The sequence below is a fragment of the Streptosporangium sp. NPDC001559 genome, assembly GCF_042893955.1.
GTDB lineage: Bacteria > Actinomycetota > Actinomycetes > Streptosporangiales > Streptosporangiaceae > Streptosporangium.
In genome coordinates, this window is sequence record NZ_JBIAVG010000026.1 from 55,562 (window position 1) to 107,698 (window position 52,137).

General features: G+C 72.8%; 51 protein-coding genes and 1 riboswitch (1 of these 52 running past the window's edge). Of the genes, 17 read left to right on the plus strand and 34 right to left on the minus strand.

Annotated features, from left to right (window positions below):
• The 3 genes in view from ACFYY8_RS39055 to ACFYY8_RS39065 are tightly spaced (each overlapping or abutting the next) and all read left to right on the plus strand, a layout consistent with a single transcriptional unit that may run on beyond the window.
• Positions 1–90, plus strand: partial view of an amino acid adenylation domain-containing protein gene (locus tag ACFYY8_RS39055; protein WP_390050072.1) — the end only. Its footprint begins 4,755 nt before the window's first position; 90 of the gene's 4,845 nt are visible here — the last part of the coding sequence; the start codon falls outside the window, past its left edge; it ends in the stop codon at positions 88–90.
• On the plus strand, positions 90–5,516 hold the full coding sequence (locus ACFYY8_RS39060; RefSeq protein ID WP_390050074.1) for an amino acid adenylation domain-containing protein: 5,427 nt from the start codon (positions 90–92) through the stop codon (positions 5,514–5,516). Before ACFYY8_RS39055 ends, ACFYY8_RS39060 begins: the two co-directional genes overlap by 1 nt.
• Complete coding sequence (locus ACFYY8_RS39065; RefSeq protein WP_390050076.1) at positions 5,513–6,565, plus strand: TauD/TfdA family dioxygenase; 1,053 nt, start codon at positions 5,513–5,515, stop codon at positions 6,563–6,565. The genes ACFYY8_RS39060 and ACFYY8_RS39065 overlap by 4 nt, the downstream gene beginning before the upstream one ends.
• 19 nt (positions 6,566–6,584) lie before the next feature.
• Here ACFYY8_RS39065 and cobN read toward each other — a convergent pair whose 3' ends face one another.
• Complete coding sequence (gene cobN, locus ACFYY8_RS39070) at positions 6,585–10,178, minus strand: cobaltochelatase subunit CobN (protein WP_390050078.1); 3,594 nt, start codon at positions 10,176–10,178, stop codon at positions 6,585–6,587.
• Positions 10,179–10,291: 113 nt separating this feature from the next.
• Positions 10,292–10,490: riboswitch (cobalamin riboswitch) on the minus strand.
• A 19-nt stretch (positions 10,491–10,509) separates the two neighbouring features.
• Here cobN and cobG point away from each other — a divergent pair.
• The 3 genes from cobG to ACFYY8_RS39085 are packed head-to-tail and all read left to right on the plus strand — an operon-like array spanning position 10,510 to position 13,963.
• Entirely contained in the window at positions 10,510–11,817 is a 1,308-nt protein-coding gene (gene cobG / locus ACFYY8_RS39075) for a precorrin-3B synthase (protein WP_390050080.1), read from the plus strand.
• On the plus strand, positions 11,814–12,440 hold the full coding sequence (locus ACFYY8_RS39080) for a precorrin-8X methylmutase (RefSeq protein ID WP_352016482.1): 627 nt from the start codon (positions 11,814–11,816) through the stop codon (positions 12,438–12,440). The genes cobG and ACFYY8_RS39080 overlap by 4 nt, the downstream gene beginning before the upstream one ends.
• Positions 12,437–13,963, plus strand: a complete 1,527-nt coding sequence (locus ACFYY8_RS39085; protein ID WP_390050082.1) for a precorrin-2 C(20)-methyltransferase — start codon at positions 12,437–12,439, stop codon at positions 13,961–13,963. Before ACFYY8_RS39080 ends, ACFYY8_RS39085 begins: the two co-directional genes overlap by 4 nt.
• On the opposite strand, the gene ACFYY8_RS39090 is transcribed toward ACFYY8_RS39085, so the two are convergent.
• The 7 genes from ACFYY8_RS39090 to ACFYY8_RS39120 form a co-directional block, all read right to left on the minus strand.
• The gene (locus tag ACFYY8_RS39090) at positions 13,951–14,721 is read right to left on the minus strand and encodes a cobalt-precorrin-6A reductase (protein ID WP_390050084.1); all 771 of its coding nucleotides are present in this window, start codon (positions 14,719–14,721) and stop codon (positions 13,951–13,953) included. The genes ACFYY8_RS39085 and ACFYY8_RS39090 overlap by 13 nt on opposite strands.
• On the minus strand, positions 14,714–15,457 hold the full coding sequence (gene cobM / locus ACFYY8_RS39095) for a precorrin-4 C(11)-methyltransferase (RefSeq protein WP_390050086.1): 744 nt from the start codon (positions 15,455–15,457) through the stop codon (positions 14,714–14,716). Before cobM ends, ACFYY8_RS39090 begins: the two co-directional genes overlap by 8 nt.
• On the minus strand, positions 15,454–16,692 hold the full coding sequence (gene cbiE / locus ACFYY8_RS39100; RefSeq protein ID WP_390050088.1) for a precorrin-6y C5,15-methyltransferase (decarboxylating) subunit CbiE: 1,239 nt from the start codon (positions 16,690–16,692) through the stop codon (positions 15,454–15,456). The genes cobM and cbiE overlap by 4 nt, the downstream gene beginning before the upstream one ends.
• Positions 16,685–17,077: a TIGR03618 family F420-dependent PPOX class oxidoreductase gene (locus ACFYY8_RS39105; protein ID WP_352016487.1), complete on the minus strand. Its 393-nt coding sequence runs from the start codon at positions 17,075–17,077 to the stop codon at positions 16,685–16,687. Before ACFYY8_RS39105 ends, cbiE begins: the two co-directional genes overlap by 8 nt.
• Before the next feature lie 91 nt (positions 17,078–17,168).
• The gene (def, locus tag ACFYY8_RS39110) at positions 17,169–17,753 is read right to left on the minus strand and encodes a peptide deformylase (RefSeq protein WP_390050090.1); all 585 of its coding nucleotides are present in this window, start codon (positions 17,751–17,753) and stop codon (positions 17,169–17,171) included.
• Positions 17,754–17,827: 74 nt separating this feature from the next.
• A complete protein-coding gene (locus ACFYY8_RS39115; RefSeq protein ID WP_390050092.1) occupies positions 17,828–18,226 on the minus strand; it encodes a TIGR03618 family F420-dependent PPOX class oxidoreductase in 399 nt (132 codons plus the stop codon).
• Between the two features lie 110 nt (positions 18,227–18,336).
• Entirely contained in the window at positions 18,337–19,206 is an 870-nt protein-coding gene (locus ACFYY8_RS39120) for a GNAT family N-acetyltransferase (protein WP_390050094.1), read from the minus strand.
• Between the two features lie 545 nt (positions 19,207–19,751).
• Here ACFYY8_RS39120 and ACFYY8_RS39125 point away from each other — a divergent pair.
• Together ACFYY8_RS39125 and ACFYY8_RS39130 are read left to right on the plus strand one after the other, a co-directional pair.
• Positions 19,752–20,975, plus strand: a complete 1,224-nt coding sequence (locus ACFYY8_RS39125; RefSeq protein WP_390050096.1) for an MFS transporter — start codon at positions 19,752–19,754, stop codon at positions 20,973–20,975.
• 49 nt (positions 20,976–21,024) lie between these two features.
• Positions 21,025–21,369 carry a VOC family protein gene (locus ACFYY8_RS39130; protein WP_390050098.1) on the plus strand — a complete coding sequence of 115 codons (345 nt, stop codon included), beginning with the start codon at positions 21,025–21,027 and terminating at the stop codon, positions 21,367–21,369.
• An 8-nt stretch (positions 21,370–21,377) separates the two neighbouring features.
• Here the strand turns inward: ACFYY8_RS39130 and ACFYY8_RS39135 are convergent, their stop codons facing one another.
• The gene (locus ACFYY8_RS39135) at positions 21,378–22,157 is read right to left on the minus strand and encodes an SDR family NAD(P)-dependent oxidoreductase (protein WP_390050100.1); all 780 of its coding nucleotides are present in this window, start codon (positions 22,155–22,157) and stop codon (positions 21,378–21,380) included.
• A gap of 129 nt (positions 22,158–22,286) precedes the next feature.
• Here ACFYY8_RS39135 and ACFYY8_RS39140 point away from each other — a divergent pair, with 129 nt between their 5' ends.
• The 3 genes from ACFYY8_RS39140 to hypF all read left to right on the plus strand — a co-directional run bounded on the left by ACFYY8_RS39140 (position 22,287) and on the right by hypF (position 26,432).
• On the plus strand, positions 22,287–22,868 hold the full coding sequence (locus ACFYY8_RS39140) for an RNA polymerase sigma factor (RefSeq protein WP_390050102.1): 582 nt from the start codon (positions 22,287–22,289) through the stop codon (positions 22,866–22,868).
• A gap of 2 nt (positions 22,869–22,870) precedes the next feature.
• Positions 22,871–23,977 (plus strand): LCP family protein, encoded by a 1,107-nt coding sequence (locus ACFYY8_RS39145; RefSeq protein WP_390050105.1) that lies wholly within the window; start codon positions 22,871–22,873, stop codon positions 23,975–23,977.
• A 139-nt stretch (positions 23,978–24,116) separates the two neighbouring features.
• Positions 24,117–26,432: a carbamoyltransferase HypF gene (hypF, locus tag ACFYY8_RS39150; protein WP_390050107.1), complete on the plus strand. Its 2,316-nt coding sequence runs from the start codon at positions 24,117–24,119 to the stop codon at positions 26,430–26,432.
• A 34-nt stretch (positions 26,433–26,466) separates the two neighbouring features.
• Here hypF and hypE read toward each other — a convergent pair whose 3' ends face one another.
• The 19 genes from hypE to ACFYY8_RS39245 form a co-directional block, all read right to left on the minus strand.
• The gene (hypE, locus tag ACFYY8_RS39155; protein WP_390050109.1) at positions 26,467–27,612 is read right to left on the minus strand and encodes a hydrogenase expression/formation protein HypE; all 1,146 of its coding nucleotides are present in this window, start codon (positions 27,610–27,612) and stop codon (positions 26,467–26,469) included.
• The gene (gene hypD / locus ACFYY8_RS39160) at positions 27,609–28,733 is read right to left on the minus strand and encodes a hydrogenase formation protein HypD (RefSeq protein ID WP_390050111.1); all 1,125 of its coding nucleotides are present in this window, start codon (positions 28,731–28,733) and stop codon (positions 27,609–27,611) included. Before hypD ends, hypE begins: the two co-directional genes overlap by 4 nt.
• Complete coding sequence (locus tag ACFYY8_RS39165) at positions 28,733–29,008, minus strand: HypC/HybG/HupF family hydrogenase formation chaperone (protein ID WP_390050113.1); 276 nt, start codon at positions 29,006–29,008, stop codon at positions 28,733–28,735. Before ACFYY8_RS39165 ends, hypD begins: the two co-directional genes overlap by 1 nt.
• Positions 28,983–29,378, minus strand: a complete 396-nt coding sequence (locus tag ACFYY8_RS39170) for a hydrogenase maturation nickel metallochaperone HypA (RefSeq protein WP_390050115.1) — start codon at positions 29,376–29,378, stop codon at positions 28,983–28,985. Before ACFYY8_RS39170 ends, ACFYY8_RS39165 begins: the two co-directional genes overlap by 26 nt.
• 64 nt (positions 29,379–29,442) lie before the next feature.
• Entirely contained in the window at positions 29,443–29,547 is a 105-nt protein-coding gene (locus ACFYY8_RS39175; protein ID WP_386196579.1) for a DUF6893 family small protein, read from the minus strand.
• Positions 29,544–30,068: a hydrogenase maturation protease gene (locus tag ACFYY8_RS39180; RefSeq protein ID WP_390050117.1), complete on the minus strand. Its 525-nt coding sequence runs from the start codon at positions 30,066–30,068 to the stop codon at positions 29,544–29,546. The genes ACFYY8_RS39175 and ACFYY8_RS39180 overlap by 4 nt, the downstream gene beginning before the upstream one ends.
• On the minus strand, positions 30,065–31,468 hold the full coding sequence (locus ACFYY8_RS39185; protein ID WP_390050120.1) for a hypothetical protein: 1,404 nt from the start codon (positions 31,466–31,468) through the stop codon (positions 30,065–30,067). The genes ACFYY8_RS39180 and ACFYY8_RS39185 overlap by 4 nt, the downstream gene beginning before the upstream one ends.
• Entirely contained in the window at positions 31,465–32,106 is a 642-nt protein-coding gene (locus ACFYY8_RS39190; protein ID WP_390050124.1) for a DUF6084 family protein, read from the minus strand. The genes ACFYY8_RS39185 and ACFYY8_RS39190 overlap by 4 nt, the downstream gene beginning before the upstream one ends.
• Positions 32,099–32,755 (minus strand): DUF5947 family protein, encoded by a 657-nt coding sequence (locus ACFYY8_RS39195; protein WP_390050126.1) that lies wholly within the window; start codon positions 32,753–32,755, stop codon positions 32,099–32,101. Before ACFYY8_RS39195 ends, ACFYY8_RS39190 begins: the two co-directional genes overlap by 8 nt.
• A complete protein-coding gene (locus tag ACFYY8_RS39200) occupies positions 32,752–33,372 on the minus strand; it encodes a NifU family protein (RefSeq protein WP_390050128.1) in 621 nt (206 codons plus the stop codon). The genes ACFYY8_RS39195 and ACFYY8_RS39200 overlap by 4 nt, the downstream gene beginning before the upstream one ends.
• Before the next feature lie 15 nt (positions 33,373–33,387).
• Entirely contained in the window at positions 33,388–35,214 is a 1,827-nt protein-coding gene (locus ACFYY8_RS39205; RefSeq protein WP_390050130.1) for a nickel-dependent hydrogenase large subunit, read from the minus strand.
• Positions 35,215–35,311: 97 nt separating this feature from the next.
• Entirely contained in the window at positions 35,312–36,385 is a 1,074-nt protein-coding gene (locus tag ACFYY8_RS39210) for a hydrogenase expression protein HypE (protein WP_390050132.1), read from the minus strand.
• Positions 36,386–36,435: 50 nt separating this feature from the next.
• Positions 36,436–37,137 carry an SIS domain-containing protein gene (locus ACFYY8_RS39215; RefSeq protein ID WP_390050134.1) on the minus strand — a complete coding sequence of 234 codons (702 nt, stop codon included), beginning with the start codon at positions 37,135–37,137 and terminating at the stop codon, positions 36,436–36,438.
• Complete coding sequence (locus ACFYY8_RS39220) at positions 37,134–37,406, minus strand: HypC/HybG/HupF family hydrogenase formation chaperone (RefSeq protein ID WP_390050136.1); 273 nt, start codon at positions 37,404–37,406, stop codon at positions 37,134–37,136. The genes ACFYY8_RS39215 and ACFYY8_RS39220 overlap by 4 nt, the downstream gene beginning before the upstream one ends.
• The gene (locus ACFYY8_RS39225) at positions 37,403–38,017 is read right to left on the minus strand and encodes an SIS domain-containing protein (protein WP_390050138.1); all 615 of its coding nucleotides are present in this window, start codon (positions 38,015–38,017) and stop codon (positions 37,403–37,405) included. The genes ACFYY8_RS39220 and ACFYY8_RS39225 overlap by 4 nt, the downstream gene beginning before the upstream one ends.
• A gap of 243 nt (positions 38,018–38,260) precedes the next feature.
• Positions 38,261–38,821: a DJ-1/PfpI family protein gene (locus tag ACFYY8_RS39230; RefSeq protein ID WP_390050140.1), complete on the minus strand. Its 561-nt coding sequence runs from the start codon at positions 38,819–38,821 to the stop codon at positions 38,261–38,263.
• Positions 38,822–38,842: 21 nt separating this feature from the next.
• Positions 38,843–40,450, minus strand: coding sequence for an SDR family oxidoreductase (locus tag ACFYY8_RS39235; protein ID WP_390050142.1), 1,608 nt, complete (start codon positions 40,448–40,450; stop codon positions 38,843–38,845).
• Positions 40,451–40,502: 52 nt separating this feature from the next.
• A complete protein-coding gene (locus tag ACFYY8_RS39240) occupies positions 40,503–41,408 on the minus strand; it encodes a helix-turn-helix transcriptional regulator (RefSeq protein WP_362911807.1) in 906 nt (301 codons plus the stop codon).
• Positions 41,409–41,518: 110 nt separating this feature from the next.
• Positions 41,519–41,764, minus strand: a complete 246-nt coding sequence (locus ACFYY8_RS39245) for a DUF397 domain-containing protein (RefSeq protein ID WP_390050144.1) — start codon at positions 41,762–41,764, stop codon at positions 41,519–41,521.
• Positions 41,765–41,995: 231 nt separating this feature from the next.
• Here ACFYY8_RS39245 and ACFYY8_RS39250 point away from each other — a divergent pair, with 231 nt between their 5' ends.
• Entirely contained in the window at positions 41,996–42,499 is a 504-nt protein-coding gene (locus tag ACFYY8_RS39250; RefSeq protein ID WP_390050146.1) for an ATP-binding protein, read from the plus strand.
• A 184-nt stretch (positions 42,500–42,683) separates the two neighbouring features.
• Positions 42,684–43,502 carry an SAM-dependent methyltransferase gene (locus tag ACFYY8_RS39255; RefSeq protein WP_390050148.1) on the plus strand — a complete coding sequence of 273 codons (819 nt, stop codon included), beginning with the start codon at positions 42,684–42,686 and terminating at the stop codon, positions 43,500–43,502.
• A gap of 81 nt (positions 43,503–43,583) precedes the next feature.
• Here the strand turns inward: ACFYY8_RS39255 and ACFYY8_RS39260 are convergent, their stop codons facing one another.
• A complete protein-coding gene (locus tag ACFYY8_RS39260; protein WP_390050150.1) occupies positions 43,584–44,291 on the minus strand; it encodes a fasciclin domain-containing protein in 708 nt (235 codons plus the stop codon).
• 235 nt (positions 44,292–44,526) lie between these two features.
• Complete coding sequence (locus tag ACFYY8_RS39265) at positions 44,527–45,177, minus strand: hypothetical protein (RefSeq protein ID WP_390050152.1); 651 nt, start codon at positions 45,175–45,177, stop codon at positions 44,527–44,529.
• Positions 45,178–45,194: 17 nt separating this feature from the next.
• On the opposite strand from ACFYY8_RS39265, the gene ACFYY8_RS39270 reads away from it, so the two are divergent.
• The 3 genes from ACFYY8_RS39270 to pgm all read left to right on the plus strand — a co-directional run bounded on the left by ACFYY8_RS39270 (position 45,195) and on the right by pgm (position 48,053).
• Positions 45,195–45,383: a hypothetical protein gene (locus ACFYY8_RS39270; RefSeq protein ID WP_390050154.1), complete on the plus strand. Its 189-nt coding sequence runs from the start codon at positions 45,195–45,197 to the stop codon at positions 45,381–45,383.
• A 193-nt stretch (positions 45,384–45,576) separates the two neighbouring features.
• Positions 45,577–46,341, plus strand: a complete 765-nt coding sequence (locus tag ACFYY8_RS39275) for a maleylpyruvate isomerase family mycothiol-dependent enzyme (RefSeq protein WP_390050156.1) — start codon at positions 45,577–45,579, stop codon at positions 46,339–46,341.
• A gap of 74 nt (positions 46,342–46,415) precedes the next feature.
• The gene (gene pgm / locus ACFYY8_RS39280; RefSeq protein WP_390050158.1) at positions 46,416–48,053 is read left to right on the plus strand and encodes a phosphoglucomutase (alpha-D-glucose-1,6-bisphosphate-dependent); all 1,638 of its coding nucleotides are present in this window, start codon (positions 46,416–46,418) and stop codon (positions 48,051–48,053) included.
• 19 nt (positions 48,054–48,072) lie between these two features.
• Here the strand turns inward: pgm and ACFYY8_RS39285 are convergent, their stop codons facing one another.
• The 4 genes from ACFYY8_RS39285 to ACFYY8_RS39300 all read right to left on the minus strand — a co-directional run bounded on the left by ACFYY8_RS39285 (position 48,073) and on the right by ACFYY8_RS39300 (position 51,479).
• Complete coding sequence (locus ACFYY8_RS39285; RefSeq protein WP_390050160.1) at positions 48,073–48,582, minus strand: hypothetical protein; 510 nt, start codon at positions 48,580–48,582, stop codon at positions 48,073–48,075.
• Between the two features lie 126 nt (positions 48,583–48,708).
• Positions 48,709–49,602, minus strand: coding sequence for an LLM class F420-dependent oxidoreductase (locus ACFYY8_RS39290; protein WP_390050162.1), 894 nt, complete (start codon positions 49,600–49,602; stop codon positions 48,709–48,711).
• A gap of 123 nt (positions 49,603–49,725) precedes the next feature.
• On the minus strand, positions 49,726–50,616 hold the full coding sequence (murQ, locus tag ACFYY8_RS39295; protein WP_390050164.1) for an N-acetylmuramic acid 6-phosphate etherase: 891 nt from the start codon (positions 50,614–50,616) through the stop codon (positions 49,726–49,728).
• Positions 50,613–51,479, minus strand: coding sequence for a GNAT family N-acetyltransferase (locus tag ACFYY8_RS39300; protein ID WP_390050166.1), 867 nt, complete (start codon positions 51,477–51,479; stop codon positions 50,613–50,615). The genes murQ and ACFYY8_RS39300 overlap by 4 nt, the downstream gene beginning before the upstream one ends.
• 251 nt (positions 51,480–51,730) lie before the next feature.
• On the opposite strand from ACFYY8_RS39300, the gene ACFYY8_RS39305 reads away from it, so the two are divergent.
• Positions 51,731–52,137 (plus strand): membrane dipeptidase (locus ACFYY8_RS39305; protein ID WP_390050168.1); only part of this gene is annotated, 407 nt, incomplete at its 3' end.

Below are 52,137 nucleotides of genomic sequence, written 5' to 3' on the forward strand. Positions count from 1 at the left end.
AACGCGGTCTTCACCGACCCCACGGTCGAACGGTTGGCCGACACCGTCGAGGCGCTGCTCATCAACGACATAGAAGGAAGAACCGCCTGATGACCGACCAGCTGTCGGAGCGTGCGGGCGCCCTCACCGCCGACAAACGCGCCCTGCTGTCACAGCGACTGCGCGGGCGGGCGGGGAGCGCGACCGTCCCGCCCCGTCCTCCGGGGACCGAGCCGCCGCCGTCCAGCGGGCAGGAGCGGCTGTGGTTCATGGAGCAGCTCGCCCCGGGAAACGTCGCCTACACGCTTCCCGTCGCCATGCGTCTGAGGGGGGAGCTGGACGTCGCGCTGCTCGCCGAGGCGCTGACCGCGCTGGTGGCCAGGCACGAGGCGCTGCGGATGCGTTTCCCCGCCACCCAGGACGGGCGGCCGAGGGTCGTCGTCGACGAGCCGTGGCCCGTCACGCTCGAGGTCACCGAGGCGGAGGACGTGGAGCGGGCGGCCGAGATCCTCGGCGCGGAGGCGGCCCGGCCGTTCGACCTGACGAGCGACGCGCCGCTGCGGACGTCGCTGGTCCGTGTCGGGCCCGGCGACCACGTGCTCATGCTCCTCGTCCACCACATCGTGAGCGACGGCCGGTCGCTGGAGATCATGACGGGTGAGCTGCTCGCCCTGTACGGCGGGCTGCGCGAGGGCGCCCCCGGTCCGCCGCCGGGTCCGGCCGTGCAGTTCGGCGACTTCGCCGTCTGGGAGCGGGAGCGGCTGGCCGGGCCCGCGGCCGAGGCCGACGGCGCCTTCTGGCGCGCGGAACTGGCCGGGCTGCCCGACCTGGAGCTGCCGACCGACCGTCCACGGCCGCCCGAGCAGCGGTTCGAGGGCGCGGCCCACTCCTTCACCTGGGACGCCGAGCTGACCGAGACCGTACGCGAGCTGGGCAGGGCGCACTCCGTCACGCTCTACATGACCCTGCTGGCGGCCTACCACGCGGTGCTCGCCCGGCACGCGGGCCAGGACGACTTCGCGATCGGCTCGCCGGTGGCCGGACGGCCCTACCGGGAGCTCGAGGGGGTGGTCGGCGCCTTCGTCAACATGGTGACCCTGCGCGGCCGTACCGGGGCGGACCCGACCGTGGCCGAGCACCTGCGCGACACCAGGCAGACCGTGCTGGGCGCGCTGGCGCACCAGGACTACCCCTTCCACCGGCTGGTCAACGACCTGCGGGTCGAGCGGGACCCCGGCCGGTCCGCGGTCTTCCAGGCGACGTTCACGCTGGTCGACCGGGCGGTCCGTGAGACGACCGTCGCGGGGCTTGAGGTGAGCCCGTTCGACCTGCGGCTGCGCGCCACCCAGTTCGACCTGGCGCTGTACGTCAGCGAGACCCCCGAGGGGCTGAGCGGTTTCATCACCTACCGGACCGACCTGTTCGAGGCCTCGACCGTCGAGCGTGTCGAACACTCGATGCGGCGTTTCCTGCGGCAGGCCGCGGCCGATCCCGCGCTGCGCCTGTCCGAGGTGGACCTGCTCGGCGAGCGGGAGCGGCGCACGCTGCTCGGCGAGTGGGCGGGCACCCGTACCTGGCGGCCCGCGCACCGCACGCTCGGCGAGATGGCCGAGGCGCAGGCGGCACGGACCCCGGACGCGATCGCCCTCGTCGCCGGGGAACGGTCGCTGACCTTCGCCGAACTGCACAGCCGGGCCAACCGGCTGGCCAGGCGGCTGCGGGCGCTCGGTACCGGCCCCGACACGCGGGTGGCGATCTGTCTCGACGAGACCGTGGAGGCCGCCGTCGCGATCCTCGCGGTGCTCAAGGCGGGCGGTGCCTACCTGCCGCTCGACCCCGAGCAGCCGCGTGAGCGGATGGACCTCCTGCTCGCCGACGCCTCGGCCGTGCTGCTGGTCACCGACTCGGCGCTGCGCGAGCGGGCGAGCGGTTTCACCGGCCCGGTCGTCGAAATGGACCGGCTGGCCGGCCCGGACGACGACACGCCGCTCGAACCGGTGGCGGGCCCCGGCGACCTCGCCTACGTGATCTACACCTCCAGCACGACCGGGCGGCCCAAGGGGGTCGGCGTCCAGCACCGGCACATCGTGGCCTACCTGGAGTACATCCGCCAGGAGTACGACATCGTGCCCGGCGCCACCTTCGGCCTGCTCCAGTCGCTCGCCTTCGACTTCAGCATGCTGATGTTCCACCTGCCGCTCACCGGCGGCGGAACCCTGCGCCAGCTGCCCCGCCGCGGTTCCGGGCCCGAACTGGCCGAGGCCGTGCGAGGCCTCGACTATCTGAAGATGACGCCCTCCCATCTGGCCGCGCTCGGCGCGGAGGTCGAGCCGGAACGGCTGCTGCCGCGCCGGGCGCTCGTCCTGGCGGGTGAGGCGTCCCCGGCCGCCTGGGTCCGTGACCTGGCCTCCCGCGCGGGCTGCGCGATCCTCAACAGCTACGGCCCGACCGAGACGGTCGTCGCGGTGACCGGCGAGCGGGTGGACCCGTCGGCTCTCTCCGGCGGTACGGCCTGGCCCGTCGGCCGCCCGTTCCCCGACGCCCGCGTCTACGTGCTCGACCGGGCGCTGCGCCCGGTGCCGCCGGGGACCGCCGGTGAGCTCTACGTCGGCGGCGACACCCTGGCCAGGGGGTATCTCGGCAGGCCGGGCCTCACCGCGGAACGCTTCGTCGCCGACCCGTACGGCGAGCCGGGCGCGCGCATGTACCGCACCGGCGACCTCGTCCGGTGGCTCCCCGGCGGACGCCTCGACTTCCTCGGCCGGGCCGACCACCAGATGAAGATCCGCGGCTACCGGGTCGAGCCCGGCGAGGTCGAGGCGGCGCTCGGCGCCCTGCCCGGCGTCGTCCAGGGCGTGGCCGGGCTGCGCGGCGACCGTCTCGTCGCGTGGCTTGAACGGGAGCCGGCCGCGCCGGAGACCGGCGCCGCCGAGCTGCGGGCGTTCCTGCTCGACCGGCTCCCCGAGTACATGGTCCCCGGCCGGTTCGTCTGGCTCGACCGGCTCCCGCTCCAGGCGCACGGCAAGGTGGACCGCGCGGCGCTGCCCGACCCGGAGCCGGAGCGGCCCGACCTGCGGCCCGGCTACACCGCCCCGGCCGATCCGGCGGAGGAGGCCGTCGCCGCCATCTGGGCGGGCGTCCTCGACCTCGAACGGGTCGGCACCGGCGACGACTTCTTCGAGCTCGGCGGCCACTCTCTGCTGGCCACCCAGGTCGTGGCCAGGATGCGCAAGGCCTTCCCGGAGAGCAGACCGCCGATCGGCGTGCTGGAGATGTTCACCCACCCCACGGTCGCCGCCCTCGCCACGCTCGTCACCGAACGCCGGGCCGGGGCCGCCGCGCCGCGCCGCGTCCTGGCCGAGCTGACCCGCCCGGTCGCCCCCGGCGACCACGTCGGCTCCGTCATCTGCGTGCCGTACGGCGGCGCGAACGCGGTCGTCTACCAGACGCTCGCCGACGCGATGCCCGCGGGCTACTCCCTCTACGCGGTCGCCGCGCCGGGGCGCGAGCCGGGCGAGGAGGGGCAGCTGCCGTTCGAGGAGGTGGCCAGGCTCTGCGCCGAGGAGATCGCCGAACGCGTCCGGGGCCCCATCGTGATCTACGGGCACTGCGCGCCCGGCAGCGCCCTGGCCATCGAACTGGCCCGCCACGTCGAGGCGTCCGGCCGTGAGCTCGACGCCCTCTACCTGGGCGGCATCTTCCCCTTCGCCAAACCGAGGGGCCGTCTCCTCGGCCCGCTCAGCAGCCTCATCAACGACCGGTTGCAGGGCACCAGGAGGGTCGCGGCCGAACTGCGCGCCATCGGCGGCGACGTGTCCGGACTCGACGAGGAGCAGGTGGCCTTCACCGTCGAGCTGATGCGTGAGGACGGCCGGATGGCCGAGGAGTACTACACGCGGATCCTGGGCACCGAGCAGCCACGGCTGCGGGCGCCGGTCATCTCGGTCGTCGGCGAACGCGACCCGGGCACCGAGTTCTACCAGGAGCGCTTCAAGGAGTGGTGCTTCGTGTCCGAGTCGGCCTCGCTGGTCGTCATCGACGAGGCGGGCCACTTCTTCCCCAAGTACCGCGCCGGGGAGCTGGCCCAGATCCTGACGGGCGCCCACACCGCCGACGAGGCCTGGCGCCGGGAGCACTCGCGGGAGGCGGGCGGCACCTGGTGGCTGCAGGACTCCGTGACGCGGCGGGCCGCCGTACGGCGGGAGCGGGAGCCGGACGTGCGCCGCTTCCTGGCCGTCGCGCTCGGGCAGCTCGTCTCGCTGACCGGGTCGGCGCTGACCGAGTTCGCGGTGCCGATCTGGATCTACACGGTCACCGGGTCCCTGGTCCACTTCGGGCTCATCGCCCTGCTCGCCCTGGTGCCGGGAATCTGCGTCGCGCCGCTGGCGGGCGCCGTGGTCGACCGTCACGACCGGCGGCGGGTGATGATCGCCGGTGACCTGTGCTCGGGGCTGGCGCAGGCGGCGATGCTCGCCCTGCTGCTCACCGGCAGGCTCACGGTCGCCCCGCTGTACGTGCTGATAGCGGTCGTCTCGGTCTCTGCGACGTTCCAGCGGCTCGCCTACCAGGCGTCGATCCCGCAGCTGGTGCCGAAACGCTACCTCGGGCACGCCAACGGCATCGTGCAGCTGGCGATCGGCACCGCCCAGTTCCTCGTCCCGCTCGTCGCGGTCGGCCTGCTGGCCGCCATCGGCCTTGAGGGCATCCTGACCATCCAGGTGGCGGCCTACGCCTTCGCCGTCGTCGTGGTGCTGTTCGTCAGGTTCCCCACCGCACTGGGGCTGCGCCGCCGCGAGCCGATGTCCGCGGAGATCGCCAACGGTTTCCGGTTCTCGCTGGGGCACCGGAGCTTCCGGGCCATGCTCGCCCTCTTCGCCGGGGTGAACCTGTTCCTGGCGCCCATGTTCGTCATGGTCTCGCCGCTCGTCCTGTCCTTCTCCTCGCTGGCCGCCGCCGGTGCCATGGCGGTCGCGGCCGGAGCGGGCGCGGTCGCCGGCGGCGTCACCATGAGCCTGTGGGGCGGCCCGACCCACCGCAGGCTGCGTGGCGTGATCCTCACCACGACGCTGATGGCGGTCTCGGGGCTGCTGATCGGGCTGCGGCCCGACCTCTGGCTGATCGGCGCCGGGGCCTTCGGCATGTCCTACGCGCTGGCGCTGATCAACGGCATCATCATGACGATCATCCAGGTGAAGGTGCCCTACCGCTTCCAGGGACGCGTCATCGCGGTCAACACCATGATCGCCGCGGCGACCACACCGATCGGCTTCGGCGTCGTCGCCCCGCTCGCCGCCCCCCTCCTCGACCCGCTGCTCGCCGCGGGCGGCCCGCTCGCCGGCACCCTCGGCGTGGTGATCGGCACCGGGCCGGGACGCGGCATCGGGCTGCTCTACCTGCTGTGCGGTCTCGGCATCGCCCTGCTGACGGTCGCGGGCCTCCGGATCAGGACCCTGGCGCGTTTCGACGACGACGTGCCCGACGCCAGGCCCGACGACCTCGTCGGCATCGAAGAACTCGAAAGGACGCGCGCATCGTGAACACCACCATCGCCTGGGAGGCCGGGGACGGCCGCCCCGCCGCGGCCGACGCCCAGGGGACCGGCCTGAGGGAGACCTGCGAGTGGCTGCGGGAGAACCGCCAGGCCCTCAGGGCGGGCCTGGACGTCCACGGCGCCCTCTACCTGCGGGGGCTGCCGCTCAAGGAGGTCGGGGACTTCGCCGAGGTGCGCGACTCCCTGATCTCCAGGCCCGCCGGGTATGTGGAGAAGGCCACCCCGCGCAGCCACTTCGGCAAGGACGTCTACTCCTCGACGGACCTGCCGCCGTCCCAGGCGATCCGCCCGCACAACGAGAACAGCTACGCGCTCAGCTTCCCCGGGCTGCTGATGTTCGGCTGCCTGGTCGCCCCCGACCAGGGAGGCGCGACCCCGGTGACCGACGTGCGCAAGGTGCTCGGGGACATCCCGGCGCCGCTCGCCGACCGGTTCCGCGCGCACGGCTGGTCCCTGGTGCGCAACTACGGCGACCACATCAGCCTCGGCTGGCGCACCGCCTTCGGCACCGAGGACAGGGACGAGGTCGCCGCGTACTGCGCGGCCAACCACATCGCCCACGAGTGGCTGGACGGTGACCGGCTGCGCACGACGCAGCGCCGCTCGGCGACCATCCGCCACCCGGGGACCGGGGAGGAGGTGTGGTTCAACCACACGGTCTTCTGGAACGAGTGGGCGCTCGACCCGGAGGTGCGTGAGGTGTTCCTTGAGGACCTCGGGCACGACAACCTGCCCTTCAACACGGCCTACGGCGACGGCGAGCCGATCTCCAGGCAGGACGTGGAGACGATCGACGAGGCCTACCGGCGGGCGACGGTCAGGGAGACGTGGCGGCCGGGTGACGTCCTGATCGTGGACAACATCCTGTCGGCGCACGCCCGTGAGGCGTTCCGGGGCGGCCGCAGGATCGTGGTCGCGATGGGTGACCCGGTCGCCCTTGACGACTGCGCGCCGACGGTCCCGCCGCTGGGCGGTTTCGCGGCTCCGGCGGCCGGACCGGCGAGGAGACGCCGCTGGTTCGGCCGCCGTTCCTGACTCCTCGGGAGGGGACCGGTCAGGCGTCGTCCTCCAGGTCCCCCTCCGACGTGAGGTAGACCTCCCGCAGCTCGCGCAGGACGTCCGGGTCGGGGTGCTCCCACATGCCCCGGCCCGCCGCCTCGAGCAGGCGTTCCGCGATGCCGTGCAACGCCCACGGGTTGGACTCGGACAGGAACGCCTGGTTCTCCGGGTCGAGCACGTAGGTCGCGGCGAGCTTGTCGTACATCCAGTCGGCCACGACCCCGGTGGTGGCGTCGTAGCCGAACAGGTAGTCGACGGTCGCGGCCAGCTCGAAGGCGCCCTTGTAGCCGTGCCTGCGCATGGCGGCCAGCCAGCGCGGGTTGACCACCCGGGCGCGGAAGATCCTGGAGGTCTCCTCGGACAGGGTCCTGGTGCGGACCGCGTCGGGGCGGGTGCTGTCGCCGACGTAGGCGGCGGGGGCCCTGCCGGTGAGCGCCCTGACGGTGGCGATCATGCCGCCGTGGTACTGGAAGTAGTCGTCGGAGTCGGCGATGTCGTGCTCGCGGGTGTCGACGTTCTTGGCCGCGACCGCGATCCGCCGGTAGGCGGCCTCCATGTCCTGCCTGGCCGGGACCCCTTCGACGCCCCTGCCGTAGGCGAAGCCGCCCCACACGGCGTACACCTCGGCCAGGTCGGCGTCGTCGCGCCAGTTGCGGCTGTCGATCAGCGGCAGCAGCCCGGCGCCGTACGCCCCGGGGCGGGAGCCGAAGATGCGCATGGTCGCCCTGCGCTCGTCGCCGTGCTCACGGGTGTCGGCCAGCACGTGCGCCCTGACGTAGTTGTCCTCGTCCGGTTCGTCCAGCCCGGCGGCCAGCCGTACGGCGTCGTCGAGCAGGGCGACCACGTGCGGGAAGGCGTCCCTGAAGAAGCCGCTGATGCGGACGGTCACGTCGATCCTGGGTCTGCCCAGCTCCCCGGCGGGGATCGCCTCAAGGCCGGTGACCCGCCGCGACGCCTCGTCCCACACCGGGCGCACGCCCAGCAGCGCCAGCACCTCGGCCACGTCGTCCCCGGCGGTGCGCATGGCGCTGGTGCCCCACACCGACAGGCCGACCGAGCGCGGCCAGTCGCCGTGCTCGGAGCGGTAGCGCTCAAGGAGCGATTCGGCCATCGCCTGCCCGGTCTCCCAGGCCAGCCTGCTCGGCACGGCCTTCGGATCGACCGAGTAGAAGTTGCGGCCGGTCGGCAGCACGTTGACCAGCCCGCGCAGCGGCGACCCGCTCGGTCCCGCCGGGACGTAACCGCCGTCGAGGGCGTGCAGGATCGCGCCGATCTCGTCCACGGTGCGCGCCAGCCTGGGGACGACCTCCTCCGCCGCGAACCGCAGGACGCGCCCGACCTGCTCCCGGTCGCCGCCCGTCACGGACGCGGCGATCCCGGCCGCGGCGGCCGGGTCCCAGCCGCGCTCCTCCATCGCCTCGACCAGCGACCTGGCCTCGGCCTCGGCCTCGTCGGTGCCCAGGCGCCCGGCGGTGCCGTCCTCACGCAGGCCGAGCGCCTCGCGCAGGCCGGGCAGCGCCATGCCGCCCGCCCACATCTGGCGGGCGCGCAGGATGGCCAGCACCAGGTCGACGCGGACGGCGCCCTGCGGGGCCGCGCCGAGCACGTGCAGGCCGTCGCGGATCTGGACGTCCTTGACCTCGCACAGCCAGCCGTCCACGTGCAGCAGGAAGTCGTCGAACTCGGCGTCGTGCGGGCGGTCCTCGATGCCGAGGTCGTGGTCGAGCCTGGCGGCCTGGATCAGCGTCCAGATCTGCGCCCGGATCGCGGGCAGCTTGGCCGGGTCCATCGCGGCGATGGAGGCGTGCTCGTCGAGGAGCTGCTCAAGCCTGGCCATGTCGCCGTAGGTGTCGGCGCGGGCCATCGGCGGGACGAGGTGGTCGACCAGCGTGGCGTGGGCGCGGCGCTTGGCCTGGGTGCCCTCGCCGGGGTCGTTGACCAGGAACGGGTAGATCAGCGGCAGGTCCCCGAGGGCGGCGTCGGGGCCGCAGGAGGCCGACAGGCCCGCCGACTTGCCGGGCAGCCACTCCAGGTTGCCGTGCTTGCCGACGTGCACCACGGCGTGCGCGCCGAAGCCGTCGGACAGCCAGCGGTAGGCGGCCAGGTAGTGGTGGCTGGGTGGCAGGTCGGGGTCGTGGTAGATGGCGATGGGGTTCTCGCCGAACCCCCGGGGCGGCTGCACCATGACGACGACGTTGCCCGAGCGCAGCGCGGCCAGCACGATCTCACCGTCCGGGTCGGCGGAGGTGTCGACGAACAGTTCGCCGGGCGGGGGTCCCCAGTGCTCCTCGACCGAGGTCCGCAGGTCCTCGGGCAGCGTGGCGAACCACGCGGCGTACCGGGAGGCCTTGATCCGCACCGGGTTGCCCGCGAGCCGTTCCTCGGTGAGCCAGTCGGGGTCCTGGCCTCCGGCTGCGATGAGGGCGTGGATCAGCGCGTCGCCGTCCTGCCCGGTGACGCCGGGCAGTTCGTCCTCGGCGCCGATGTCGTAGCCGTGCTCGCGCATCGCGGCCAGCAGCCGCACCAGGCTCGCCGGGGTGTCGAGGCCGACGGCGTTGCCGATCCTGGAGTGCTTGGTCGGGTAGGCCGACAGCATCAGCACGATCCGCCGCTCGGCGGGCGGGACATGCCGCAGGACGGCGTGCCGTACGGCGATGCCCGCCACGCGGGAGGCCCGCTCGGGGTCGGCGACGTAGACGGTCAGACCGTCCCCGTCGATCTCCTTGAAGGAGAACGGCACCGTGATGATCCGCCCGTCGAACTCGGGGATCGCCACCTGGGTCGCCGCGTCGAGCGGGGAAAGGCCGTCGTCGTTGGCCTCCCAGGCGGCCCTTCCACCGGTCAGGCACAGGCCCTGCAGGATCGGCACGTCGAGTTCGGCGAGCGCGCCGACGTCCCAGGCCTCGTCGTCGCCGCCCGCGGACGCGGTGGCCGGACGGGTGCCGCCCGCGGCCAGCACGGTCACCACCAGCGCGTCGACCGTGCCCAGGGTGTCGAGCAGGCCCTGCTCGGCGCTGCGCAGGGAGGCGCAGTAGACGGGCAGCGCGCGGGCGCCCGCGTCCTCGATCGCGGCGCAGAGCGTCTCGACGAAGGCGGTGTTGCCCGCGACGTGGTGGGCGCGGTAGTAGAGCACGCCGACGACCGGTCCCTCCTCGCGGCGCGCCCGGCGTTCGAGCACGCCCCAGGCGGGCGTCGGGGCGGGCGGGGCGAAGCCGTGGCCGGTCAGCAGCAGCGTGTCCGACAGGAAGCGGCCCAGTTCGGCGAGGTTGGCGGCCCCGCCGTGGGCGAGGTAGGCGTGCGCCTCGGCGCAGACCCCGCCGGGCACGGTCGACAACTCCATCAGCTCGGCGTCCGGTGCCTGTTCGCCGCCGAGCACGACGACGGGCAGCGGCCCTGCGAGCAGGGCGTCCAGGCCCTCCTCCCAGGCGCGGCGCCCGCCGAGCAGCCGTACGACGACCAGGTCGGCGCCCTCGACGAGGGGCGGCAGGTCCCTCGCGGTGAGCCTGGCCGGGTTGCCGAGCCGGTAGTCCGCGCCGCTGGCGCGGGCGCTGAGCAGGTCGGTGTCCGAGGTGGAGAGCAGGAGGATCATTCGCCACGCTCCCCGGCGGGGAGCGGCGCGGCCGTGAACGGCGGTGCGGGCTGGCGGCTGGGGAACGGCGAACAGCGCACAGGGCTTTCCTCCCTCGGGGTCCTCGCCCCGGGTCGTCGTCGGCTACGACGGCTGGAGTCTCCTGGCTCCCGGATCGATGCTCCCCCCGGCCTTCCCGCCCGTTGCCGGACCGTGGCTGGATGGGGTTCGCTCCCCGGTTACAGTGGCGGGACCGCGCCGGATTCACACCGGCTTCCTCCCTTTTGCCGTCGCCAACGATGAGACTACGGCAGCGAGGTCCCCGCAAGAAACTGGAGCTACCATCCTCAGCGTGTCAAAAGGTCACTTCTCCGGACGATCTCATCCCGACGCGTGCCCGGGGGCGCTCCAGGTGCATTCCGCGGCCGACGGCGGCCTGGCGCGCGTCAGGGTACCCGGAGGGCGCCTGACGGTCCCGCAGCTGCGCGAGCTGGCCTCGGCCGCCGAGACCTGCGGCAACGGCGTCGTCGAGCTGACCTCCCGGGCCAACGTCCAGGTGCGCGGACTGGGCGCCGGGGACGGCTTCGCGGCCCGCATGGCGCGGGCGGGGCTGCTGCCCTCGGCCACCCACGAACGGGTCCGCAACGTCCTGGCCTCACCGCTGAGCGGCCTCGACGGCCGGGGGCTTCTCGACGTGGGACCGCTGACCCGTGAGCTCGACCTGCGCCTGTGCGGCACGCCCGCGCTCGCCGGGCTGCCGGGGCGGTTCCTGTTCGCGCTCGACGACGGCCGGGGCGACGTGGCCTGGCTCGGGGCGGACGCCGCGATCCTGCCGACCGGCCCCGGCGAGGTGGCGTTGCTGCTGGCCGGGACCGACGGCGGCCTGCGGGTGCCGCCGGGTTCGGCGGTCTCCGCGCTGCTGGCCGCCGCCGAGGCGTTCCTGGCCGAGCCCGGGGTCCGGGAGGGCCGTCTGTGGCGGATCGGCGAGCTGCCCGGCTGCGCCGAACGGATCGCCGCCCGCGTCGCGGCCTCCCTGGAGACGACCTCCGCCCCCGTACGGCGGGCGCCCGTCCCGGCGCCCTCCCACGGGCCCGTCGGGGTCGTCGAACAGCCCGCGGGCCTGAACGCGCTCGGCGTCACGGTGCCGCTGGGGCGGCTGACCTCCGCCCAGGCCGCCCTGCTGGCCGGCCTGGGCGGCGAGGAGGTACGGCTGACGCCGTGGCGTGGCGTCGTCCTGCCCGGCCTGTCCCCGGCCTCTCTCGCCGAGGTCGCCGGGCGGCTCGTCGCCGCCGGGCTGGTCGTCGACCCGGCCTCGCCGTGGACGGGCGTGACGGCCTGCGCGGGGCGGCCCGGCTGCGCGAAGTCACTGGCCGACGTGCGGGCCGACGCCGCCCGCTGGATCACGGCGGAGAGCGACCCGCCCGCTGCCGTCCCCGCCCGCCCCGGTACGCTCCCGGTGCACTGGGCGGGCTGCGAACGACGTTGCGGCCGCCCGCGAGGACGGGCCGTCGACGTGGTCGCGACCACGACCGGCTACCGGGTCCTCCTGGAGGACAGCGGCTTGGGCGGCGGCATGGACGGTGACTCGAACAGTGTCCTGACCTGCGCGGACATCGAGGAGACCACGGCCGCCGTGGCGGCTCTGAGAGGGGAAACGTGACCGACTACGTCCGGGACGGCGCGGAGATCTACCGGCGTTCCTTCGCCACCATCCGCGCCGAGAGCGACCTGGACGGCCTGCCGCCGGACGTCGCCCAGGTGGCGGTCCGCATGATCCACGCCTGCGGGATGGTGGACCTGGTCGCCGACCTCGGCTGGTCGCCGGGCGTGGTCGCCTCGGCCAGGGCGGCCCTGCGCGCGGGGGCGCCCGTGCTGTGCGACGCGATGATGGTCGCCTCGGGGGTGACCCGGCGCCGCCTGCCCGCGGGCAACGAGGTGCTCTGCACGCTGGGCGAGCCCGGCGTGCCCGAACTGGCCGTACGGCTCGGCACCACCCGCAGCGCGGCCGCCCTCGAACTGTGGCGCGACCGTCTCGAAGGGGCGGTCGTCGCGATCGGCAACGCGCCGACCGCGCTGTTCAGGCTGCTGGAGATGGTCGAGGAGGGGGCGGGACGGCCCGCCGCCGTGCTCGGCGTGCCGGTGGGTTTCATCGGCGCCGCCGAGTCAAAGCAGGCGCTCGCCGGGCATCCGGCGGGCCTGGAGTACCTGGTCGTGCACGGACGCCGGGGTGGGAGTGCGATGGCCGCCGCCGCGGTCAACGCGATCGCGAGTGAGGTCGAGTGAACGACACGTCAGCGGGACGGCTCAGGGGCGTCGGGCTCGGGCCGGGTGACCCGGAACTGGTGACCGTCAAGGCGGCCAGGCTCATCGGGGAGGCGGACGTCATCGCCTACCACAGCGCCCGCCACGGCAGGAGCATCGCCCGCTCGGTGGCGGCGCCGTACCTGCGGGAGGGGCAGATCGAGGAGGCGCTGATCTACCCGCTCACCACGGAGACCACCGACCACCCCGGCGGCTACCAGGGCGCCATCGACGACTTCTACGCCGACTGCGCGCTGCGGCTGGCCGCCCACCTGGACGCGGGCCGCGACGTGGTCGTGCTGTGCGAGGGCGACCCGCTCTTCTACGGCTCCTACATGCACATGCACAAGCGGCTGGCCCACCGCTACGTCACCGAGGTCGTGCCCGGGGTGACCTCGGTGAGCGGCGCCGCGGCCGTGCTCGGCAAGCCGCTGGTCGAGCGGGACGAGGTCCTGACGGTGCTTCCCGGCACGTTGCCCGCCGAGGTCATCGCCGAGCGCCTGGCCGCGACCGACTCCGCGGCGATCCTCAAGCTCGGCCGTACCTTCACCAAGGTTCGCGACGCGCTGGCCGAGGCGGGCCGTCTCGACGAGGCGTGGTACGTGGAGCGCGCGACCACCGGCGCGCAGCGCCTGGCCCCGCTCGCCGAGGTGGACCCGGACGACGTGCCGTACTTCTCGCTGGCGCTGGTGCCGAGCCCGGTCAACGCCGGCCTTCCCGGTACCCACGGTGAGAGCCGGGTCCCGGAGCGCGTCCAGGGCGGCGAGGTCGTCGTGGTCGGGCTCGGGCCCGCCGGGCGGCCCTGGCTGACGCCGGAGGCCCAGGAGGCGCTGGCCGCCGCCGACGACCTCGTCGGGTACGGCCCCTACCTGGACCGCGTCCCGCCGAACCCGCGCCAGCGCCGTCACCCGACGGACAACCGGGTGGAGGCCGAACGGGCGGCGCACGCCCTCGAACTGGCCGCGGCCGGGGCGCGGGTCGCGGTGGTCTCCTCCGGCGACCCCGGGGTGTTCGCGATGGCCAGCGCGGTGCTCGAGGTCTCCTGCGAGCCGAGGTTCGCCGACGTTCCGGTGCGGGTGCTGCCCGGCCTGACCGCGGCGCACGCGGTGGCCAGCCGGGTCGGGGCGCCGCTCGGCCACGACTACTGCGTGCTGTCGCTGTCCGACCTGCTCAAGCCGTGGGAGGTCGTCGCGGACAGGATCAGCGCCGCCGCGCGGGCCGACCTGGTCCTGGCGATCTACAACCCGGCCTCCAAGAGCCGTACCTGGCAGGTCGCGGCGGCCAGGGACCTGCTGCTCGAACACCGCTCGCCGGACACGCCCGTGGTCGTCGGCCGTGACGTCGGCGGCGCCGGGGAGAGCCTGACCGTCACCACCCTCGGCGACCTCGACCCGGCCACGGTCGACATGCGCTGCCTGCTGCTGGTCGGCTCCTCGACCACCAGGGTCGCCGAACGGAAGGACGGGGGGCGGGTGGTCTTCACCCCCCGCCGCTATCCCGCCTGACCGCCCGCCACGGCGTCGAGCCACGCCGTGGCCTGCTCGACCGTCTCGACCGCCGGGACCCCGCCGGGTACGGCGGGGCGGCGCACGACGACGACGGGCAGCCCAAGCTCGCGGGCGGCGAACAGTTTGGCGGTCGTCATCCGGCCGCCGCTGTCCTTGGTGACCAGCACCTCGACGCGGTTGTCCCGCATGAGGTCGAGTTCCCCCTCGACGGTGAACGGTCCCCGGCTGAGCAGCACCTCGAGGTTGCGCGGCAGCGGCGGCCGGGGCGGGTCGACGGAGCGGGCCAGGAACCACAGGTCATCCAGGCCCGCGAAGACCGGCAGGCTGCGCCGGCCCGTGGTCAGGAAGACCCGGCGGCCCAGGCCGGGCAGCGACTCGGCGGCGGCCTCGAGGGAGGGCGTCCAGCGCCAGTCGTCTCCCGGCCCCTGCCGCCAGCCGGGCCGCCGCAGGATCAGCAGCGGTACCCCGGCCAGGCCCGTCGCCTCGGCCGCGGACGCGGTCATCCTGGCGGCGAAGGGGTGGGTGGCGTCGACGACGACGCCGATCCCGTTCTCCTCGATCCAGGCCCTGAGCCCGGCGGGGCCGCCGAAGCCGCCCTCGCGCACCTCCCCGACCGGCAGCCTGGGGTCACGGACCCGTCCGGCCAGGGAGGAGATGACGCGTGTCCCCGGCCGGTCGGCGAGCGCGGCGGCCAGTCTTCTCGCCTCGTCGGTGCCGCCGAGCACCAGGACGTTCAGCGCGCCCGGGTCAGTCACGGCAGCGTGCCGCGGAGTACAGGTGGCTGTCGGGGAACTCCGAGGCGGTCAGCACCCTGCCGACCACGATCACCGCGGTGCGCACGACACCCGCGGCGCGGACCTGCCCGGCGATGTCGGCGAGCGTGCCGCGCAGGATCACCTCGTCGTCCCTGCTGGCCCTGGCCACCACGGCCACCGGGCAGTCGAGGCCGTACCTGGGAACCAGCTCCGCCACGACCTCCTCGGCGCGCTGCACGGCCAGGTGCAGGACCATCGTCGCCCCCGACCTGCCGAGGGTGTCCAGGTCCTCCCCCTCGGGCATGGGGGTCGCCCGCGCCGAGGTGCGGGTGAGCACCACCGTCTGGCCGACGCCGGGCACGGTCAGCTCCCGCTTCAGCGAGGCCGCCGCGGCGGCGAAGGCGGGCACCCCGGGAACCACCTCGTACGGCACGCCCTCGGCGTCCAGGCGCCGCATCTGCTCGGCCATCGCGCTGTAGACCGAGGGGTCCCCCGAGTGCAGCCTGGCCACGTCGTGCCCCGCCTCGTGGGCGGCGAGCATCTCGGCCACGATCTCGTCGAGGGCCATCCTCGCGGTGTCGACGAGACGCGCGCCCGGCGGGCAGCAATCCAGCAGGGCCTCCGGGACCAGGGAGCCCGCGTACAGGCACACCGGTGAGGCGGCGATCACCCGCTGCCCCCGCAGGGTGATGAGGTCGGCGGCCCCCGGCCCCGCCCCGACGAACCGCACCGTCACCGTTCCTCCTGTGTCCCGGCGGGTTTGACCGCCGTCCAGATCGTCACCGGCATCATGGGCCGCCAGCCGGTGAAACCGCCGACCGGGGCGGCCCTGCTGACCGCGAGCCTGACCATCTCGCTGTGGGAGCCGCCGAGCCTGGCGTGCCAGGCGGCGACCGTGGTCTCCGACTCGACGGTCACCGCGTTGGCCACCAGCCTGCCGCCGGGCCGCAGCGCCCGCCAGCAGGCCTCGATCACGCCGGGGACGCTCACCGCGCCGCCGACGAAGACGGCGTCCGGGGCCGCGAGCCCGCCGAGCGCGCCGGGGGCGGCACCGGTCACCACGTTCAGGCCGGGCACGCCGAGGGCGAAGGCGTTGCGGGTGAGCCGCCCGGCCCGGCCGCCGTCCCTCTCGACGGCGATCGCCCGGTTCTCCGGGTGGGCGCGCATCCACTCGATCGCGAGGCTGCCCGCCCCGGCGCCGACGTCCCACAGCAGTTCGCCGGGGACGGGCGCGAGCCGGGACATGGTGACCGCCCGCACCTCGCGCTTGGTGAGCTGGCCGTCGTGCTCGAACGTCTCGTCGGGCAGGCCGGGCAGGACCGGCAGCGGGACGGTCCCCGGCGCGGCCACGCACTCGACGGCCACGACGTTGAGGTCGTCGGCCTCGGTCAGGGACCAGCCGCCCGCCGTACCGGAGACCAGGCGTTCGGCCTCACCGCCGAGCCGTTCCAGGACGGTCATCGGGCTCGCGCCGTAGCCACGGGCGGTGAGCAGCGCGGCGACCCGGGCCGGGGTGCGGCCGTCGGCGCTGAGGACGAGCACCCTGCGCCCGTCGTGGACGGCGGTGTGCACGGCCTCGACGGGACGCGTCACGAGGCTGACCACCTCGACGCGGTCGGCGGCCCAGCCGAGCCTGGCGCAGGCCAGCGAGACCGAGGAGGGGGACGGCAGCACCCTGACCCGTTCCGCGCCGAGCAGCCGCACCAGCGTCGTGCCGATGCCGTGGAACATGGGGTCGCCGCTGGCCAGCACGCACACCGCGCGCCCGCGACCGGCCTCGATCAGGCCGGGCAGCGCGGGCAGCAGCGGAGACGGCCAGGTGACGCGCTCCGCCGTACCGGCGGGGACCAGGGCGAGCTGCCTGGCGCTGCCCATCAGCACCTCGGCGGCGAGCAGCTCCTCACGTGCCTCTGAGGACAGACCGGCCCAGCCGTCGGCTCCGACGCCGACGACGGTTATCCGGTCAGACATTTCCGAGAACTCGGGTGACGCGGATCTCGATCACGACGCGGGAGGGGTTCTCCCTGGGCTGCCGGTAACGCTCGGCGTAGCGGCGCACGCCCTCGGCGATCGAGCCGGGGTCCCTGCGGATGACCGCGCTGCCCTCCAGTGTCGACCAGCGCCCGCCGTCGACCTGGCAGACGGCGACGCGCGCGCCGCCGTCCCCGGCTGCCTCGATGTGGCGGACCTTGCGTGAGCCGTCCGAGGTGATCACCCGGGCGATCCCGGCCTCGGCGTCCAGCGTCACGCCGACCGGGATGACGTGCGGCGTGCCGTCGGCCCGCAGCGTGGTCAGCGTGCACAGGTGGTACTCCCGCCAGAAGGCGTGGAAACCGTCCTCGCGATCCGTCAACACCGGCTGTCCCTCCCCATGGCTGCTGTCTACGGGGCGACATGCTAGCCGGGAGGCCGGCCCGGCGGAGGACCGGCTCCACCGGGCCCGGGGCTCACTCCGCCGCGGACGCCTGCTTGTCGGCCGCTTCCCCTGCCACCTCACCGGCCGCCTCCTTGGCCGCCTCGTAGGCCGCGAGGAGCTGCTGACGACGCTCGGCGGGGAGCCGGTCGATGTACAGCATGCCGTCCAGGTGGTCGGTCTCGTGCTGCAGGCAGCGGGCGAGCAGCCCGGTGCCCTCGACCGTGATCGGGGCGCCGGTGACGTCGAACCCGTGCACCACCGCCCGGTCCGGCCTGGCAAGGCCGGCCCGCTGCCCGGGAACGGACAGGCAGCCCTCGTCGTACTCGTCCAGGTTCCGCTCGCCGTGGCCGGGCAGCACCAGGGTCGGGTTGACCACGACGCCCTTGCGGTACTCCTCGGTCTCGTCCGGGCAGTCGTAGACGAACACCCGCAGCGGCACGCCGATCTGGTTGGCGGCCAGGCCGACTCCCTCCGCGGCGTACATGCTGGCGAACATGTCGGCCACGAGCACGGCCAGCTCCTCGTCGAAGCCGGTCACGTCCTCGCACGGGCGGTGCAGCACCGGCTCACCGACGAACGTGATCTGCCTCGCCGTGCCCTCGCCGCTTGCTTCCATCCGTCATGCCTCCAGGGTCGCGGTGTGTGGTTCGCAGCAGACTACCGACGGCCACGCGCTCCCCGTGACGGGCGTCAGCTGCCCCCGCTGTAGACGACCTGCTCGGGCCTGATCCTGACGGTGACGCGCTGCTCGCCCGGCTGGCGGTAGGGGTAGGTCTCCACCCCGAGGTACTTGTTGGCCAGGCCGTCGATGACCTCGTCGGCGCCGTCGAGCTCGAACTCGGCGACACCGGAGACGCTCACCAGGTGGAAGGCGTCCTTCGGGTCGAGCACGCTCACCGAGACCTGCGGGTTGTCGCGCAGGTGGCGCTCCTTGGCGCGGCCGACGGCGGTGTTGAAGATGACGTCGTCTCCGTCGACGTCCACCCAGACGACGGTGCTGTGCAGCGAGCCGTCAGGCCGCAGGGTGGTCACCCAGCCGTGAACGGGCTGGCTGAGCAGTGCCTTGGCGTCGTCGTTCAGCTTTCCCACGGGAACCTCCGCAGTCGCGTGATGTGCCTACCGACCCATCGAACATCACGGGTAACCGATCAATTCCACCGCCCCCCTTCCCTGCCGGAAGACGTCCCTCAGCCCCGTCGTCAACGGGCGTCCCGGTGCATGTCCCAGGTCTCGGGGAGCCGCTGGAAACCGGCCGATCCGTAGGTGGCGACGGCGCCGACGTTGAAGCTCGGGGTGCGGACGACCGCGCTCGACGAGCCCAGCTCCCGGAGCGTGGCCGCCGCGGCGAGGGTGATCGCCGTGCCGTGGCCGTGGCCGCGATGGTCCCGGTGCACGCCCATCGGTTCGAGTAACCCGGGTCTCCCCGGACCGGCCGACCACACCGTCACCGCCGCGACCGCCTCGCCCCGGTCGTCGTAGGCGACCAGGCATCGGGCGTCGGTGTACGGCGGTCCCGCCGCCATCGCGTGCCAGCGCCCGTCCGTGAACGTCGAGCCGTCGAACGACGCCCGCTGTACGGCGGCCCGCACGCGCGCCCGTCCCGGCCCGGTCACCTCGACGCGCACGCCCGGGTCCCGCACCGGTTCGGTGAGGTCGCGGCGCAGCGGTGTCCACCGCTCCCCGGCGCTCCAGCCGCTCTCGCGCAGCAGGTCCCGGACCCGTGCGCCCATGGGCGCCTCGACGTTCGCCCTTCCCGCGTTCAGCACGCCGTGTTCCGGCTCGGTCACGTCCTCGACCAGCCCCCGCGCCAGTTCCTCGTCCCGTTGAACGTCCGGCGCCATCGCCAGCCGCAACAGCGCGGGATGGTCCAGCAGCCCGACGGCGAGGATCCGCCCCTCCCGGCTCCACGTGCGGACCGCCGCGGCCGTCGCCTCCGCGCCGAACCGCCAGAACCAGCCCAGGTCCCCCGGATGCGGTTGCACGGGCGCCCCGTCGTCCTGCCACTCCCGCAGCGCGTCCACGACCTCGCTCAGCCCGTCGACTTCCGGCCTGTCCGACACGATCGCCATGCTCTCGATCACACACCGGCGAACCGGCGATCCGCACCTGGTTTCCGACCTGCGCGAACCGTTGAAAATTCGTGCCGTCAATTTCCGGGGTCAGGCTTATTCGATTCCGGGAAAGAAAGCCGGTAGGTCAAAGCCGTCATCGTCATGGTCGCGGCCTTTATGAGTATGCCGGGCACCCCCATGGGGAGCCTGCGCGACGTCAGGACGATACCCGTCCACACGGCGACCGGGGCCGGCGCCACCCGTGTATGTCAGGTCGTTCGCCACGCGTTTCCAGAGGCCGTGCACAACACCGGAAAACAGGTAAACGCCGGCCGCTCTGGACGTGAAGTGGAAACGGGATACCATCCGCCCAGAGGCCGATCCACACGACGGAGGTTCCGCATGAGCTTCGACGAGGCCGCCTTCCAGGTTCCGGCGCGGGGACCCGTCCCGTCGCCCTGACCTGAGGCCGCCCCCGCGCGGTCCCGGTCGCGGCGGTCCGTGCTCCTCGCCCCGGAACGATCACCTTTTCCCCGATCGTTCCTTCCTTCCGAGGAGCTCTTTTGCGTGCTCGCACGTCCGCGCGTCTCGGCGCGGACTTCGGCAAACTCTGGACCGCCTCCGCCGTCTCCAACGTCGGCGACGGGGTCACCCTGACGGCCGGTCCCCTCCTTGTCGCCTCACTGAGCGACGACCCCGTCCTCGTCGCGGGCGCCGTCCTGGCCCAGCAGCTTCCATGGGTGCTGTTCTCCCTGGTCAGCGGTGCCTACGTGGACCGGCTCGACCGGCGGCGGCTGATCGTCGCCGTCAACCTGGTCCGCGCCCTCGCCCTGGGGACGCTCTGCGCCGTCATCGCGGCGGAGGCGCTGACCGTCCCTCTCGTCTACGTCGTCTTCTTCCTGCTCGGCACGGCGGAGACCGTCGCCGACACCGCCTCGGCCGCCCTGCTTCCCGCCGTCGTCGCGCCGGAGCTGCTGGCCGGGGCGAACACGCGGCTGATGGCCACCTTCACCGTCGGCAACCAGTTCGCGGCCAAACCGCTCGGCGGATGGCTGTTCACCGTCTCGGCCGCGCTGCCGTTCGGCTTCGACGCGCTGACCTTCGTGGTGGCCGCCGCCCTGGTGTCCGCCATGCGGCCCCTGCCCCTCGCCGCCCCTCCCGGGCCGAGGGGTGGTCTGCGCGCCGACATCGCCGAGGGGGTGCGCCGGCTGTGGCGGCACCGGTTGCTGCGGACCCTGGCGCTGAGCATGGGGGTGGGCAACCTGATGTTCTGCGGGGCCTTCGCGGTCTTCGTCCTGTACGCCCGGCAACGTCTGGGCCTGTCGGAGGTGGGGTACGGCCTGCTGCTGACCGCCTTCGCCGTCGGCGGCCTGCTCGGCACGCTGACGGCGGGCCGGTTGTGGTCGCGGTTCGGCGCGACCGCGCTGCTGCGCGCCGGGCTGCTGATCGAGGCGGCGACCCACCTCGTCCTCGCCCTGACCACGCGGCCGTGGGTGGCCGCGGCCATCCTGGTGGTCTTCGGCACGCACGCGATGGTGTGGGGGGTGATCGTCGTGACGCTGCGCCAGCGGGCGGTGCCGGGCGGCCTCCTCGGACGGGTCACCAGCGCGTACGCGCTGCTCGACGTCAGCGGCGCCGCCCTCGGCTCGCTGCTCGGCGGCGTCGTCGCCCACGCGCTGGGGATCACGGCGCCGTTCTGGATCGCCGCCGGGACGATGCTCGTCGTCCTGGCCGTCGCCTGGCGCCCCCTGGGCCGGGCGGACGCCCAGGCCCCCGCCGCCGGATAGGGGCCCGGGGTACGGCCCGCCCGCCCCGGGCGGGCCGTACGATCGGCGGATGACCGCCCGCCAGAGTCAGCTCGTCGTCGACTGCGCCCGCCCCGAGACGCTCGCCGTGTTCTGGAGCCGTCTGCTCGGCGGGGTCCCGGTGCACCGGGACCCCGCCTGGTCCAGCCTCGACCCGCCGGGCGGGCTCAGGATGGCCTTCCAGCGGGTTCCTGAGGCCAAGGCGGGCAAGAACCGGCTCCACCTGGACATCGCCGTCGAGGACGTCACCGCGGCAGCGGAGGACACGCTGAGCCTCGGCGGCCGCCGTTCCGGCGGGCCGGTGCGCGACGCGGCGGGCGTCTTCCAGGTGATGCTCGACCCCGAGGGCAACGAGTTCTGCCTCGTGGGCCCCTGAGACCCCGCTCAGTGGACGGAGAGCCCGCCGTCCACGAAGATCGACTGCCCGGTGACGTACGCCGAGGCGCGGCTCGCCAGGAAGACCGCCGCGCCCGCGAAGTCCTCCGCCTTGCCGTTGCGGCCGACCATCGTCCGCGCGGCCAGCGCGGCGACCCGCTCGGGGTCGGACGACAGCCGCGCGTTGAGCGGCGTCATCACGAACCCGGGCACGAGCGTGTTACAGGTGACGCCGTACGGCGACCACGCCTCCGCCTGGGAGCGTGACAGCGATTCGAGCCCTCCCTTGGAGACGCCGTAGGCGCCGCTCTGCACGAAGGCCCGGTGCGCCTGCTGGGAGCTGATGTGGATGATCCGGCCGAACCCCCGTTCCGCCATGCCCGGCCCGAAGCGCTGCCCCAGCAGGTAGGGCGCCTCCAGATTGACGGCCATGGTGATGTCCCACACGTCCTCGCCCAGTTCCCCCATGGGGGGACGCTGGTTGACGCCGGCGCTGTTGACGAGGATGTCGGGCTCCCCGAAAGCCTTCACCGCCTCCTCCGCCGCGGCGCGCACGCCCTCGCGGGTGCTCAGGTCGGCGCTGACCCAGGCGGCGCGGCAGCCGTCGGCCTCAAGCCCGGCGGTCGTCTCGGCCAGTTCCTCCCGTCTGCGCGCCACGACCACGACGGCCGCCCCGGCGCGTGCCAGCGCCCCCGCGATGGAGCGGCCGATGCCGGAACTCCCGCCGGTCACCACGGCGACCCTGCCGTCCAGTGAGAACAGGTCCGACAGATACTTCTGCGTTGTCATGGCCGGAACTGTAGAGGAGCCTCACTCCGAGGCCTGGGAGCGGGGCGTGAACCCGATCGGGGGGTTGTGGCGAGACATCGCCGACCGCTGCCCCTACGGAAAGGCCGGCCCGATGCCATGGTGCCGACGATGACCGCGCCGCCCACGACCGGTACGTGTGACCGCGACCTGGTACGCGATTCCTGGACACGCCCTGAGGCGTTCGCCGCGCTGTTCGACCGCTACGCCGGCATGCTCTACCGGTACGTCTCCCGCAGGCTCGGCCCCGAGACGGCCGAGGACCTGGTCGGTGAGACGTTCCTGGTCGCCTTCGACCGCAGGAGACGCTACGACCTGGCCTACGCCGACGCCCGTCCCTGGCTGTTCGGCATCGTGACCAAACTCCTCTCCAGGCACCACCGCACCGAGGCCGCCAGGTACCGGGCGCTGCGGCGCAGCCCCGGGGAGGGCGTGGTCGAGAACCCGGCCGACCGGGTGGCCGCCGAGGTCACCGCCCTGGCCTGCAGGCCCGTGCTCGCGGAGGCGCTCGCGGGGCTGCCGCCCAGGGACCGTGACGTCCTGTTGCTGATCGCCTGGGGCGACCTGTCGTACGAGGAGGCCGCCCGCTCCCTCGGCGTCCCGGTCGGCACCGTGCGCTCCCGGCTGAACAGGGCCCGCAGGAAGGTACGCGCGGCGCTCGGCGAGACCAACCCGATGCACGAGGAGGAGTGACCATGGACGACCTGACGATGCTCCGCGCCCTCGGCGACGAACTGGAGCACGAACCGTCCGCCGCCGCGCTCGCCGGCCAGCGGCGACGCCTGCTCGGCGCCCTGGACGGCGCCCCGGGCGGCGCCCTGGGCGGCGGGAGGCGTGGACGCCGATGGCCGCGCAGGCTCGGCGCGCGCGGCGCGGTGATGCTCGCCCTGGCCGCCGCGGCCACCGCCGCCGTGCTCGTCGTCCCGAACCTGCTGCTGCGCGGTCACGAGGTGCCCTCCCCGGTGGGGGCGCGCCCGGTCAAGGCGAATGAGGCGATCAACGTGCTGGTCGCCGGGACCGACGGCCAGGCGGGGGCCAGGAGGAGCCGCGGGGAGGACGTCGGGGACCCCAGGGCAAACGCCGCGCGCGCCGACACACTGCTCCTGGTGCACCTGTCCGCCGACCGCGAGCGGGTCTCCGTCATCAGCATCCCCAGGGACTCGATGGTCCTGGTTCCCCCCTGTTCGAGTCCGGCGGGCAGGACCGTTCCCGCGAGGATCGAAATGATCAACTCCTCCTTCGCCGAAGGCGGCATGGCCTGCCTCTGGAAGCGGGTCGAGACCCTGACCGGGGTCCGCGTCGACCACGCGGTCGAGGTGGACTTCTCCGGCTTCAAGGGCATGGTCAACGCCCTCGGCGGAATCGAGGTCACCCTGCCCGCCCCGGTCGAGGACCGACAGGCGAAGGTACGGCTCCCCAAGGGCAGACAGGTGCTCAACGGCGACCAGGCGCTCGGCTACGTGCGGATGCGCTACAGCCTGGGCGACGGCTCCGACCTTGAGCGGATCGGCCGTCAGCAGCGGTTCATGAAGTCCCTGGCGCGCAAGGCCGCGGGCCTGACGGCCGACCCCGTCCGCCTCGCCGCCTTCCTCGGTGAGGCCGCGAAATGGGTCAAGGCGGATCGCGGGCTCGACCTGGCGACACTGCGGGCGATCGCCGGGAGCCTGGACGGGACGGCCCCCGGCTCCGTCGAGTTCCTCACGGTGCCCGTCCGCCCGTCCGCCGTGGATCCCATGAGGCTCGAATGGGACCGCGCCGCCGCGCCGCGCCTGTTCGCGAAGGTCCGCGACGACACGCTGTGAGCCGGAGGCCGTACGGGACGCCCGGACGGCCGTGCGGACGGCGGCGGCGGGGAGCGACCGTGCGGGAGCCCGTACCCGGGGCGGGTGCGCGGGGCGCGCCTCGTTGCGGCCTCCCGCGCGCCCGGCCGACAATGAGCGGGTGATCACCCGTGTGCGTTCCGTGATCAGGGTCGAGGGCGTCGTGCAGGGAGTCGGCTTCCGCCCCTTCGTGTACGGCCTGGCGGTGCGGCTCGGCCTCGGCGGGCTGGTCGGCAACGACGAACGCGGGGTGTTCATCGAGGTCGAGGGGGCCCCGGCCCTCGTGGCGGAGTTCACCGCGGCGCTCAGCGCGAGCCCGCCGCCGCTGGCCACGGTCGAACGGGTCAGCGCGCGGCCCGCGCAGGCGACGGGTGAGACGCGCTTCGCCATCGCGGGCAGCGCCGGGGGCGGGCCGCGGCGGACGCTCGTCTCCCCCGACGTGGCCACCTGCGACGACTGCCTGCGCGAGATGGACGACCCGGCGGACCGGCGGTACGGCTACGCCTTCGTCAACTGCACCAACTGCGGGCCCCGGTTCACGATCGTGCGGGACGTCCCCTACGACAGGCCGAACACCACGATGGCGGGCTTCGCCATGTGCGCGGGCTGCGCGCGTGAGTACCACGACCCGGCGGACCGGCGCTTCCACGCCCAGCCGGTCTGCTGCCCGGCCTGCGGTCCCCGGCTGCGGCTGCTCGGCCCTGCGGGCGGCCCGCTGCCGGGCGGCCCGGTCGAGGAGGCCGTACGGCTGCTGCGCGGCGGCGGGGTGCTCGCGGTCAAGGGGCTGGGCGGCTACCACCTGGCCGCCCTCGCCTCCTGCGAACCCGCCGTCGCCGCGCTGCGTTCCGGGAAGCGCCGGCGGGAGAAGCCCTTCGCGGTGATGGTGACCGACCTGGCGGCGGCACGGCTGCTGTGCGAGGTGGACGAGGCGGAGGAGCGGCTGCTCACCTCGGGGGCGCGCCCGATCGTGCTGCTGCGCGGGCGCGCGGAGAGCGCCCGGCTCGTCGCCCCCTCCGTCACCCCTTCCGGCGCCTCCCGCCGGAGGCCCGGGGACCGGTGGCTCGGGGTGATGCTGCCCTACACCCCGCTGCACCACCTGCTGCTGCGCGGCCTGGACGCGCCCATGGTGCTCACCAGCGGCAACGTCTCCGACGAGCCGATCGCCTACCGCGACGAGGACGCGCTGGCCCGCCTGGGCGGGGTCGCCGACGCCTTCCTCGTTCACGACCGGCCGATCCACACGCGCACCGACGACTCGGTCGTGCGGGTTCTGCGGGGCCGTGAGCTGCCGCTGCGGCGCTCCCGGGGGTACGCCCCGCGCCCGCTGCCGCTCGCCCGCGCCCTCCCCAGGCCCGTGCTGGCCTGCGGCGCGGAGCTGAAGCACACCTTCTGCGTGGCCAGGGACGCCCACGCCTTCGTCTCCCACCACATCGGCGACCTGGAGAACTACGAGACGTTCCGGTCGTTCACCGAGGGGGTCGGCCACTTCCTGCGGCTGTTCGACGTCGTCCCCGAGGTCGTGGCCCACGACCTGCACCCGGAGTACCTGTCGACCAAGTACGCGCTCGCCCTTGAGGGGCCTCTCGCGGGGGCCCGCCCGGTGGCGGTGCAGCACCACCACGCGCACGTGGCCTCGTGCCTGGCGGACAACGGGGCCCCGGGACCGGTGATCGGGGTGGCCTTCGACGGGCTCGGCTACGGCCCGGACGCGACGCTGTGGGGCGGGGAGTTCCTGGTGGCCGACCTGGTCTCCTTCGAGCGGGCGGGCCATCTGGCCACGGTGCCGATGCCCGGCGGGGCGGCGGCGGTCAGGCAGCCGTGGCGGATGGCCGCCGCCTACCTCGACACGGCGTACGGCGGTGCCGTACCCGGCGACCTGGATGTCGTACGGCGCAACGCCGAGTCCTGGGAGGGTGTCCTGGCGCTCGGCAGGCGCGGTGTGAACGCCCCCCTGACGTCGAGCGCGGGCAGGCTGTTCGACGCGGCGGCCTCGGTCGCGGGCGTCCGGGACGTCATCGGCTACGAGGGGCAGGCGGCGATCGAGTGGGAGTCGCTCGCCGACCCGGCGGAGACAGGCCGTTACGGCTTCCGCCTGACGGGTTCGGCCCCCTTCGTCGTCCACGGGGCCGACCTGGTCGCGGCGGTCGCCGAGGACGTCCGGGCGGGCACGGAGACCGGGGTGGTCTCCGCCAGGTTCCACAACACGGTCGCGCGGATCGTCGCCGAGGGCTGCGCCCGGGTCAGGCGGGCGGGCGGGCCGTCCACGGTCGCGCTCTCCGGGGGCGTGTTCCAGAACGCGCTGTTACTCGTGCGGGCCGCCGCCCTCCTGGAGGAGGACGGCTTCCACGTGCTGACGCACGGGCGGGTGCCGCCCAACGACGGCGGCGTCAGCCTGGGCCAGGCCGTCGTCGCGGGCGCCCGCGACGCCCGGCGCTGACCCGGGCGGCTGCGGGCGCCCGCGGACGGCTCCCTCAGCAGATGCGGGGCAGCGGGTCGCCGACCAGCAGGTCCACGATGCGGGTGCCGCCGAAACCGGTCTTCAGCAGCACCAGCCCCGGCGGGTCCTGCCCGATGCGGCCGACGAGCGCGGCGCCCTCACCGAGGGGGTGCGCGCGCAGGGCGGCCAGCGCGGCGTCCGCCACCGCGCCGTCGACCACGGCGACCAGACGTCCCTCACAGGCCACGTAGAGCGGGTCGATGCCGAGCAGTTCGCACGCGCCGCGTACGGCCCGCCGTACCGGGACCGCGTCCTCCTCGACGACCACGGCGACGCCGGAGGCCCGCGCGATCTCGTTCAGGATCGTGGCGACCCCGCCCCTGGTCGCGTCGCGCATGCAGCGCACGGCGCCGGGGCAGGCGTCAAGGAGCGCGGCGACCAGGCCGTTCAGCGGCGCCGTGTCGGAGACCAGGTCGGCCTCGATGTCCAGTTCGCCCCGGGCGAGCATGATGGTGACGCCGTGCTCGCCGACCGGCCCGGAGACGATGACGGCGTCGCCGGGGCGCGCCCCCGCCACGCCCAGAACGCCGGGCCGGTCGAGCAGCCCGACCCCGGCCGTGTTGACGTAGCATCCGTCGGCCTTGCCGCGCTGCACCACCTTGGTGTCGCCGGTGACGATCCGGACCCCGGCCGCCTCCGCCGCCTCGGCCATCGACGCGGTGACGCGCCTGAGGTCGCCGACGGGGAACCCCTCCTCCAGGATGAAGCCCGCCGAGAGGTACAGCGGGCGGGCGCCGCACACCGCCAGGTCGTTGACGGTCCCGTTGACCGCGAGGTCGCCGATGTTCCCCCCGGGGAAGAACAGCGGGGAGACCACGTAGGAGTCGGTGGTCAGGGCCAGGCGCTGGGTGCCGGCGTCGAACACGGCGCCGTCCTCGAGCGGTTCGAGCAGCGGGTTGCGGAAGGACTCAAGGAAGACCGCCTCGATCAGGGACTGGGTCGCCTTGCCCCCCGCCCCGTGGGCCATGGTGATGTGCTCCTCCCGCACCGTGGCCTTGCGGCGGCGTGCCCGGTCGATCCGTTCGAGGACCTGTTCCTCGCGGCCCGGCCGTACGGCCCGGTTCTCGTGTTCGCGGACCAGGGCCTCGGCCCAGGCCGCGGTTCCCTCGGCGCCGGTCACCGTGTCGCCTCCCGCACCCGTTCCCGGGAGAAACGGCCGAAGTTGTAGTAGGCCGCGCAGGCCCCCTCCGAGGAGACCATGCAGGTGCCGATCGGGGTCTCCGGGGTGCAGGCGGTGCCGAACACCTTGCACTCCCACGGTTTGAGCACGCCCTTGAGCACCTCGCCGCACTGGCAGGCCTTGGGGTCGGCCACCCGGACGCCGGGGATGTCGAAGATCTGTTCCGCGTCGTGGACGGCGTAACGTTCCCGCATGCCGAGCGCGGAGTGGGAGATGAACCCCAGGCCGCGCCACTCGAAGTAGGGCCGCAGCCGCATCACCTGGTTGACGGCGGCGAGCGCCCTGGGGTTGCCCTCCCACGGCACGACGCGGGCGTACTGGTTCTCCACCTCGGAGCGTCCCTCGGCCAGCTGCCGCAGCAGCATGTAGATCGACTGCAGGATGTCGAGCGGCTCGAACCCCGCGACGACGAGCGGTTTGCCGTAGTCGCGGGCGATGAACCCGTACGGCCCGCAGCCGATGACCGTCGAGACGTGGCCGGGGCCGATGAACCCGTCAAGGCGCAGGTCCGGGGAGTCCAGGATGGCCTTGATCGCGGGGATGATCGTCACGTGGTTGCAGAAGACGGAGAAGTTGGTGATCCGCTCCGCCTCGGCGCGTATGACCGTCATGGCGGTCGAGGGAGCCGTGGTCTCGAAGCCGATCGCCATGAAGACGACACGTTTGTCCGGGTTCTGTCGGGCGATCTTGAGGGCGTCCAGGGGTGAGTAGACCATGCGGATCTCGGCGCCCTGGGCCATGGAGTCGAAGAACGAGCCCCGCCCGCCGGGGACCCGCATCATGTCGCCGAAGGAGGTCATGATCACATCTGGCCGCTCGGCGATGTGGATGGCGTCGTCGACCCGTCCCATCGGGATGACGCAGACCGGACAGCCGGGGCCGTGCACCAGGGTGATGTTCTCCGGCAGGTAATCCTCGAGCCCGTGCTTGTAGATGGTGTGGGTGTGGCCTCCGCAGACCTCCATAAAGCTATATTTCCGACCAGGTTCACACAGAACAGCGATCTTCGCGGCGAGGGCCCTGGCCTTCTCCGCGTCACGGTACTCGTCGACGAAACGCATCACGCCTCACCCCGGCCGATCGGGTCGAGGGAGTCCAGCGAGGACTCCCTGAGCGCGGCGAGTTCGTCGTCGTACGCCTGGCCGATGCTCTCCAGGAACTCCATCGCGGCCCTCGCCTCGTCCTCGTCGATCTTCGAGAGGGCGAAGCCGACGTGGATGAGGATCCAGTCGCCCGGTCTGAGCTCCTCGCCTTCGAGCAGGCCGACGTTGATCGCCCGCCGTACCCCGCTCACGTCGACCCTCGCGAGGTCAGTGTGATCCGCCAGGATCTCCACGATCTCCCCCGGAATCCCCAGACACATGGGTCACCACCTCCTCAAGCTCGATGGATTCGAGGGTCAGCTCGTCGCCGCCCAGCAGGTCGACGTCGGTGCTCGCGCAGCCGCCGCACACGGCCAGCGCGTCGTAGGTCTCCCGGTCCTCGCCGCAGGAGCGGCAGGTGAGCCTGGCCGGCACCACGACCAGGTCCGCCGTGGCGCCCTCCGCCACACTGCCCGGCGCGACCAGGGAGAACGCCTGGTCGAACGCGGGCCCGGTGATCCGCAGCATCGCCCCGGCCCGCACGCGCAGGCGCGCCACCTTGCGTCCCCGCGCCCTGCGCTCGACCGCGTCGAGCACCGCCTCGGCTATTCCGAACTCGTGCACGGCCCCGCCGCCTCTCGTGTCGGTGTCTCGCCCCGGGTGGCCCGCTCGGGGCCGTACCGGCCGGTCACATCTCCCTCATCCGCTTGTAACGCAGGATGTCGGGCAGGGAGACGGCGATCACGACCGCCACTCCCGCGGCGGCCGTCAGCAGCAGCACTTTCCCGATCATGTCCTTCCCCTCTCGATACGCGCGGCGCCTGACGCCGCGACCTGTTCCGCGACCAGCTCCCGGACGAGCCCCGCGGCCACGGGGACCGCGTGGGCGACCGGTTCGCTGAGCCCCATGCCCGGCGAGGTGTCGGCGGGCTCGCAGCCGACGAGCAGGACCGGCTCGGTGGTGACGCCGAGCGGGCCGAACAGCGCGAACAGCGCGTCCGGGGTCATGCCGTGGGAGTCGCCGAGCGCCCCCATGAGAAGCGGCGCCTCGTCCCGGGTCCCCCGGTCGATGCCCGGTTCGATGACCGACAGCGTCCCCGGCCGTTCCCCTCTGGGGACGGCGTCGACGAGGATCAGGCCGTCGTACCCGGCCAGCAGCTCGTAGGCCAGGTGGACACCGCGGATGCCGAAGTCGGCCACCACGGCGCCCTCCGGCGGCCCCTGCTCGCCGAGCAGCCTGACGACCTCGACGCCGAACCCGTCGTCGCCGAAGAAGACGTTCCCGACGCCCGCCACCAGGATCCCGCCGCTCATCGGCCCTCCCCCTCCGCCGGGGCGCCGTCGAGCGGCTCGACCTCGTCGGGCGAGAAGTACAGGAAGCGGCCCTGGGCGCGTTGCAGGTCGGCTCCCGGGTCGTCCTCCAGGGTCACGGCCAGGTGATGGACGCCGTCCACGTCGAGCAGCACGGCCTCGACCGTCGCGGCCCGCCCGGTCAGGAACATGTCGTGCGCGTCCGCGCGGCGCCCGCCGGGTGCCCCGGGGGAGGCGCCCCCGCCGGGCAGCAGCCGGACCCTGCTGCCCCGGGCGAGGGTCACCCCCGCGACGACGACGCCGTCGCTCCCCGGGGAGACCGAGGTGTCCGCGCCGGGGTCCCACCACGGCACCGGCCGCTCCTCCCGTACGGGCTCCGGCCCGCAGGAGCGCAGGTAGCGGATGGCGCCGTGCAGCCGTTCGAGCATCTCACCCGGCATGTCCCCGGTCCGCTCGACGATGCGGGCGGCCCGCGGGTCGGTGGCCCTCGCCTCCCGCTTCTCCTCCTCGGTCAGGGTCATCGTCCTGAGGCTGAGGATCTCGTCGATCTCGGTGGCGTCGAAGAGGTCGCCGGGGCTCTCCGGGGCGACGGCCGGGTGGTCGTACAGGATGATCGGCGCGGAGAGCACGGCGTCGCGCCGTCCCGGCTCGCCGACGAGCACCGGCCAGGTGTGCAGGTTCCGGCAGGCGCGCGCCGCCTCACCCGCCCATTCCGGCGGGTCGAGCAGGGACAGGAACTCCCCGCCCGTGACCGCGAGCAGCGTGTGAGCGGCGATCGGCGACCTGCGCAGTGCGTCGTCGCGGCCCGCGCCCGGCCCTGGCTCCCAGCCGCAGGTGTTCTCGACCCGCACCCGCAGCCTGACCGGCCCGTACGGCCCGGCGAGCCGTTCGGCTCCGATCCGCGCCACCGCCTCGACGGGCAGGTGCTCACGCACGACACGACCGGCGGCCCGCCCCGAGGGGGCCAGGAGCGGTTCGGCCGTACGGCCCCCGGGAAAGCCCGCCTCCAGGGTCCGCCCGGCCTCCAGCAGTTCCGCCAGCGGCAGGACGGCCTCGCACTCCCGCTCGACGGCCTCGTCGAAGCTCAGATGGGTCTCCTCGCCGATCCGCAGGGAGGGGACCGGCCGGTGGACGCCGTCGGCTTCGAGTCGTTCGACGGTCCTGGCGACCAGGTGCAGGAAGCGCAGCCTGACGTGGACCGTCGCCTCCTCCCCCGCCTGGAGGAGGCACTCGGTCTGGCAGCGGGACGGTTCGGCGGTCGCGGTGTAGCCGGGCGGCACGAGAACCCCGAACTGCCATCGTGTCCGGTTCTTCGCGGCCGACGCCCGGTAGGGATAGAGCAGGTAGCCCTCGTACAGCACGGTGTCGGCGACCTGCCGGGCGGTCTCCATGGGGGTGCTCATCCGGCCGCCTCCCTCGTCTGCGCGAGCAGTGCCCGCACGGTCTCGTCCCAGGTGGTCAGCGCCCTGGCGGACTTGAAGCGGCCGAGTTCGCGCAGCGTCTCCCGGTCGAGCCGCAGCCACCCCTGCCCGGGGAAGTGACGGTCCATCAGCTCACGCCACACTGCCACCGGCAGCCGGTGGCGCGCCTCCCGGTCCCAGGGCACCTGCCCGGCGGACAGGCCCTGCGGGGTGCGGGTGAACACGGTGCCGCTGAACAGCAGGATCAGCGGTATCTCGCCGTCGTCGAGGGCCGCGAAGTACTTGGCCGCCGCCACCTCCAGGTCATAGGTGACGGGCACCGGCAGGTCGATCTCGGTTTCGCCGGTGAAGCCGGGCACCGTGGCCGAGACGTTGGCGAACTGCAGCGCCGTGAGCGTGGTGCCCCAGCGGGAGGGGTCGCCGAACAGGTCACCGAGCAGTTCGGCCTCCCGCGGCGTGTGGCGGCGGCGGCGCGGCTCGACGCGGATCTGGCAGCGCAGCACGGCGGCCTGCACCCTGCCGCCGTCCGGCTCGGTCAGGCGCAGCCGGAAGAGCAGCGTCGGAGAGGCCGCGAAGGGGTCCGGGCGGGCGTCCAGGCAGGAGAAGCCGAGGTCAGTCACGGCCCCCGCCCCCTTCACCGGCGGGCCCACCGACGACCCGGCCGCGTTCGCGCAGGTCCGCGAAGAAGGAGTCGATGGCCTCCCACGCCTCCTGCCCGCCGCCGAAGCCCTTCCACAGGGTCCTGACCAGGCCGACCAGCTCGTAGCAGGCGTCGATCGGCACCAGATGGCCCACGAAGCCGTCCGGCCCCCGGTCGACGAGCAGCGCCTCGACGTCCGCCCTGACGTCGGCGAGGGCCGGGTTGGCCGCCAGGACCCGTTCCCAGGTCTCCGCAGGCAGTTCGGACTCGGTCGCCCCTCCGGGGCTCGGATAGAGGGCGACCGTACGGCCGAGCGCCGAGTTGCGGAAGAAGAACGCCATCCGCACGGGGATCCGCAGCTCCTCCCAGTCGGCCTCCGACAGGGCCAGGCGGGGGGCGTACAGGTGACGGCCCGGCACCGCGAGGAACCTGCCCATGGCCGCCCCCTCGGTGGTGAAGAGCAGGTGGCAGCCGTGGCAGGCGCACATCAGGGCGCGGCTGCCGACGTCCACCACGTGGGCGTGCCGTTCGCCGATCGGTTCGGCGCACAGCTCGCAGCACCGCGCTCCCCGGCCTCCGCGCGCCCCGGAGACGGCGGGCTCCCTGAAGCGCCGCAGTCCCGCGCTCACCGCGCCACCGTCCCCGCCCCCGGCCGCGTTCCCGGTTCCAGGACCGGGACCGGGCACGGCCCTGGGGGCGGCCTGGTGCCTATCTGCAGCAGCGAGTCGTCCCCGGCGGCACTCCCGGCATCGCCCCCGACCATGCCCTCGACCTCGACGCGGACCACCTCGGGCGCCGCTTCGGTCACCGCCCGCTCGATCGCGTGCCGCACCGTGATCCTGGAGGAAGGGCAGCCGTCGCAGGCGCCGCGCAGGCGCAGCCGTACCACGCCGGTGTCCTCCTCGACGGAGACGAGCTCCACGTCCCCCGAGTGGCCGCCCAGGTGGGGCCTGACCTCCTCAAGGGCGAGCCGTACCCGCTCGCCCGTGTCCAGCGGGTGCAGGTCGTGCACCGCCAGCAGCCCGCACAGCAGGGGGTCGGAGGTCACCCGGCGCAGCACCCCCGTGGCCTCCTCCTCCGTCACGATCTCCATGACGCGTTCGAGGCCCGCGCCGTACAGGCCGACCAGCGCCCGCACCAGTTCCTCGGCCCTGGCGCGGGCGAGTGGGTCACCGAGCGCGGCCAGTTCGGCCAGCAACTCCTCGACCCGCTCACCCGTCGCCTGCGCGCCGGTGGTCTCCGACATCCGCCCGCCCCCGTCTCAGGCGCCGAACGCGTGCGGGGTGTGCAGCCTGCGCAGTTCGCCGCCGCCGCCGAGGTACATGTGGACCCCGCACGGCAGGCAGGGGTCGAAGCTGCGCACCGCCCTCATGATGTCGATGCCCTTGAAGCGCTCCGGCGGGTTCTCCTCGAAGATCGGCGTGTTCTGCACGGCGTCCTCGTACGGCCCCGGCGTGCCGTGGCTGTCGCGCACGCTGGCGTTCCACGGCGTCGGCGGATACGGGTGGTAGTTGGCGATCTTCCCGTCGCGGATCACCATGTGGTGCGAGAGCACCCCGCGGACCGCCTCGGTGAAGCCGCAGCTGACCGCCTCCTCGGGCACCGTGAACGGCGTCCAGGTGTCGCTGCGGCCCGCCCGCACCTCCGCCAGCCCCTGCTCGACGAAGTACAGCGCGCAGGCCGCGGCGTAGGCCTGGAAGTAGGTGCGCGCCCGGTTGCGTTCGAGGGCGTTCGACAGCGGCTGCCCGTTGTGCTCGGGAATCCTCCACTCGAAGGTCGTCTCCGGCTTCGTCGCGCTCTTGGGCAGGTTGATCTGCACGCTGCGCCCGGTGGCCTTGACGTAGCCGATGTCGACGAGCCCGGCGAGCGCCGTCGCCCACAGCCTGGCGATGGGGCCGCCGCCGGTGTCCAGGGCCAGCAGGTTCTCCCCGTCGTGCCAGCGCGGCGACATCACCCAGCTGTACTTGTCGGCGAAGTCCCGTTTCTGCGGGTGCGGGATGGTGTGCTGGTTCCACGGATGGCGGGCGTCGACCGGGTTGCCCAGCGGGTCGTGGGTGACGAACTTCTCCTGCCCCTCCCAGTCGTCGTAGAAGGAGCTGCCCAGCAGGATCCTGATGCCCAGGTTGATGTCCACCAGGTCGGTGGTCAGCAGTTTGCCGTCGACCACGACGCCCGGGGTGACGAAGGCCCGCCGCCCCCAGTCGCTCATCGTGCGGTAGTCGTAGTCGCAGTACCCGGGGTCCTGGAAGCTGCCCCAGCAGCCCAGCAGGACCCGGCGCCTGCCGACCTCCTCGTAGCCGGGCAGCGCCGTGTAGAAGAAGTCGAACAGGTCGTCGTGCATCGGCACGACCTTCTTCATGAACTCCACGTACCGCATGAGCCGCGACAGGTAGTCGGTGAACAGCTGCACGGTCGCCACCGTGCCGACCCCGCCGGGGTACAGCGTCGAGGGGTGCACGTGCCTGCCCTCCATCAGGCAGAACATCTCCCTGGTCAGCCTGCTCATCTGCAGCGCCTCGCGGTAGAACTCCCCTTCGAGCGGGTTGAGCGAGCGCATGATGTCGGCGATCGTGGCGTAGCCGTGCTCGCCCGCGTGCGGCGCCTCGGTGCGCTCGGCCGTCGCCAGCACGCCGGGGTTGGTCTCGGCGATCATCTTCTCGCAGTAGTCGACCCCCACCAGGTTCTCCTGGTAGATGTTGTGGTCGAACATGTACTCGGCGGCCTCGCCGAGGTTGACGATCCACTCCCCCAGCGCGGGCGGGCGGATGCCGTAGGCCATGTTCTGCGCGTAGACCGAGCAGGTGGCGTGGTTGTCGCCGCAGATCCCGCAGATCCTGCTGGTGATGAAGTGCGCGTCCCTGGGGTCCTTGCCCTTCATGAAGATGCTGTAGCCGCGGAAGATCGACGAGGTGCTGTAGCACTCGGCGACCCGGCGTTGCTTGAAGTCGACCTTGGCGTAGATGCCCAGGCTGCCCACGATCCTGGTGATCGGGTCCCAGGCCATCTCCACCAGTTCGCTGTCCCCCGGACCCGGTCCCGCCGCGGATTTCCCGGGTTTCGCGCCACCCTGGTGCGGTGTCGTCGTCATGTCAGCCCCGTCCCGCCCGCGTGCGCGGGCCTGCCCTCGCCGTGTTCGTTACGCCCGTGTCCTGCCGGACATCGCGGGCCGGTCACCCAGGTGCCGTTCACCAGGGCGCCCGGTAGCCGGTCAGCAGCTCGTGCCCCCGCCTGCGCCACTTCGGTTCCTTGTCCGCCGTCTTGAGGGTGATGGCGCGCAGCCTGCGGATCACCCCGCCGTAGGCGGCGCTGGCCGTCGAGGAGATGAGCGCCCCCGGCGGCTCGTCCATGAACGGCATGAACTTGTCGGGGAAGCCCGGCATCGTGCAGGCGATGCAGATGCCGCCCACGTTCGGGCAGCCGCCGACCCCGTTCAGCCAGCCGCGCTTGGGCACGTTGCACTTGACGACCGGCCCCCAGCACCCGATCTTCACCAGGCATCGTGGCGAGCCGTACTCGGTCGCGAACTGTCCCTGTTCGTAGTACCCCGCCCGGTCGCATCCCTCGTGCACGGTGGCCCCGAACAGCCAGGTCGGCCGCAGGGCCTCGTCCAGCGGGATCATCGGGGCCTGGCCCGCGACCTGGTAGAGCAGGTACACGATCGTCTCGGACAGGTTGTCCGGCTGGACCGGGCAGCCCGGCACGTTCACGATCGGCAGTCCCGCCTTGGAGCGCCAGTCCCAGCCCAGGTAGTCGGCGACCCCCATGGCGCCGGTCGGGTTGCCCTCCATGGCGTGGATGCCGCCGTAGGTGGCGCACGTGCCGGCGGCCAGCACCGCGGTCGCCTTCGGGGCCAGCCGGTCGAGCCACTGGCTCGTCGTCATCGGCTGCCCGGTCTCCGGGTCGTTGCCGAACCCGCACCAGTAGCCCTCCTGCTTGATCCCCTCGTTGGGGATGGAGCCCTCGACCACCAGCACGAACGGGTCGAGTTCGCCCCGCTCGGCCTTGAAGAACCAGTCGATGAACACGTCCGCCCCCTGCACGGGGCCGGACTCGAAGTCGATCAGCGGCCAGTGCACCGCGACCTTCGGCAGGCCGGGCAGCGCGCCGAGCACGATCTCCTCGATGCTCGGCTGGGTCGCCGCGGTCAGCGAGACCGAGTCGCCGTCGCAGCTCAGGCCCGCGTTGATCCACAGAATGTGAACCACCGGCTCTTGTGTCGTCTCCTCGTTGGTCGCCTTCGACCCGCTCTGCGTGGTCATGCGCCTCACCACCTTCGCGGGCCTCCTGCCCGCCGTCGGACGAGTGCTTGTCAGCCTGAGCTGCTCCCGGCCGGAGTGCCGTGCCGGGAGAGCGCGTGCTGGGTGAGCTCCCACAGCACGTGGTAGACGGTCGTCTGGGCCTCCTGGATGCGGTGCACCGAGCTCGACGGCACCACGAACAGGTGGTCGACGGTGCCGAGCTCGGCCATCTGACCGCCGTCGTAGCCCGCCAGTCCCACCGTGGTCATCCCCCGCCGGTCCGCCTCCTCGAAGGCGGCGACGAGGTTGCGCGAGTTGCCGCTCGTCGAGAGCCCGAACGCGATGTCCCCGGCGCGTGCCGAGGCGGCGAGCTGGCGGGCGAACACGACCTCGAAACCGACGTCGTTCGACAGCGCCGTCACCACCGCGACGTCCCCGGTGAGGGCGAAGGCGGGCAGCGGCGTCGTGGCCCCGCCGTCCGGCAGGAAGCCCGGGCTGAGGAACAGGGCGGCCACGTCCTGCGCGTCGGTCGCGCTGCCGCCGTTGCCGAAGGCGAACAGTCTCGCGCCGCCGGCGAAGGCCTCGGCCAGGGCCTCGGCGCAGGCGACGATCCCGGCGCCGTCGCGGTCGAGCACCTCCCGGCGCAGGGCGACGATCTCACCGGCCTTCTCCTCCGTCGAGCGGCGCACCGCCGCCAGCACGGCCTCCAGGTCCGTCGGGCCCGCGTAGAGGAACGGATACAGCGACTCGACCGAGGTGTCCGGCGCGCTCATGTGTCCACCCCCTTGAGTACGGCGATGGCCTCCCTGGCGTGCACGAGCACGACGTCGCCGACCTGGGCGTCGACCAGGGCGACGCTGATCTCCACCATTTCCCGCCCCGTGCCCCGCCCGGTCTCCGCCACGGCCAGGCCCGCGTCGAGCAGCCGTACCACCCTGGCCGGCACCGCCTCGTCGGAGCAGGTCAGGCACACCTCCTCGTGGCACGGCTCAGGCGGGGTCCGGCCCCCGGCAACGCCGTCCGCCCGCTTCCGGCCGGTCACGTGACCACCCTCGGAGCGAGCACGCCGGGCTGTTCGAAGAACACGTGCACCAGCTCCCACAGGACGTGGTACATCGTGACGTGCGTCTCCTTGACCACCCGGGGGTCGTGGGAGCGGGCGGCGAGCACGTGGTCGGCCACGCCGCTCTCCCGGATCGCCCCGCCGTCCCCGCCGACCAGCGCCAGCGTGAGCAGGCCGAGGGCCCTCGCGGTCTCCAGCGCCCTGAGCACGTCGGCGCAGTTCCCGGTCGCGGACACGCCGAGCGCCATGTCGCCGGGGACGGCCAGGTGGCGGAGCTGGTGGGCGAAGACCTCCTCGGCCCCCGCGACAGCGGTGATGCCCGTGATGGTCGCCACGTCGTTCGTCAGGGAGAAGGCCGGCAGCGCGCGTTTGCCCACGATCACCGGGTGGACGAACTCGACGGCGATGTGCTGGGCGTCGGTCGCCGCCTCCCCGCTGCCGAAGACGACGAGCCTGCCGCCGCCGTGGAAGCGTTCCGCCATGGCGTGGCAGGCCTCGGCCACCTGGCCCGCCTCCTCCGCCAGCGCGAGAGCCGGCTCGACCCGGCGCGCGAACGCGTCCTGGGCACGGGCCAAAGGCGTCTGGTCCACGACCGGTTCTCTCCCCTCGCGCCGGACGTCATCCCTGTCCTAACGACCGTACGGCGGGGCGACCTGATGGGGAGAAAACGACAATCGGAGATTTCGCAAAGATAAGTCGGGATGCCTGACATATTTCTCAACATCCCCGGAAGAACCCATGAAGGGATATCTCTTTAGGTTTTTCCCGCGAAAGAAGCGGAAAGGGAACCTGCCCCCGTACGGCGGTCGCACGGGGGCGGTCCCGTGGAGCCGTCAGATCGGCGCCTCGACCCTGAGGATCTTCACGAACTCACGCATCCAGGCCGGGTGGTCCGGCCAGGCCCGCCCGGTGACCAGGTTGCCGTCGATGTGCGCGGCGCTGTCGACCCAGGTGCCTCCCGCCACCTCGACGTCGGTCGCGCAGGCGGGGTAGGCGCTGCTCGACCGTCCCCGCAGAACCCCGGCCGCGGCCAGCACGAGCGGGCCGTGGCAGAGCGCCGCGATCGGCTTCCCCGCCTCGTCGAAGTGCCTGACGATCCGCTGGAGGTCGGCGTCGGAGCGGATGTACTCGGGCGCCCTGCCGCCGGGCACCACGAGGGCGGCGTACTCCTCCGGGTCGACGTCGGCGAAGGCCGCGTCGGCCGTCCAGGTGTGGCCCGGTTTCTCGGTGTAGGTGTCGAAGCCCTCGACGAAGTCGTGCACGACGAACTGCAGCCGCTTGACGCCCGGAGCGGCGATCGTCACCTCGTAGCCCTCCTCCTGCAGACGCTGGTAGGGATAGAAGACCTCCAGGTCCTCCGCGGCGTCGCCGGTGACGAGCAGGATCTTGGCCATGGCCGGGACCCCTCCTGTGGTTCAGCTGGAAACGATGTCCTGCGGGTTGTGCCCGCTGGAATCGTTTCCCGACCCGGTTCCCACCGGACTTCTTCGCCACTCGCGCACCTTGCGTTCCGCCGCGGCGGCGACGTTGCGCGGCATCCTGCCGAAGATCAGGCCGTGGAAGGGCGAGAGGGCGTGCCAGTAGAGGTGACCGGCCAGCCCGTGGGGGTGGAAGATCGCCCGCTGCAGGTACACGGTCTCCTCCCCTGCTCGGCCGACGCCGAGTTCGAGCCAGGCCAGGCCGGGCAGGCGCATCTCCGCCCGCAGCCGCAGCAGTCGTCCCGGCTCGACCTCCTCGACCCGCCAGAAGTCGACCGCGTCGCCGACGCGCAGGTGCCGCGGGTCGCGGCGGCCCCGGCGCAGCCCGACCCCGCCGACGAGACGGTCGAGGAAGCCGCGGGCGCGCCAGGCGACCGGCAGGGAGTACCAGCCGTTCTCCCCGCCGACCGACTCGATCACCGCCCAGAGGGCCTCCGGCGGCACCTGGACGCGGCGGGCCCGCCGGTCGGTGTAGAGGCTGCCGCCCGCCCAGCCGGGGTCGGTCGGCAGCGGGTCGCTCGGCGCGCCCGGCGTCGAGGCCGAGGACCAGCGGGTGGTGACCTTCGCCTCCCTGATCCGCCGCAGGGCGAGCGCGACGGAGTCACCGAAGCCGACGAGCCCTTCGGGCGGGTCGGGGATGTGACGGGCGATGTCGTGCTCGCGGCAGACGGTCTCGTTGCGCAGCGACTCGACCAGGGGTCTGGCGATGCCCGCGGGGACGGGGGTGACCAGCCCCACCCAGTGGCTCGACAGTCTGGGGCTGAGCAGCGGCACCGGGATGATGACGCGGCGGGGCAGCCCGGCGACGGAGGCGTAGACGCGCATCATGTCGGCGTAGGTGAGCACGTCCGGGCCACCGATGTCGAAGGAGCGGTTCACCTCCTCCTCGACCGACGCCCATCCCACGAGATAGCGCAGGACGTCGCGGATCGCGATGGGCTGCGTCCTGGTCCGCACCCAGCTCGGCGTCGTCATCACCGGCAGCCGCTCGGTGAGGTAGCGCAGCATCTCGAACGACACCGAGCCGGAGCCGATGACGACCGCGGCCCGCAGCACCACGGCGGGCACCGGGGCGTCGAGGAGGATGCGTCCCACCTCGGCACGGGAGCGCATGTGCGGCGACAGCCCTTGCCCGGTGGCCGGCTCACGCTCAGAGGCCGGTCCTCCCTCAGAGGCCGGCCCGCCCTCGGGAATCGGCCCGCCCTCGGGGGTCAGCCCGCCGAGGTAGACGACGCGGCGCACCCCGGCCCGCGCGGCGGCGGAGGCGAAGACCGTGGCGGCGCGGCGGTCGGAGGAGGCGAAGTCCCTCCCCCCGCCCATGGCGTGGATGAGGTAGTAGGCGACCTCGACGCCGTCGAGGGCCCTGGCCGTACTCTCCTGGTCCGTGGCGTCTGCCTGGGCCGTCTCGACCCGTCCCGCCCACGGGTGGTCACGCAGCCGGGCCGCCGAGCGCGCCATGCAGCGCACCTCGTGGCCCGCCTCCAGCAGTTCGGGCACGAGCCGCCCGCCGACGTATCCGGTCGCACCGGTGACAAGGCACTTCACTCGACCATGTTCGTACGGCGGGGCGCGCGCGGTTGCGACCGCGCCCCGCGTGTTACAGCTCTTCGCGGAGTTCGAGGAGCAGTTGCCTGGTGCGCCCGACCGGTTCGGCCTCGATGCACAGGCGCTCCATGACCTCCAGGTAGCTGTCGACGTCGTCGCGCTTCTCCAGGTAGACCGCGCTGGTGAGCTGCTCCATGTAGACCACGTCGGGCAGGTCGGGCTGGGAGAAGCGCAGGATGCTGAAGGGCCCGCCCGCCGCGGCGTGGCCGCCCACGCTGAACGGCACGATCTGGACGGTCACGTTGGGCAGTTCGAGCGAGTTCAGGATGTGGTCGATCTGGCCGCGCATCACCTCGGGACCGCCGAGGGGACGGCGCAGCACCGCCTCGTCGACCACGGCCCACAGGCGGGGCGGGTCCTGGGCGTGCAGGATGCGCTGGCGTGCCATGCGCAGCCGTACGCGCCGCTCGACCTCGTCCTCGGAGGCGCTGGGGTAGCCGAGCAGGACGACCGCCCTGGCGTAGTCCTCGGTCTGCAGCAGACCGGGCACGAACTGGACCTCGTAGTTACGGATGACGGAGGCCGACTCCTCAAGGCCGACGTACGTCTCGAACCAGGAGGGCAGGACGTCGTTGTAGTTGTGCCACCACCCGGCCACGTTGGCCCGCTCGACCAGGCCGAGCAGCGCCTGGCGCTCGTCGGGGGCGGTCACGCCGTACAGGGTGAGCAGGTCGGCGACGTCTCTCACGCGGAAGCTGACCCTGCCCAGCTCCATGCGGCTGACCTTGGAGTGCGAGGCGCGAATGGTCCGTCCGGCCGCCTCCAGGGTGATGTGGCGCTCCTCGCGCAGGCGGCGGAGCTGGGCACCGAGCACGATCCTGAGCACCGTCGAGCTGCCTCGCGGCACGGCCATCGAGGTCGGAGGGACCGGCTCGCCCTCTGCGTGAGGTGTGATCATCTGGTAGTCCTTCAAGCGCGGAACGCGAGCCCCCGCCCACTCTTTGTGGCGATCGCGAGCCTTCACGGTACCCCCGTCAAGCCCTCCCGGCCACCCAGAATTTTGTTCTTTCAGTCGGCCGTGGCGATCAGATCGTCGAAGTCGCCTCCCTTGATCCCCCGGACGAAGGCGCCGAGTTCCCGGGAGGTGTAGATCAGGGCGGGCCCGAGGGGATCGCGCGAGTTGCGGATCGCCACCCCGCCGCCTGGAAGTACGGCCAGCTCAACACAGTTGCCGCTGGGATTGCTGAACCGGCTCTTGCGCCAGACGACTCCGTCCAGCAGGGCCGCCGACATGCCGTTGTGCAACTGACTCATCCTCGCCTCTCACCTGTCCAGGGAGGGAAACTCTCGTACGATCATACGTCTTTGTGCAGATGCACGTGCATCTGTACTTGCCTATGCACATCACGCCGTGCAAGATGACTAGACGGATTGCCCTTGCAACGCGATCGCCACGCCTCCCCAAGGTCGCAGATGACTGCTCGCCAAAGACATCAAGCCACATCCATCCGGACAGAGATCGGTGGGTGGGAACGGTGGTTGTCAATGCTTGATCACGTGCTCCCGCCGAGCGGCCTGCCGCCGTGGACGGAGGGCGAAGGTCAGTCGGCCCATCTCCAGATGGCCGCCCGCAGCCTTCTTCACGACCCCTACGCCGCCAGGACCGCCAGGGAGTTCACCTCGACCGCCCTGCGCGCCTGGCAGCTCGACCCGCTCATCGACGACACCGGCGTGGTCGTCTCCGAACTGGTCACCAACGCCGTACGGCACGGCGTCCGCGGAGTGGTCGGCACCCACCGGGTGCAGGAGGTCCGGGTGATCCTCTGCTGCACGGAGAACGCGGTGCTGTGCGCGGTCACCGATCCCAGCGACCAGGGCCCGAGCCTGCGCGAGCCCGACTACGAGGCCGAGAGCGGGCGGGGGCTTCAGGTGATCCAGGGGATCAGCCAGACCTGGGGCTGGGCTCCGCTGGCCAGCCGGGGCAAGGCCGTGTGGGCCGCCTTCGCCCTCCCCTCGGGAGAGGGACGGCGTCTGGAGCCCTGCCACTGACATCGGCCCGGGCAGGCCGGGATGTCAGTGTGGCATATCCGAAAACACCCTTTAAGTACGTCAAATCACGAATGCCATGCGATAAATACTGAATAGTTATCACTTTTCTCCATTGCCAGGGAGCAGGCGTCTACCAATGGACGGCCTGATTCCTTAGTCTCACAGGCAACCGGGGAGGTGACGCATGAGCGACTCGGTCAGGCGGTTCCCGGCGGCTCTGGACACGAGCGTGCCGAACGTCGCGCGGATGAACGACTACTTCCTCGGCGGCAAGGACAACTTCGCCGCCGACCGCAGGGCCGCGGAACAGGTACTGGCCGTGGCCCCGGAGATCAGGACGATGGCCAGGGAGCGGCAGGGCTTCATCGCCCGCGCGGTCGGCTATCTCACCGGGCAGGGCGTGGACCAGTTCCTCGTGCTGGGCGCCGGGCTTCCCACCCGCCGCAACGTCCACGAGGTCGCCCAGTCCCGGCTGCCCGGCGCCCGCGTGGTCTACGTCGCCGACGACCCGGTCGTGCTCTCCCACGCCAGGGCGCTGCTGGCGACCGACCCCCGGACCGCCGTCGTCATGGGGGACGCGCTCAGGCCGGAGGAGGTCCTCGCCGACCCCGACCTGCGGTGCCTGATCGATCCGGGCCGCCCCGTGGCCGCGCTGATCCCGCACACGCTGCAGTTCACCCCGGACGAGGACGACCCCTTCAAGAGCGTGGCACTGCTGCGCGACTCGCTCGCCCCGGGAAGCCACCTCGTCCTCGCCCACGCGGTCTTCGACACCCGTCCCGAGGTCGCGGGGCCGATCGTCGCCGTCTACCAGCGGGCCCTGGGCAGGAGCGAGGACACCAGGCGCACCCGGAGTCAGGTGCTGCGCTTCTTCGACGGGCTGGACCTGGTCGATCCCGGCCTCGTCCACCTGCGCCACTGGCGCCCGGACAATCCGCTCACCACGCGGGGGCCGGACAGGACGTGGGCGGTCGGCGGCGTCGGCCGCAAGCCCGCGGCCTGAGAGCTCCGCGAGGGGCTCCTGGCCCGGACAGCCCGGTGAGGGGCACCGGCGGCGGATGCCCCTCAGCCGTACGGCCGCCGGTCACTGCGGCGGGGTGAGCACCTTGTCGATGAGGTAGATGACGGCGTTCGCCGTGGGCAGGTTGCCGCAGACGACCTTGGCGTCGTTGACCGTGTACTCCCCGTTCTCCTGCTTCACGGTGAGCTTGCCGCCCTCAAGCGTCTCAAGCGAGCCGTTCTGCAGCTCCGAGGGCTTCACCTTGCCGGAGACGACGTGGTAGGTGAGGACCTTCTTGAGCTGGGCGGGGTCCGCCTTGAGCTTGTCCTTGACGTCCTGCGGCAGCGCGGAGAACGCCTCGTTGGTCGGCGCGAACACCGTGATGCCCTCGGAGGAGTTCAGCTGCTCGACCAGCTCGGACTTCTTGAGGGCCTCGGCGAGCTGGGACAGCAGGGGACTCTGCTCGACGGCGGTCGCGACCTTCTCCTTGGCGATCTCGACCGGGCTGCCCGGACCGGTCTCGGGGAGCTTCCTGCAGCCCGGCCCGAAGGGCACGGCCGCGGCTCCCTCGGACGGCCCCTCGGAGGGGCCCTCAGAGGGACCTTCCGAGGCCCCCTCGGACGGGCCCTCGGAAGGAGCGCCCGAAGGCTCGACGGGAACCATCTCGGACGGTTCCGGTTCCGGCGCGGGCGTGAAGGTGAGGACGGAACCGGCGGCGCTCGCCTGGGCGGCCACCGGGAGGGCCGCCAGGGCCACCGCGGCGAGAGCGGCTGCGAGAAGAGAGGACTTCACGTTGATCTCCTTGGTTGGACGGATGGGCCGCCCGGGCCCACCGGACGGGTCCCGATGCCTCATCGCTCTGTCGTAGATCAATGCCCCCTCCTTTCGCGACAAATGCCCCACTGAGTGAATCTTGACTACATATCTCCCATGTACCTCCAATAGTCACAGAAACCTGACACACCTCTACAGAGCACGCTTAAGCCTGTAGATCACGAATAATCCGGAGATCATTCTCTAAATGCAGTCATCTCCGCCGTGCGACTCCGGTGTTCACCCTGATCTCCCCGCCGAGCCGGAAGCCCTCGGCGAGCCTGAGGTCGTCACCGCTCCAGAAACGTCCTGGGTCGTACCAGTTGGGCCTGCGGTCCGCGGGCAGCAGGCCCATGGCCTCGTAGGTCACGGCGACGACCTCGGCGCAGTAGGCGCTCTCCAGCGCGTCCTGCGAGGCGCCCCTCTTGAAGATCCTCGGCACCCTGCCGCGCATCCAGCGGCCCGCGAGCCTGGCCGTCGAGGGGAACGGCGTGCCGTCCAGGAGGGCGACCGTGCGCAGCGCCGCGTCCTCCATCTCCCTGGCGGCCTGCGGTTCGAGCTGGCGCAGCCACGCGCGCTGGCCGTACCGGGTGGCCCAGACGCCGACCGCGTCCCGCAGGTCGTGCAGCTGGACCCCGCGCTGGTTGGTCCCCGACCACATGTCGGGCAGCGACCGGCCGAGTTCCGCGTGCCACATCAACGGGGGCATGTCGTCGATGACGACGGACATTCCGACATGGTTGACCGGGCTGTTCGTCATGGTCTGGATGGCCCTGTCGGGGACGGTACGGCCGCGGAACAGCCACACGTCGCCGGTACGGGTCAGATCGACCGCCTCATCGAGGCTGATGCTCTTGCCGGACATTTCTGTAGCCTAGGCATATGCGGTGGTGGAAGATACTTGGTCTCGCCGGGGTGGCGGGCGTCGCGGCGACCGGCGTGGTGATCGCCAGAGCCGAACGGCGGCGGCGCGCCTACACCCCCGAGGAGATCCGGGACCGCCTCCGCACCCGCCTCGCCGAGAGTTCGGGCGACGCCGAGGGCGGCGTGCCCGCGGAGGACCAGGCCTGACCGGTCTGAAGGCCGCGGGAGGACCGCCGGTGACGCCTGCCCACGGGGTCACGGGGTGGGTGCCGTCCGCCATGCTCAGGGCGTAAATCATGACTTTTCCGTGCACGACCGCTTCATAAAGCCGTCACGGACGACGCCGGAGAGAGAGGGTGGACGGAATCGGCCTGATCCCCGATGAGATGTGGAGGAAGACGTGACACCAGAGGTACCCGGCGGCAAGCGGGGAACCATGACTCTGGAGATCGCCGACGGGGTGCCGCTCACGCTCCTGCCGTACCTGCGTGAGAGCGCCGACAGACTGCTCCAGGACGCCGCGGGCCTGCCCGAGGCCGAACTGCGCGCCCCGTCACGACTGCCCGGCTGGACCCGGGCACACGTGGTCGCCCACCTCACGGCGGGCGCCGAATCCCGTTTCAGGCTGCTGGTCGCCGCGCGGACCGGCCTGCCCATCCCGCGCTACCCCGGAGAGCGCGACCGGGCCGAACAGGTCGAACGGGACGCCAGGGGCCCCGCGGCAGACCTCATGGAGCGGCTGCGCTCCTCGGTCACCAGGGTGCTGACCGCGATCCGCGACCATCCCAGGGCCGCCTGGCGCCGCCCGGTCCGCTGGCCGGACGAGTCGGGGCGCCCCGTGCACGAGACGGTCTCCAGCCTGCTGCAGGAACTGGAGATCCACCACGTGGACCTGGGCACCGCCTACACGCCCGACGACTGGCCCGGCTGGTTCGCCGCCGACGAGTGCCGCAGGGTGGTCGCCGACCTGGCGGCCAGGCGCGACGTTCCCGGCATGCGGATCGTGGCGACCGACGGGGAGATCAGGCACGACTTCGGCCCCGGACCGCTCGTGACCGGCAGGAGCCGGGCGCTGCTCGCCTGGCTGATCGGCAGGAGCGACGGCGCCGGGCTCACGGTCAGCCCCGCGGGGCCGCTGCCCGCTCCACCACCCTGGCTGCGGTGACCGCCCCTGCCACGCGACATCTCCCATGGTCGGGGTAAATAAGCATTTGCCAGAAATGACATGAGGAGATGACGATGACGCACGATCGCGCGGGGCAGCCGGCCCAGCCGTCCGACCTGGTCGACGTGGCCCGCCTGGTGACCGCCTACTACGCGCTGCACCCCGACCCCGGGGAGGCGGGCCAGCGGGTGTCCTTCGGCACCTCGGGCCACCGCGGCTCGTCACTGAACGCCGCCTTCAACGAGGACCACATCCTGGCCACCAGCCAGGCCATCGTGGAGTACCGCGCGGCACGGGGGATCGACGGCCCGTTGTTCCTCGGCGCGGACAGTCACGCGCTCTCCGAGCCCGCGCGGGTGTCGGCGCTTGAGGTCTTCGCGGCCAACGGGGTGCGGGTCCTGGTGGACAGCCGGGACGGCTACACGCCGACCCCGGCGGTCTCACACGCCATCCTCACCCACAACCGGTCGGGTACGGCGGGCACCGCGGACGGCGTCGTCGTCACCCCCTCGCACAACCCGCCGACGGACGGCGGCTTCAAGTACAACCCGCCCAACGGCGGCCCCGCGGACACCGACGCCACCTCGTGGATCCAGGACAGGGCCAACGCGCTGATCGCGGACGGGCTGAAGGAGGTCAGGCGGCTGTCCTACGCCAGGGCGCTGGCCGCCGACACCACCGGCCGCCACGACTTCCTGGCGGCCTACGTCGACGACCTGCCCTCCGTGCTCGACCTCGACGCGATCAGGGAGGCGGGGGTGCGCGTCGGCGCCGACCCGCTGGGCGGGGCGAGTGTGGCCTACTGGGCCGAGATCGCGCAGCGGCACCGCCTCGACCTGACGGTGGTCAACCCGCTGACCGACCCGACCTGGCGTTTCATGACGCTGGACTGGGACGGCAGGATCCGGATGGACTGCTCGTCGCCGTACGCGATGGCCTCCCTCATCGCGGGCCGCGACGCCTTCGACGTCTCGACGGGCAACGACGCCGACGCCGACCGGCACGGCGTCGTCACCCCGGACGGCGGCCTGATGAACCCCAACCACTACCTCGCCGTGGCGATCTCCTACCTGTACTCCCACCGGCCGCACTGGCCTGCGGGCGCGGGCGTCGGCAAGACCATGGTGAGCAGCGGAATGATCGACCGCGTCGCCGCGGACCTGGGCAGGCGGCTGTACGAGGTGCCCGTCGGGTTCAAGTGGTTCGTCCCCGGGCTGCTCGACGGCTCCCTCGGCTTCGGAGGCGAGGAGAGCGCCGGGGCGTCGTTCCTGCGCCGCGACGGCTCGGTGTGGACCACCGACAAGGACGGCCTGATCCTGGCGCTGCTGGCCGCGGAGATCATCGCGACGACGGGGCGCTCGCCGAGCGAGCACTACGCCGACCTGGTATCCCGCTTCGGCGACCCGGCCTACGCCAGGGTTGACGCCCCCGCGACCAGGGAGCAGAAGGCGGTGCTCGCCGGGCTCTCCGCCGACCGGGTGACCGCCACGACGCTGGCCGGGGAGCCGATCACCGGGATCCTCACCTCGGCGCCCGGCAACGGGGCCGCCCTCGGCGGCGTCAAGGTCTCGACGGACAGCGCCTGGTTCGCCGCCCGGCCCTCGGGCACCGAGGACGTCTACAAGATCTACGCCGAGTCCTTCAAGGGGCCGGAGCACCTCGCGCTGGTCCAGGAGGCGGCCAGGGAGCTGGTCTCGGAGACGCTCGGCTGAGCCGCAGGAGAGGACGGGGTCAGGGAAGGCGTCGCCAGCGGCGGACGCCGACCCACACCCCGGCGATCAGGCCGAACAGGACCGCCAGGACGTAGACGCCCCTGGTCGAGGCCTCGGAGACGTAACCGCTCCCCCCGACCAGGACCGCCATGATCAGCCCGCTCAGCACACAGACCAGCGCCGCGGCGCCGAACCCGAACGCGAGGGCCCGAAGCAGGCGCCCCGGCCGCCAGGTACGGCCCTGTGAACGCCCCATCACGGACATCAGGCGCTCGACGACGACCTCGGGGTCGTCGTCGAGCTGGCCCGCGGCGAACTCGGTGACGGGCGCGCCCCGCCCCGGTTCGCTCAGGTAGATCCACTGGCGCCCGTCGAGGAAGAGCGCGGCGTCACTGGCCCCGGGAAGGCGCAGCCGCAGGAACGGCGTGCCCTCGGGGAAACGCCTGAGCCGATGCCGGATCACGGGCGCGTTCGCGTCGAGCGCCGTCCCCAGGGCTCGCAGCGCCCGTTCCTCATCAGGGTCGTCCACCCGCGGGAACTCCCTTCGCGTGACCTCTCACACGGTTTGTTCCCAGCTCACGGCCCTGAACCGAATGTTTTCCAAGAAATACGATCACTCAGTCACGGAACGGTGGCGCCGGAGCCACGGGGACCCCTACCCGGCGGGCCTGACGCCCAGGGCGGGGGCGAGTTCGGCGAGCTGGACGACCGCGCCGTCCAGGTCGACGGGAAGCGGCTGAACGGCGACGTGGTCGGCTCCGGCGTCCAGGTGCGCCCTGACCCGCGCGGCGACGGTCTCCACGTCGCCCCAGGCCACGATCGCGTCGACCAGGCGGTCGCTGCCGCCGTCGGTCAGGTCGTCCTCGCCGTAGCCGAGGTGCAGCAGGTTGTTGACGTAGTTGGGCAGCCTCAGATAGCCCGCCATGTGCTCACGGGCGATCCGCCTGGCCTCGGCGGGGTCGGTCTCCAGGACCACGGCCTGCTCGGGGGCGAGCAGGGGGCCGTCACCGAGGATCTTCCTGGCGAGCACGGTGTGCTCCGGCGGCACGAAGTAGGGGTGGGCGCCGTCGGCCCTGTCCCTGGCGAGTTCGAGCATCCTGGGCCGCAGCGCGGCCAGCAGGCGGGGGGTGGGCGGCTCGGCGGCGAAGGGCAGCTCACCCGTCACGGCGTCCATCGCGTCGAGGTAGGCGCTCATCGCGGCCAGCGGGCGCGCGTAGTCGTGTCCCCGCTGGGAGACGAGGGGGGCGTGGCTGACCCCGATGCCCAGGGCGAACCTGCCCGGGTAGGCCTCGCCGTACGCCACGGCCCCGGCCGCCATGGCGGTCGCGTCCCGGACCCAGATGTTGGCGATGCCGGTGCCGACCACCACCCGCTCCGTCGCCGCCAGCAGGATTCCCGAGGTGGCGAACGCGTCCCTGGTCCCCGGCGCCTCGCCGAACCAGAGGGCGCCGTAACCCAGCCCCTCGATCGCCGCCGCCGTCCGGCGCACCGCCGCCACCTCGCCCCTGCCGAACAACGGATGCCACACACCGACCTGGCCGATGCCCATGTTCTTCTCCGATCAACCCCGTGGAACGCGCGGGACCCGCTCCGGGCCCCACCTTCACCCGCGTACGGCCGGGCGACGGTTTCCCGATCATCCCATGTTCGACAGGGAAGATCACACAGGGGCTCAGGCCTCGCGGGCGGCGGTGAGGTCGCCGCCGTGACGGTCCAGCAGGGCGTCGGCCTCACCGGGGCCGACGCCCCGCTCGGCCACCAGAACCGCCGTCTTCACCCGCCATCCGGACGCCTCCAGCGCGGAGCGGGCCTCCTGCGGGCTCACTCCGGCGAGGTCGCCGACCATCCGCACCGCCCTGCCTGCGAGCTTGGCGTTCGTCACCGTCATCTCCACCATGCTGCCGCCGTGGGTGCGGCCGAGCCTGACCATCGTGATGGTGGAGATCATGTTGAGGACCAGCTTCTGCGCGGTGCCCGCCCTGAGCCTGGTCGAGCCCGCGACCACCTCGGGGCCGACGACCACCTCTATCGGGTGCCGCGCGGCCCGGGAGAGCGCGGTGCCCGTGTTACAGGTCAGCGCGACGGTCAGGGCGCCCCTGCGGCCCGCCTCGGTGATCGCGGCCAGGACGAACGGGGCCCCTCCCCCGGCGGAGACGCCGACCACCGCGTCGAGCGCGCCGACCCGCCGGTCCGCGATCGCCCCGGTCCCCGCCTCCGCGTCGTCCTCGGCGCCCTCGACGGCGCGGCTCAGCGCGGGCTCGCCGCCCGCGATGACGCCCTGGACCAGCCCGGGGTCGGTGCCGAAGGTCGGCGGGCACTCGGCGGCGTCGAGCACGGCGAGCCTGCCCGAGGTGCCCGCGCCGACGTAGAGCAGACGGCCTCCCGCGCGCATCCTGGCGACCACGGCGTCGATCGCCGCGGAGATCGCCGGGATCGCCTCGGCCACCGCGGCGGGCACGGTCGCGTCGGCGGCGTTCATCAGCCGGGCGAGCTCCTCGGTGCCCAGCCGGTCGATCCGGTCGTAGCGCGGGTCGCGCCGCTCGGTCGGCGCGTCATCGGTCACGGCCGCCCCAGCTCCCTGCGGTAGAGCCAGAAGACGCGTTCGGCGCGTGCCCCGACCGCCCTGGAGTAGAAGCGCAGCGGCCCGACCCAGGAGATCTGCGCCTCGGTCAGGCCGGAGTCCCGCTGTTCGGCCAGGCAGCGGCGCAGCAGCACCTGGCCGACGCCGAGTCCTCTGGCCGCCTCCGCGACGCCCGTCGGGCCGAACCAGGCGGGCCTGGTGCCCCACGCGGCGAAGCCGATGATCTCGCCGTCGCGGGAGGCGTAGTGGCAGCCGGACGCCTGTGCCGTCTCCCAGGCCCAGTCGCCGCCCCAGTGCGTTTCGACGAAGGCGGTCACGGCTCCGGCGTCCTGCCGGGTGGCCCTGCGCACGGCGACGCCCGCCGCCGCCAGTCTTTCGAGGTCGGCCTCGACGGACAGGTCCCCGGTGAGGTCGGCGGTCATGTTCCAGGCGGTGTCGTACCGTTCGTAGCCGAGACGCTCGGCCAGGCAGGCGGCGGGGGTGTAGCGCACGTCCACGCCGGGCCAGGCGTAGCAGGGCGGGTTGCCCGCGAACCTCGCCTCGGTCGCGCCCTGGCCGCGCAGCCACTCCTCCGCCGCCCCGACCAGCGCTCTGCCCCTGCCCCGCCTCCTGGCGCCGGGGGCGACGGCCAGCAGGTCGATGTGCCCGTTGGCGTGCCCGTCGGAGGTGGTCGCGGACATCGAGGCGAACAGCACCCCGTCGAGGTCATCGGTCACCAGCGCCGTCCATCTGCGCTCCCTCGGCGGACGCAGCAGCCTGGCGACGAGCAGGGGCGCCTCCCGGGCGTCGAGTGCGAGCGCGGCCCGCGCGACCTCGCCGACGGCCACCGCGTCCGCCGCGGTCATCTCCCGGACTCCCCGTTCCCCCACCGGCCCCTCCCCGCCTCGCACCGCTCCCCCACCCGTACGGCGGGGCCGATGACCTGCGTCGATCATACGAAGCGCGGGGCCGTACCGCCCGGTCCGGCCGTCCGGTACGGCCCGCGCGTTCCTGTCCGGACGCACGAACAACCTTCCGCTCTTCGGTAAACCTGACGAATTCCGCTGACCCCGACCTGTCATACCGTCGCGATAACCACGCATCGAAGGGTTGGCACGTGTCCGCTGATCTACATCACCGCGCCGTCGTCGCGGATACCCACAACGACCTGTTGATGGCGGTCACCGCGCGGCCGCCCCGCCGATGGGCCTCCTTCTTCCGCGACCGATGGCTGCCCCAACTCCACGAAGGCGGCGTGAACATCCAGGTCCTGCCCGTCTTCATCGACGACCGCCACCGCCCGGAAGGCGCCCTGCGCGAAACCCTCCGCATGATCGAATGCGCCCACACCCTCGCCGAAGGCAACCCCGACCACGTCCGCCTCTGCCTCACCGGACAACACATCGACCACACCCTCACCGAAAACAAGATCGCCCTCGTCCTCGCCCTCGAAAGCGCCCCCGCCCTCGACACCAACACCGAACTCCTGCCCACCCTGCACCGCCTCGGCATCCGCATCGCCTC

What these genes read in the sequence shown, in the direction of transcription:
- ACFYY8_RS39185 (WP_390050120.1), bottom strand. Translation starts at nt 31,468, where the DNA reads ATGAGCACCCCCATGGAGACCGCCCGGCAGGTCGCCGACACCGTGCTG.
- cbiE (WP_390050088.1), bottom strand. Translation starts at nt 16,692, where the DNA reads ATGTCTGACCGGATAACCGTCGTCGGCGTCGGAGCCGACGGCTGGGCC.
- ACFYY8_RS39270 (WP_390050154.1), top strand. Translation starts at nt 45,195, where the DNA reads ATGCGGTGGTGGAAGATACTTGGTCTCGCCGGGGTGGCGGGCGTCGCG.
- ACFYY8_RS39130 (WP_390050098.1), top strand. Translation starts at nt 21,025, where the DNA reads ATGACCGCCCGCCAGAGTCAGCTCGTCGTCGACTGCGCCCGCCCCGAG.
- pgm (WP_390050158.1), top strand. Translation starts at nt 46,416, where the DNA reads ATGACGCACGATCGCGCGGGGCAGCCGGCCCAGCCGTCCGACCTGGTC.
- ACFYY8_RS39300 (WP_390050166.1), bottom strand. Translation starts at nt 51,479, where the DNA reads ATGACCGCGGCGGACGCGGTGGCCGTCGGCGAGGTCGCGCGGGCCGCG.
- ACFYY8_RS39255 (WP_390050148.1), top strand. Translation starts at nt 42,684, where the DNA reads ATGAGCGACTCGGTCAGGCGGTTCCCGGCGGCTCTGGACACGAGCGTG.
- ACFYY8_RS39250 (WP_390050146.1), top strand. Translation starts at nt 41,996, where the DNA reads ATGCTTGATCACGTGCTCCCGCCGAGCGGCCTGCCGCCGTGGACGGAG.
- ACFYY8_RS39215 (WP_390050134.1), bottom strand. Translation starts at nt 37,137, where the DNA reads ATGAGCGCGCCGGACACCTCGGTCGAGTCGCTGTATCCGTTCCTCTAC.
- ACFYY8_RS39120 (WP_390050094.1), bottom strand. Translation starts at nt 19,206, where the DNA reads ATGGCGATCGTGTCGGACAGGCCGGAAGTCGACGGGCTGAGCGAGGTC.
- ACFYY8_RS39140 (WP_390050102.1), top strand. Translation starts at nt 22,287, where the DNA reads ATGACCGCGCCGCCCACGACCGGTACGTGTGACCGCGACCTGGTACGC.
- ACFYY8_RS39265 (WP_390050152.1), bottom strand. Translation starts at nt 45,177, where the DNA reads ATGTCCGGCAAGAGCATCAGCCTCGATGAGGCGGTCGATCTGACCCGT.
- ACFYY8_RS39175 (WP_386196579.1), bottom strand. Translation starts at nt 29,547, where the DNA reads ATGATCGGGAAAGTGCTGCTGCTGACGGCCGCCGCGGGAGTGGCGGTC.
- ACFYY8_RS39245 (WP_390050144.1), bottom strand. Translation starts at nt 41,764, where the DNA reads ATGAGTCAGTTGCACAACGGCATGTCGGCGGCCCTGCTGGACGGAGTC.
- ACFYY8_RS39135 (WP_390050100.1), bottom strand. Translation starts at nt 22,157, where the DNA reads ATGACAACGCAGAAGTATCTGTCGGACCTGTTCTCACTGGACGGCAGG.
- ACFYY8_RS39180 (WP_390050117.1), bottom strand. Translation starts at nt 30,068, where the DNA reads ATGAGCGGCGGGATCCTGGTGGCGGGCGTCGGGAACGTCTTCTTCGGC.
- ACFYY8_RS39205 (WP_390050130.1), bottom strand. Translation starts at nt 35,214, where the DNA reads ATGACGACGACACCGCACCAGGGTGGCGCGAAACCCGGGAAATCCGCG.
- cobN (WP_390050078.1), bottom strand. Translation starts at nt 10,178, where the DNA reads ATGATCCTCCTGCTCTCCACCTCGGACACCGACCTGCTCAGCGCCCGC.
- ACFYY8_RS39240 (WP_362911807.1), bottom strand. Translation starts at nt 41,408, where the DNA reads ATGATCACACCTCACGCAGAGGGCGAGCCGGTCCCTCCGACCTCGATG.
- ACFYY8_RS39200 (WP_390050128.1), bottom strand. Translation starts at nt 33,372, where the DNA reads ATGTCGGAGACCACCGGCGCGCAGGCGACGGGTGAGCGGGTCGAGGAG.
- def (WP_390050090.1), bottom strand. Translation starts at nt 17,753, where the DNA reads ATGGAAGCAAGCGGCGAGGGCACGGCGAGGCAGATCACGTTCGTCGGT.
- ACFYY8_RS39230 (WP_390050140.1), bottom strand. Translation starts at nt 38,821, where the DNA reads ATGGCCAAGATCCTGCTCGTCACCGGCGACGCCGCGGAGGACCTGGAG.
- ACFYY8_RS39210 (WP_390050132.1), bottom strand. Translation starts at nt 36,385, where the DNA reads ATGACCACGCAGAGCGGGTCGAAGGCGACCAACGAGGAGACGACACAA.
- ACFYY8_RS39290 (WP_390050162.1), bottom strand. Translation starts at nt 49,602, where the DNA reads ATGGGCATCGGCCAGGTCGGTGTGTGGCATCCGTTGTTCGGCAGGGGC.
- hypD (WP_390050111.1), bottom strand. Translation starts at nt 28,733, where the DNA reads ATGCGTTTCGTCGACGAGTACCGTGACGCGGAGAAGGCCAGGGCCCTC.
- ACFYY8_RS39145 (WP_390050105.1), top strand. Translation starts at nt 22,871, where the DNA reads ATGGACGACCTGACGATGCTCCGCGCCCTCGGCGACGAACTGGAGCAC.
- ACFYY8_RS39060 (WP_390050074.1), top strand. Translation starts at nt 90, where the DNA reads ATGACCGACCAGCTGTCGGAGCGTGCGGGCGCCCTCACCGCCGACAAA.